We start from the raw sequence: 57,671 nt of genomic DNA, 5'->3' as shown, positions 1-57,671 counted from the left end.
TGCGCACTCAGCACAACCGCCTCCCACTGACCGAAGGTCGGCGAACCGCGACGGACGTCCACGGCAACATCATAAACTTCGCCTTCCAGAACGCTCACCAGCTTGCCCTGCGGGCGCGGCCACTGATAGTGCAGGCCGCGTAGAACCCCCTTGCTGGAGGATGACACATTGCTCTGCACGAACTGCGTGGGCAACCCGAGCTCACCGAAACGCGCAGCGTTCCAGCCTTCGAAGAAGAATCCACGTTCGTCGCCGAACACTTTCGGTTCAATCACAACACAGCCCGGCAAGCGGGTTTCAATCACCTTCACGGAACCACCCCACGCAGTGCCAGTTTCTGCAGATATTGGCCGTAGCCATTCTTGATCAACGGTGCAGCCAGTGCTTCCAGCTGCTCGGCGCTGATCCAGCCCTTGCCGAAGGCGATTTCCTCGGGGCAGCAGACCTGCAGTCCCTGCCGGGTCTGGATGGTCTCGATGAAGTTGGAGGCTTCCAGCAGCGACTGGTGGGTGCCGGTATCGAGCCAGGCATAGCCACGGCCGAGCGCTTCCAGGTGCAGGTTGCTCTCGCCCAGATAGCGCTTGTTGAGATCGGTGATCTCCAGCTCGCCGCGCGGCGACGGCTTCAGCTCGGACGCGTAATCGCTGGCCTTGCCGTCATAGAAGTACAGGCCAGTCACCGCATAGTTCGAACGCGGGTTTTCCGGCTTCTCCACCAGGTCGATGACCTTGCCGCTCTTGTCGAACTCGGCCACGCCATAGCGCTCCGGATCATTCACCCAGTAGCCGAACACGGTGGCACCGTCGGTGCGCTCATCGGCGCGCTTGAGCACGTCGCGCAGGCCGTGACCGTGGAAGATGTTGTCGCCCAGAACCAGGCAGCTCGGCTGTCCGTCCAGGAACTCCCGGCCGATCAGGTAGGCCTGGGCCAGGCCATCGGGGCTGGGCTGCACGGCGTACTGGATATCCATGCCCCACTGCGAGCCGTCACCCAGCAGCTGCTGGAACAAGACCTGTTCGTGCGGGGCGTTGATGATCAGCACCTCGCGGATGCCCGCCAGCATCAGCACGCTGAGCGGGTAGTAGATCATCGGCTTGTCGTACACCGGCAGCAGCTGCTTGCTGACGCCCTTGGTGATCGGATACAGCCGGGTGCCGGAGCCGCCGGCGAGGATGATGCCCTTGCGCTGCGTCATGGTGTCTCCCGGGTTCAGGCTGCGGTGCCGATGCGCTGCAGGCGGTAGCTGCCGTCCAGCACGCCGTTGACCCATTCCTGGTTGTCCAGGTACCAGTCGACGGTGAAGGTGATGCCCTGCTCGAAGGTGTAGGCCGGTTCCCAGCCCAGGTCGTTCTTCAGCTTGGACGCATCGATCGCATAGCGGCGGTCATGGCCGGGGCGGTCGGTGACGTAGGTGATCTGGCTGCTGCGCGGCTGGCCATCCGCACGCGGGCGGCGCTGGTCCAGCAGTGCGCAGATGGCCTGCACCACTTCGATGTTCTGTTTTTCCGAATTGCCACCGACGTTGTAGGTCTCGCCAACCTGGCCCTTGGCCAGCACGGTGCGGATCGCCTCGCAGTGATCGGACACGAACAGCCAGTCGCGCACCTGCTTGCCGTCGCCGTACACCGGCAGCGGCTCGCCGGCCAGCGCCTTGGCGATCACCAGCGGGATAAGCTTCTCGGGGAAGTGGTACGGGCCGTAGTTGTTGGAGCAGTTGGTGGTCAGCACCGGCAGCCCGTAGGTGTGGTGGAACGCACGGACCAGGTGGTCCGAGGCGGCCTTCGACGCCGAGTACGGGGAATTCGGAGCATACGGCGTGGTTTCGCTGAACTTGCCGGTCTCGCCCAGGGTGCCGTACACCTCGTCAGTGGATACGTGCAGGAAGCGGAAGGCCGCGCCCTGCTCGGCCGGCAGCGCCTTCCAGTAATCGCGGACCGCCTCCAGCAGGCCCAGGGTGCCCACCACGTTGGTCTGGATGAAGGCGCCAGGACCGTCGATGGAGCGATCCACGTGGCTCTCGGCAGCAAAGTTGAGCACGGCGTCCGGCCGGTGCTCGGCCAGCAGGCGGGTGACCAGCGCCTGATCGCCGATGTCGCCCTGCACGAACACGTGATTCGGGTCGCCGTCCAGGCTGGACAGGGTCTTCAGATTGCCGGCGTAGGTCAGCGCATCGAGGTTGATGACTTTGACGCCGCGCGCGACGGCCTCGAGAACGAAGTTACCGCCAATGAATCCGGCGCCGCCGGTGACAAGCCATGTGGGCACTACCTGTTCTCCTGTTCGACCGTTCGCACCGGGGCGCGGGGGAGCACCGGATACAGCGCGACAGGATACATGTCGCCCCTTCGCGGCTGACATCCGCACGTGAATGAGCCCCCTTGCCCTCATTATCTTCTGCATCGCAGCAAAACCATACGCGTTCGCATGGTAGCTTCCAGCCAGTTAGAATCGGGGTCCCACCCCCGAACCGGTTGCTGTGCGAGGACCGGACGTTCTCCCCGTTATTGAAGGACCCCGTACCAGATGAAAATCCTCGTCGCGTACAAGCGCGTGGTGGACTACAACGTCCGCATTCAGGTCAAGCCGGACGGTTCCGGCGTGGTCACCGACGGCGTCAAGCTGTCTCCCAATCCCTTCGATGAAATCGCTCTGGAAGAAGCCCTGCGCCTGCGCGACAAGGGCATCGCCAGCGAAGTGGTGGTCGCCACCATTGCTCCGGCCGATGCCCAGGCGCACCTGCGCAACGGCCTGGCCATGGGCGCCAATCGCGCCATTCACGTCGTTACCGACCAGGCCATCCAGCCGCTGACAGCCGCACGCACCCTGCTCAAGCTGATCGAGAAGGAACAGCCGGACCTGGTGATCCTGGGCAAGCAGGCCATCGACGACGACGCCAACCAGACTGGCCAGATGCTGGCCACGCTGTGGGGCCGCCCGCAGGCGACCTTCGCCAGCAAGCTGGAGATTGCTGATGGCAAGGCCACGGTGACCCGCGAAGTCGACGCCGGCCTGGAAACGCTGGAAGTGGACCTGCCGGCAGTGGTCACCACCGATCTGCGCCTGAACGAGCCGCGCTTCATCAAGCTGCCGGACATCATGAAGGCCAAGGCCAAGCCGCTGGAGACCCTGCAGCTGGCCGATCTGGGCGTTGAAGCCGCCGATACCTTCAAGACCACCCAGTATGCCGCGCCGTCCAAGCGCAGCAAGGGTGTGATGGTCAAGGACGCGGCTGAACTGGTGGCCGCACTCAAGCAGAAGGGGTTGCTGTAATGAGCAGGATTCTCGTCATCGCCGAACACCACGACGGCAAGCTCAACGCCGCCACCGCCAAGACCGTAAGCGCTGCTGCCGCCATCAGCGGTGCCAGCATCGACGTGGTGGTGCTGGCCGCCGACCCGGCCGCCGTTGCCGCTGAGGCCGCGAAGATCGCTGGCGTCGCCAAGGTTCTGACCGTGGCCAACGCTGCCAACGCGCAGGCCATCGCCCAGGTGCTGGCGCCGCAGATCGCGCAGCTGGCCAAGGGCTACACCCACGTGTTCGGCCCGTCGACCACCTTCGGCAAGGACCTGATGCCGTGCGTGGCCGCCCTGCTCGGCGTCAACCAGGTCTCCGACCTGATGACCGTCGAAGGCAGCCACACCTTCAAGCGCCCGATCTACGCCGGCAACGCGATCATCACCGTGGAAGTCCCGGCCGACCAGATCGTGGTCGCCACCGTGCGTGCCGCCTCGTGGCCGGAAGCCGCCCAGGGTGGCAGTGCCGCCGTTGAAGCGGCCAGTGTCGATGCTGCCCTGCCGACCCACACCCGTTTCGTCGGCCTCGCCGCAGGTGCCAGCGACCGCCCGGACCTGCAGAGCGCCAAGCGCGTGGTCTCCGGTGGCCGCGGCGTCGGTTCGGAAGAGAACTTCAAGGTCATCTTCCAGCTGGCCGACAAGCTCGGCGCCGCCGTCGGTGCCTCGCGCGCCGCGGTCGATGCCGGCTACGTGCCCAGCGACCTGCAGGTGGGCCAGACCGGCAAGATCATCGCCCCGGAGCTGTATGTGGCGGTGGGCATCAGCGGTGCGATCCAGCATCTGACCGGCATCAAGGACGCCGGCACGATCGTCGCGATCAACAAGGACGGTGATGCGCCGATTTTCGAGATCGCTGACATCGGCCTGGTCGGGGATCTGTTCACGATCCTGCCGGAGCTGGAAACAGCACTGAACTGAAGACACCTGAAAGATGCCACGGAATCAAAAGGTTACGTGGCATCTCCAACCGTCTCGGGGCCCGCAGGGACGCTGGCCTGGATCACTCGTCCTTGCATTACCTATCGCTATAATCCCGGGTCAACCCGTGTAAGGACTGCATTGATGACGCTTCCGTGTTTCAAGGCCTATGACATCCGTGGCCGCGTTCCGGATGAACTGGATGAACGCCTTGCCTGCCGTATCGGCGCCGGCACCGCCGCGTTGCTGGGCCCGGGACCGGTGGTGGTTGGACACGACATCCGCTTGAGCAGCCCCGCGCTGCTGCAGGCCGCCATCAAGGGCCTGACCGCCAGCGGCCGTGACGTCATCGACATCGGCATGTGTGGCACCGAGGAGGTCTATTTCCAGACGTTCCGCCGCCATGCCGCCGGCGGCATCATGGTCACCGCCAGCCACAACCCGATGGACTACAACGGGATGAAGCTGGTGCGCGACGGCGCCAAGCCGATCAGCGGTGACACCGGCCTGTTCGATATCCGCGATTTCGCCGCCTCCGATGCCCCGCTCGGCAACGGCACTGGAACCGTGACCCAGGATGCCGACAAGTCGGCCTATATCCAGCACCTGCTCGGCTATGTCGATCGCGCCAGCCTGACGCCGCTGAAGATCGTCACCAATTCCGGCAACGGCGGCGCGGGACTGGTCATCGACCAGCTGGCTCCGCACCTGCCGTTCGAGTTCATCCGCATCCAGCATGAGGCCGACGGCAGTTTCCCGAACGGCATCCCCAATCCGCTGCTGCCGGAGAACCGCGCGGCCACGCGCGATGCCGTGCGCGCCCATGGCGCCGACTTCGGCATCGCCTGGGATGGCGACTTCGACCGTTGCTTCTTCTTCGATGCCGAAGGCAACTTCATCGAGGGCTACTACCTGGTCGGCCTGCTGGCCACCGCCCTGCTGACCCGCCAGCCGGGCGGCAAGATCATCCACGACCCGCGCCTGACCTGGAACACCGTGGAAATGGTCGAGCAGGCCGGCGGCGTGCCGATCATGAGCAAGACCGGCCATGCGTTCATCAAGGAACGCATGCGCGCCGAAGACGCCATCTACGGTGGTGAAATGAGCGCGCATCACTACTTCCGAGAATTCGCCTACTGCGATTCGGGGATGATCCCGTGGTTGCTGATCGCACAGCTGGTATCCAGCACGGGTAAATCGCTGGGCGAGCTGGTCGCCGACCGTATGAAGGCTTACCCGTGCAGCGGCGAGATCAACTTCCGCGTGGACGATGCCAAGGCCACGGTCGCGCGCGTGCTGGCTCATTTCGAGGCTCAGCAGCCGGTCCTGGATCGCACCGACGGCGTCAGCGCCGACTTTGCCGAATGGCGCTTCAACCTGCGCAGCTCCAATACCGAACCGCTGCTGCGGCTGAACATCGAGACCCGTGGCGATGAAGCATTGCTGCGGGACCGAATCCGCGAGCTGACCGCCCTGATTGGCGGCACGCCAGCCAATCACTGAGAAGGACATACTTCGCATGACCCCAATTGTCCCCGTCATTCTGTCCGGCGGCTCGGGCACGCGGCTGTGGCCGCTGTCGCGCGAGGCCTATCCGAAGCAGTTCCTGCCGCTGGTCGGCGATGACACCATGCTGCAGGCCACCTGGAAGCGGGTTGCTTCCATCGCCGGCGCGGCACCGATCGTGGTCGCCAACCAGGAGCACCGCTTCATGGCTGCCGAGCAGCTGCGCGAGTGCAAGGTGCTGCCGCAGGCACTGATCCTCGAGCCGGTAGGCCGCAATACCGCTCCGGCCATCGCGATCGCCGCGCTGCAGGCCTTGGCAAATGGCGATGACGCGCTGCTGCTGGTGCTGCCGTCCGACCACGTGGTCCGCAACGAAGCGGCCTTCCACGCGGCGGTCAAGCAGGCCGCCCTCGCTGCCGAGTCCGGCAAGCTGGTCACCTTCGGCATCGTGCCGACCGCACCGGAAACCGGCTACGGCTACATCAAGGCCGCTGCAGGCGAAGGCGTGCGCGCCGTCGACCGTTTCGTCGAAAAGCCCGATCTGGCCACCGCCGAACAGTACGTCGCTTCCGGCGAGTACTTCTGGAACAGCGGCATGTTCCTGTTCAAGGCCTCGCGTTACCTGAAGGAGCTGGAAGCCCTGCAGCCTGCGATCCTGGCCGCCTGCCGCCAGGCGCTCGACAAGGCCGCCCGCGACAACGACTTCATCCGCCTGGATGCAGAGGCCTTCGCCGCCAGCCCGAACGACTCCATCGACTACGCCGTGATGGAAAAGACCGCCGACGCCGCCGTCGTACCGCTCGATGCCGAGTGGAACGATGTTGGATCGTGGTCGGCGCTGTGGGAGGTGTCCGACAAGGACGCCGACGGCAATGCCTGCCATGGCGATGTGATCGCCCTGGACTGCAAGGACAGCTACGCTTATGGCAATCGCCTGATTGCGATGGTTGGCCTGCAGGACATCGTGATCGTTGAAACCGATGACGCCGTGTTCGTGGGCCACAAGGACCGCGTACAGGACGTCAAGGAGATCGTCGGCCAGATCAAGCGCAATGGTCGCAGCGAAGCCGCCGCTCACCGCAAGGTCTACCGCCCTTGGGGCGCCTACGACTCCATCGACAACGGCGCGCGGTTCCAGGTCAAGCGCATCACCGTTAAGCCAGGCGCAACGCTGAGCCTGCAGATGCACCACCACCGTGCCGAGCACTGGATCGTGGTCAGCGGCACTGCCGAAGTCACCCGTGGCGATGAGGTGATCCTGCTGTCGGAGAACCAGAGCACGTATATTCCGCTGGGCGTGACCCATCGTCTGAAGAACCCGGGCAAGCTACCGCTGGAGCTGATTGAAGTTCAGTCAGGCAGCTACCTAGGTGAGGACGACATCGTGCGTTTCGAAGACAGCTACGGGCGCGCCTGAGCCCTTCCCGCGTCACGCATGAAAAAAGGCCGGGAACATGACTCCCGGCCTTTTTCTTTCCCGCTTGGCAACGATCAGTTGTCGCCGAACAGATCGCGCGTGTACACCTTGTCAGAAACGTCGAGCAGTGAATCCGCCATACGGTTGCTGATGATCACATCCGCTTCCTGCTTGAACGCCTGCAGGTCATTGACTACCCGCGAATTGAAGAACTCCGCCGCATCCAGAACGGGCTCGTGGACGATCACGTCCACGCCCTTGGCCTTGATGCGCTTCATGATCCCCTGGATGCTGGAGGAACGGAAATTGTCCGAGCCCGCCTTCATGATCAAGCGGTAGACGCCTACGACCTTGGGCTTGCGGCGCAGGATATCGGCTGCGATGAAATCCTTGCGCGTGGTGTTGGAATCGACAATCGCCCGGATCAGGTTCTGTGGAACGCTCTGGTAGTTGGCCAGAAGCTGCTTGGTATCCTTGGGCAGGCAGTAGCCGCCGTAACCGAACGATGGGTTGTTGTAGCCTCTGCCAATGCGTGGATCCAGCGAAATGCCTTCGATGATCTGACGGCTGTCAAGGCCATGAGTCTGCGCGTAGGTATCCAGTTCGTTGAAGTAGGACACCCGCATCGCCAGGTATGTGTTGGCAAACAGCTTGATGGCTTCTGCTTCGGTTGAATCGGTGAACAGCACCGGGACATCCTTCTTTTCCGCCCCGGCTTCGAGCAGCGCCGCGAACGTCTTGGCCGCCTCGGAATGGTCGCCGACGATGATCCGGGACGGATGCAGATTGTCGTACAGGGCGCGGCCTTCACGCAGGAATTCCGGCGAGAAGATGATGTTCTGGACACCGAACTGTTCACGCATCCGACGGGTAAAACCCACGGGGATGGTCGACTTGATGATCATCGTCGCCGACGGATTGATCGACAGCACCTTCTTGATGACGCTTTCAATCGAGCCGGTGTTGAAGTAGTTGGTTTCCGGATCGTAGTCCGTCGGTGTGGCGATGACGACAAAATCAGCACCTTCATACGCTTCGTACGGATCAAGCGTTGCACGGAAGTTCAGCGCGCCGCCCGCCAGCGCGCTCTGAATATCTGCATCGACGATCGGCGATTCACCGCGGTTGAGTTTTTCTACCTTGTCCCCCAGCACATCCAGCGCCACGACTTCATGCTGCCGTGCGAGGAGTACGCCATTGGAAAGTCCGACATAGCCGGTGCCTGCGATTGCGATTTTCATGGTGCTCTCGGTCAAATATCAGGGAAGGGCGGAATTCTTTGCTGCGACAGACAACGGCCGGGGCGCAGGATCCCGCCCGAGCGAGCCAATTAGTTCACGAGCCAGCAGGTAGCCGACAACGAGCAGATTCCAAGCCGCGTAGGGCCAGCGTACGTTGCTCATCATGTGCCAGAAACTGCCGGTGACGAAAGGCCGCCATAGCGCGCTGAACTCAGGCACATACCAGCACAGGTACTCCTTGGAATAATTGTCAGCCCAGCATGCATCCATCTCCTCCTGACCGTACAGGTAGCCATCGACAGCAACCCAGGCAGACAACACCAGGATAGCTGTGACCAGCAATCGCCGTGGCCACGCGACGGCACGATCCTGCATTGCCAGGGCGATAAACAGGCAAGCAGGCGCGCAGAGATAGAGAAAGAATCTCGGACCCCAGAAGGCACCGCCGTACCACGCCCACCACTTGGAGTAAAAGAGGATGGGCAGCGCCAATGCAGCCAACGCAATCCACGTCGCGCGCGCATCGAGCTGCAGCATCTCCCGGACGCGACGGCTCAAGACAAGAACCAGCGCGGGAATATAGAAAACCAGTCCCTTGCCGAAGGACATCAAGAGGGATAGGACGCCAAAGAACATCGGATAGCTGAACCCGGGGCGCCCTGAGTAAGGCAGGACAGTCGCGAAGCCGTGCTCGCCATCCGAGAGGTAACCAGAGTCAAAGCCGCGGTACTTGATCAGCGTCTCGCCCAGAAAGATCGCTCCTGCGATCAAGAGCGCAAGCATTGGCAATGGATTGCGACGCACGAGCAGCCATACGAAAGCAACGGCGGCGAAGGGGACAAGCAATGCCGGCGTAGTGACACAAGCCAGCGCCAGCAGCAACACCGCGATCAAGGAACGATGACTGATCCAAAGGATCCCCAGCAACAGGCACAGGCTGGTCAACACCTCGCCGTAATAGTGCTGCAGATGGTGGGGAAACATCGACGCCGCCATCATCAGGAGCAACCATGCACGGCCCGTTTCCGGCGAATAGCGCCGGGCCAGCTCGGGATAGGCAGCGGCTCCCATCACCAGAAAAACCAGGCCGTTGAAGTAGGCGACCAAGTGTGCCGGATCGATACCCACGGCATTGGCCAACCACGCCAATGGCATGGAAAGCGCGGGCTGGATCATCGAGAACTTCGAATAGCCCCCGCCCTCCCCCAACCAGTACTCGATGGTCTGGTAGCGGACAGCAGCATCACCCAAGATGGCAGGGTGAAGGGTCAATGCGATGACCACGACACCGGCTGCGATCAGGCCCCATTCGATGGCAGGACGGCTGGACTTCATGCGAATGCGTTGCTCAGGGGTTCGGTGGTCTTGCGGCATCAGGCTCGGCGACGGCCGGCTGCATGCCATGATCGTGCAGCCAGGCACGCCCCTCCAGCACGCCGCTTACCGCCAGACGTGCCCTTGGTTCCTGCCTATCCGGAATCTTGAACGTCGTGATGAAATCAGAGCCAGGTGCAACATTCACCCCACCTGTCGGATCCACGCGTTCGGTCCAACGCGCCGAATCGGGGCCTTCGGCATCGGTAAACCACTGCCATGAAAGCCTGAAGGGTGCGTGAGACCTGGAGGTCAAGAAGTGATCGCCACCATTGTGGATACGCACCTGTACGGAATAGCCATCTGACTGACGCCGCAGCGTAACGACCTGGATCGACACACGCGCCATTTCCGTCAACCGCATCTGGCTTAGGGGTGTGTCCGAAGGCTCAGGATGGCGCACGATCTCCAGTGAGTCCGCCATTTCCAACGGCAATGCAAGATGCAGCCTTTCTGCAAAGAATGCCTTGGCTGCCCCTATTCGTTGCTCTGCCTGTTGCTCGGGCGACGCTTCAACGTTGGCGGTGTAGCCCGGCGGACTGTTACCAGAATAGCCATTAAGTGTCGGCCTGCCCAGCGATTGGGCCAGAATCACTCCGTCCAGTTCATCCTCGTAAAACGGCACTTCGGGTCGCAATGGATTGAAAATCACCGCATCAACGGATAGCTGCGAGGGCAGCTGGGTGCGCAGACCTGTATCGTGTAGACGTGCGGTCTGGATATCGAAATGGACCGTGTGCATCGACCCGGACTCAGCCACCATCGCCAACGCGAAGGCACCAGCAACAAGCAGTCCTGCTTTTCCCTTTGTTCGCAAAGCATCCACGCCGACAGCAACAAGCAGCGCGACTGGCAGGGCCAGTACCAAGCCGATGCGTGCCATGGCGCGGATCGAGCCAACACCTGGCAATTTGGCCAGCAGCATATAGAGGGATACGCCCCCCACACTCAGGGTCAGCGCCACCACGATGACGATCGCGCCCAGCGCAACCCATCGTGATGGCAGCCGTGACATGAACAGGCCGACGCCCATCAACCCCAGAATACCCAGACCAAAGAAAATCTGTTGCTCATGGCGCATCGGCATGCGCGTGGCCAACTGCTGACTGAGACCGCCCCACACTCCCGACGAATCGGCCAACAGGTAACTCTGTGGCCGGGGCAGCAGCGAAGCGATCTCCGCCGCAGCGCGCTGGAAACCGTATAGCTTTGAATAATGCAGGTACGGGTACATCAGCACGGCGATCATCACCGCTGCGGCCACGATCGTCAGCGAGGCCAGGATCAGCTCGCGCCGGACAACACCCTGTGGGTAGTGCTGCCATTGCTCGAACCATTGACGAGGCCCCCACCCTTCCAGCAGCCATTGCGCCAGCGCCCATGCCGCCAGAAAAAGCAGCATGAAGTAGCCCAGGTAGATGGAGATATAGAACTGTGCCGCAACCGCGAGCGCGAGCGCCGCCAGCCATCGCCAGCGTCCATCTCCGCGGAAGCACTGCCACAGTAGCAGGCCGATGGGAATCAGGAAGCGATACGTCAGCTGCGCGTGGCCATACCGCGCAACCACCGGCATCGCGAAGGTGAATGCGAACGCCGCCAGCGCGCTGGCCAGCGGCGAGAAGCGCAGCCGGCGGAAGACGTAGTGGCTCGCCACGAAATTCAGCAGGTAGCCGCAGAGGAACCACAGGTCGAATGCCTGGTAACGGTCCCAGCCCAGCGCGCGGAAGATCGCGTAGATCCACGCCGTTCCCCAGTGGTTGTCCGAGAAGGTCAACGCACCGGGCATCGGGTAGAAAAAGCCCGGGCTCACCAAGCTGGCTTCGTGCCCGCCCAACCAACGGTAGAAATGCTCCAGCACCACATTGTTGAAGCGGGCATCGCCCAGGTCGCCGGGCACGCACTGCAACTGGCAGGTCAGCGCCAGCGGCACCAGCCAGAAACCGACAATCAGCAGCAGCAGCGGCCACACCAGCCGAGCAACGCTTGCCGTGTTGCCGGGCGCTTGGCCGGAATCAGGCATGGACAGCATGCTCGGCCTCCGGGGCGTCAACGGCAACGGTAGTCGTTGCTCATGTGGCTGTCGCGGAATGGATCCGTCAGCGCGTCGGTGTACTGACCCATCAGCAGTCGGTGGGTCGGCAGCAGGTTCCGGCGGTAGAAGCGGCTGAACGAGGCAAGGCGCTCACCGCGCGGGGTCAGCTTCACGCAGCCATGCTCGATATCGATCGTACCGGACTGCAGTTGCTCGGTCAGGCGGACTTCCACGAGGTGATGCTCGCGTACGTATTCCTCGGTGAAGACCTGCCTGAACGCATCCTCGCGGATGCCACCGCCACGCTGCTGCAGTTTCTCCAGAATGTAGAACGACAACGAGCGGTCGATCACCGTCGGCACCGAAATGGCGAACAGGTATCCGCCCAGCAACCAAATAGCGGCCAGCTGGATCAGTTCCAGGCGACTGAAATCACGGAAGCACTTGAGCAGGTACAGCGTGCCGAAAACAACCACCAACGCGATGAGTGCATCCAGGATGCTGGCGTACAGAACCACATTGACGCGGAAATAGCGCATGTGCAGGTAGTAGGTCAACAGCAGAACGGCAATGAAGGCAACGGTGGCCAGGATGGCGCGCAGGTACTTGTTCATTTGAACACCACGAATTTGTTCGCAAGGAAACTGAAGGCCATCTGCATGCCGGTGGCAAGCAGGAAGCCGATGCGGTAGTCATAGCCGAGCCGATCGGCCCAGACATACATCACCAGGGCATGCAGGACGGCGATGGCGGCGTAGACCAGCAGAAATAGCGAGCCCTGCTTCACCACGCTGCCCTGCTGGCCGCGGAACACGAAGTAGCGGCTGCCCAGAAAGGACACCGAAATGCCGAACACGGCGGCGATGGCATTGGCGATCCCAGCCAGGGGAATGTGCAGCACTTCGATGTTGAAACGCAGCACGCTGTAATGCACTACCGTAGCGACAACGCCGTTGATCAGGTACCTGATCAACTGGCCACCCAACGCGCGCTCAGGCGCGGCGGGCATGCTGTACCTCATCGACGAATTCACGATAACTGCCTGCGACCAGCACCCCGCCGCTGCGGATCATGCCCGAAAGCATCAGGATGATCAGCGTAAGTGCCGCTGTCTGCAGGAACACCAGCAGTAGGATGCCGAAGGCCAACGAGAACCAGCCAGGCGTAGCGAAGCCCATCGTCTTCAACAGCAATGCCACCACGCCACCGACCACTGACAGGCCCGCTACGAGCGTGCAGGCAATGCCCACGCGCACCAATACATCCTCGGCAAATACCATCAGCGCGCGGAAGCCATGCAGGGCCAGGCCAACGAAGTTCATCTTGCTGCGCCCGGCATAACGCGCGCCACGATCCAGTGCACAGGTCTGCACGCGCAATTTGGAGCCGAGCACAGCAGCCGCCACGTGCGTCCACAGTTCCTGCATCGAAGACAGGCGGCGCACCGCCGGCATCTTGGCAGCCATGAAATTACCGAAGCTGATCTTGCGCCCGCTCAGCAGCGAGAACAGGAGCTTGTAGACGATGTAGAACGACTTGAACTTCAGCGATTCGACCCGGCTCTTGCGGGTAGCCACAACCACGTCGACATCGGGCGATGACAGCCCACCGACCAGTTCAGTGATGCTCTCAGGTGTGTCTTCGCCATCGGAATCCATCGAGATGACGATCACATTATCATCGAAATGCTCTGCAACGTAGCTTAGGCCGATGGCAATGGCGCGTTGATGCCCGACGTTGCGACGCAGCTTGATCACCACGCCTTCCAGTGCGGCTGCCTCAATGGCCGACACCTGCAACGGCTGGCGAACTGAACCATCATCCACCGCCACGACATAGGTATCCGGACCCTGGGTACGCGCCAGTTCCAGGAACAGCTTCGAGGAAGCTTCCAGGTCCTCATACACTGGCATCACCACAACCTTGCGCATCGTTGCGTCCTCAGGCCTGCAGGCGATGGCGGAAGTAGGCAATGGTTTCCTTCAGGCCGTCCTCCAGCGCGACCTTCGGCTCCCAGTCGAACGTGGCCTTGGCCAGGCTGATGTCCGGCTGGCGCTGCTTGGGGTCATCAGACGGCAGCGGGCGATGCTCGATCTTCGAGGTGCCACCAACCAGACGCAGGACGGTTTCAGCCAGCTCAAGCATAGTGAACTCACCAGGGTTGCCGATGTTCACCGGCCCGGTGAAATCGGCCGGCGAATTCATCAGACGCAGCATGCCTTCGATGAGGTCATCGACATAGCAGAAGCTGCGGGTCTGGGTGCCATCGCCGTAGATCGTGATGGGCTCGCCCTTCAGCGCCTGCACGATGAAGTTGCTGACCACGCGACCGTCGTTGGGATGCATGCGCGGGCCGTAGGTATTGAAGATACGCATCACCTTTATTTCGAGCTGGTGCTGGCGCCAGTAGTCGAAGAACAGAGTTTCGGCACAGCGCTTGCCTTCGTCGTAGCAGCTGCGGATGCCGATCGGGTTGACCCGGCCCCAATAACCTTCGACCTGCGGGTGGATTTCCGGATCTCCGTAGACTTCGCTCGTGCTGGCCTGCAGGATACGAGCCCCGACACGCTTGGCCAGGCCCAACATATTGATCGCACCGTGCACACTGGTCTTGGTGGTCTGCACCGGATCGTGCTGGTAGTGCACAGGCGACGCCGGGCAGGCCAGATTGAAAATGCGGTCAACTTCCACGTAGAGCGGGAACGTCACATCATGGCGCATCAGCTCAAAACGCGGATGGTTGAGTAAACCGTCAACGTTCGCCTTGCTGCCAGTGTAGAAGTTGTCCACGCACAGGACGTCATGACCTGCATCGATCAGACGATCACACAGGTGGGATCCAAGGAAACCGGCGCCACCAGTTACCAGAACGCGTTTTTGTTCTTCAGCCATGATCGATGCAATCCTCGGGATCGGTGGTTGCACTCCGGAGCAGGCCGCCATGACCCGCTTCCGGGATAGCCCCAGTCATTCAGTAATTGTATGCCAAGTCCGCGCCAAGTCGGCGGGAAGTCCTACAGGGCAGCGCCCAGCATCCAGGCCAGCGTCTCCTGCATTGGCGGAACCTGCCAGTCGCCTATCAGTCCCCGCAGGCGCTCGTTGCTGCCCAGCAGCACCTTGACTTCGTTGGGTCGGACAAAAGCCGGATTCACCCGGATCTCCAGCTGATGGCCGGTCAGTTCCGCGCACAGCATGACAATCTCGCTCAGGCTGAGGCCACGGCCCGAGCAGACATTGACCACCTGCCCCCCAGCGGGCACCTGCAAGAGCTGCCTGTAGGCGGAAACCACGGCCCTTACATCGCCAAAATCTCGGGAGACCTCCAGGTTGCCCAGTTCCATCACCGGCAGCCGCCGGGCGAAATGAGCGACAATTTTCGGTACCAGGAACTGCTCTGCTTGGCCGACACCGGTGTAGTTGAACGGCCGGACAATAGTGATCGGCAAGCGCTCACGCCACAGGCCCGCCACATGCTCCATGGCCAGCTTGCTCACCGCGTAGTCGTTGGCCGGCTCAGGCATCGTATCCTCGTCCAGGATACCGCTGGAGCGATTGCCGTAGATATTGGCACTGCTGGCCAGCAGGACGTGTTCGGGACGATGCCCGGCTTGGTCCAGGGCGGCGAGCAGGTGGCGTGTCCCCATCAGGTTCACGCTGTAGAAGTCCTCGACCTTACCGTGGCCAACGAAAGCCAGCGCGGCCAGATGCACGACGATATCCGCGCGCGCCTCGGCTACGGCAGCCGTCACCGCCACAGCATCTGTCAGATCGGCAACGACATGGTCATCAGCAGCGCTGGCTGCACCCTGCCCGCTCAACGCAACAATATGACAGCCCTGCGCACGCAGTTCCTCCACCATGTAGCGTCCGGTGAAGCCGGACGCTCCGGTGACAAGAACCCGCTTTCCGTTCAGGTCAGAACGAGAAACCACGCTCATTCCTCTTCAGGTCGGCTTCGACCATCATCTGGCACAGCTGTTCCAACGTGGTCTGGGGCTTCCAGCCCAGGATGCGCTCGGCCTTTTCCGGATTGCCGATCAGCAGATCGACTTCCGCCGGGCGATGGAACTTCGGATTGATGCGCATCACGGTCTTGCCGCTCGCGGCATCGATGGCAACTTCGTCGATATCCCTGCCCTTGAACTCGACGTCGATGCCGGCCCCCTTGAACGCCATGCTGACGAAATCGCGGACGGTTTCGGTACGGTTGGTCGCCAGAACGAAAGTGTCGGGCTGATCGGCCTGCAGCATGCGCCACATGCCTTCCACATATTCCTTGGCAAAGCCCCAGTCGCGCTTGGCATCCAGGTTCCCCAGCTCCAGGCAGTCCAGCTGGCCCAGCTTGATCTTGGCCACCGAGTCGGTGATCTTGCGGGTCACGAACTCGCGGCCGCGCAGCGGGCTCTCATGGTTGAACAGGATGCCGCTGGAACCAAAGATGTCATAGCTCTCGCGGTAGTTCACCGTGATCCAGTGCGCGTAGAGCTTGGCCACGCCGTAGGGACTGCGCGGGTAGAACGGGGTGTCTTCCACCTGCGGCACGGCCTGCACCTTTCCGAACATTTCCGAAGTCGACGCCTGGTAAAAGCGGATCTTCGGGTTGACCAGGCGAATCGCCTCCAGCAGGTTCAGCGCGCCCACACCGGTAATCTGCGCAGTGGTGGTCGGCTGTTCAAAGCTCACGCCGACGAAGCTCTGCGCAGCCAGGTTGTAGATCTCGTCCGGCTGGATTTTCTGCACCATGGCCAGCGAGGTGCCCAGATCGGTCAGGTCATACTCGACCAAGTGCAGGTTCGGGTGATTGGTGACACCCAGTTCGTCCAGGCGCCAGAAATTGACGGAGCTGGTGCGGCGATAGGTGCCATACACCTCGTATCCTTTCTCAAGCAGCAGTTCGGTCAGGTAAGCACCGTCCTGGCCAGTGATGCCGGTGATAATCGCCTTCTTATTGCTCATTCCGATCTCTCTTCAAAAGTCTGGTTTGGCGGGTTCCGCCAGATCGCGGGGGCAATTGTCGCCTGCGCCCCCCGCTCGCCCATGCAACGGTGGATCATAGCTCAGGAGCTGGTGAGGGACCGGTCCACGGTGGCGAGATCCTGCAGCAACACCCGCTGCAGCTGTGCGGCGCTCTGGGTCCAGGTCAGCCAGGGCATGCGGTCTGAACGGGTTTCGGCCCCCTTGGCCCGAAGTGGCAGCCATTCACGGACGGCTTGCGCGATTGGGGCGTCGCCGTACCCCGAGAAGAAGTGTGCATGCCCACCCGCCACTTCCCTAAATACGGGAATATCGCGGGCGATGATCGACAGACCACGCTGCGCGGCCTCGATCAGCGGCAAACCAAACCCCTCACCTTCCGAGGCAGCCATCAGGCAGCTGGAATTGGCGTAGATCGCGTCCAGGTACTCGTCACTGGCACTCTCGAACCAGAACAACCGGCGACCGAGTCGCGCATGGCCCGCCAAGCGGCTGCACAACGCGTCAACCAACCAGCCCTTGCGTCCGACGATGACCAGATTCACGTCATGCCCTTCCGCCCATAGCGTCTCGAAGGCCGACAGCACCATCGCATGACCTTTACGGGGTTCGATCGTCCCTACCATCAGGAAACTGGGTACGGCGGCGATCCGCGCGGTCACGTGCCCGGCATCATCCGGAAGCCCCTTCGATGGCACGCTGCCATCCAGGTCGGCACCCAGGTGGAACCAGTCAATCGAGGCCAAGCTCTGAACCTGCTGCTCGTCCATCCAGGCACGGACATCATCGGCCACAGCCCTGGAAATGCAGATGAGCTGGTCTGCGCAACCGAGGATTTCCCGCAGCCACGCTTCATGGTGCTGACCCCCACCGCCTGGCCACCACTGCGGATGCCGGACCGGCAGGATGTCATAGACAACGAAGCTGATCTTCACACCACTGCGGCGCAGGTAGCGGAACCACTCACTTCCCACCCTCACCGCAGAACCTGTCAAATCCAGCCCCAGGAACACATCGCCCGCGTGGCACACCACCGGCAGATCGGCCTGCTGCGGCAGACCCAGCAACGTCGCTGCATACATGTTGGCGCAGACGTACTGGCCGGTACTACGATCCAGCCGCACCAACTGCAGCCGATAGCCTGTGGGCGGCAATTTTGCCCATTCGGCCACCACCGCACGCGTGACACGCTGGATGCCCGTGCGCAGATCCTTGTCCGCAAGTTCGGTCACATCAACCAGCAGCTGCGGCTCAGCCATGCAGCTGCGATCAAGCGCATCCGCAGCCAACAGTAGATCGGTCCTCTGGGCATCGGGGAGCGCGCCCAGGCGGGTTGTCGCGATGTTGATCGCTGCCTCGGGCGAGATGCGCTCCAGCCCCAGTCCAACCACGTGCTCGCACGCATCGACGAAGACCGAGGCCACCTTGTCCCACGAGAACGCCTGCGCCCGCTCCAGTGAATAGTCACGCAGGCGCTGGTTCTCTTCCGGATTGGAGAGGAAGTGAGCCATGCGCGCACGGAGCGAATCGACATCCATGGGATCAAACAACGCGGTGGGTTCCGTTGCGATCTCACGGATGCTTGAAGCGTCCGATGCAATGACCGCCGCACCGCAGGCCATTGCCTCCAGCACTGGCAGCCCGAAGCCCTCGTGCCAGGATGGGAACGCGAAGAGGCTGCATTCGTTGTACAGCGCCACCAGCTGCTCATCGGACACATAGCCAGTGAAGACCAGATCCCGTTCCGCCAGGCCCAGTGACGCCGCAAGGCGCTTCAGCTCATCCACGTGCGGCGCGGGCATGTGCCCGGCGAACACAAGCTGCATGCCGGCGCGCAGTTTCGCATCCAGGCCTGCGTAGGCTTCCACCAGTCGCGGCAGATTCTTGCGACGATCCGCGCCGCCGGTATACAGAACGAAGCCAGCGGCCACCCCGAATGCAACGCGGGTCAGAATGCGCCGGGAGTCCAGCGTATCCATCGGACGGAACACCGGGTCGCAGGCAGCAGACATATTGAAGATGCGCTCTGCGGGGAAGCCGGCGACCTCATGTGCTTCCCGCGCCGAGCTTTCGGAAATCGCTACCAGCGCATCGGCCCGCGACAGCTGCTCCAGCTTCCCGTGATAGAACTCGCGATAGCGCGGATCCGGATCCAGGTACAGCTTCGGATTCATCAACGGAATCATGTCGTACAGCGTGACCATCGTCGGCACGCGGCAGTGCTGGTTGATGGTTCCCACCGCATTGTCGGCAAAGCCCTCAAAAAGGCTGGAGACATGCACGATATCCGGCTGCAGCGTCGCAATCGCCGCCTCACGCACGATTTCAGCCTGCTCCCGGCGAAGCGTATTCTCGCTTTCACGCTGGGCAACGGGCAACGGAACGTGCAGCACGTGGATGCTCTCCCTCGGCAGCAGACCGGCGAAGGCCTCGCGGATGTGATCGATGCCTTCGGGGAAGGCGCCATTGACCAGAAGGTGGACGTCGTGGCCCCGCGCATTGCGTGCCACCGACAAGGCCAATGACAACGAGTACCGGCCGATGCCACGCAGGCGACTTTCGCCTTGGGCGCCCTGCAGGTCCAGAAGAATCCGCATCATCTGCTCTCCGTGCGATTGCCAGCGGCGATATCCGTGTAGAACGCCCGTCCGCGCACGGACAGCTGCTCCAGGGCCTGCACTTCGGTGAGGCCCTCGAACGAACCAACCCCGCCAACCAGACCTGCATGCTGCAGGGTCCCCGGCACCTGGGCAATGATCCGGTTGTTGACCGCCACCGATATCAGCTTGGCATGCAGTCGCGGCACCCGCTTCAGCAGCGAGTTCAGCGGACGCGCGACTGCCGGGCGCTGGGCAACACGACGCATGGCCGCGAGCACCACCCGGCGCGCAAACATCGTGGGCTGCGTGAACAGATACTTCAGCCCGCGCAATGGTCGCGTGATCCGCCAGGACGTGCTGGTCAGAAGCGCGTGCACGACCTCGTTCAGGCGTGCGACTTCAGCGTCGCGACGTCCGATCTCAACGGCGAACACCTGATTCTGTGCCACTGCCCGCTGGAACTCTTCGCGGTGCTCTCCTGCAGCTTCGACAATCAAGCTCTTCTCGCGATGGAAAGTGGCTTCCGACGCACGTTTCGCCTTCAGCTCTCCTTCCAGCACTTCGATCTTCCGGGCCGCTTCGGCCAACTGCACATGCTGCCGGGCCTCGACTTCTGCAGCGGCCGCCCGCTGTTGCGCTGCTGCTTCGGCAGCGGCCGCCCGCTGCTGCTCTGCTGCTTCGGCAGCGGCCGCCCGCTGCTGCTCTGCTGCTTCGGCGGCAGATGCTCTCTGCTGTGCCATGGCTTCGGCAGCAACTGCATTGGCGGCCGCACAGAACGCCGATTGTGGTGCCAGGACGAAATCGTCGAACACATTCGGGCCACACGTCAGCGCAGTGGCCAGCTCAGGATGCGCGTCGCTCACATAGAAGCGGTTCAGTCCATCGAAGTACGCAAAGGAATAGCCCTTGGCCAGCACCATCGGATCCCACAGGTGGTGGTTCAGTTCCGGACTCTGTGGCCGCGTAGCCTCGACCACCAGGACCCAGGGCCGATGCGGTCCGTTCCAGCCCTCGATGACCTCCCGCTCGGCGCCTTCGACATCAATCTTGAGCCAGTGGATCTCGCCGGGACCGGACATCTCGAACACACTGTCCAGCGTCACCGCGGGCACGCGCACTTCGCTGACCTTGAAGCCGGCATCGCGATGTTCCTGGGCGATGCCCTCATCCAGCGTGCTCAGACCGGTGTCGGCGACGTCAAAGAAACGGAGCTCACCCGGGCTGTTGGTAACAGCCACCTGCAGCACCTGTTCATCGGGACGCCGCGTTCGCAGCAGATCCGAATAATGCTGGGTCGGTTCGACATGGATGCCGCGCCAACCACGCTCGTAGAAAACAAGGCTCACAGAGTCAACGTCCGGGCTCTGTGCGCCGACATCGATGTAGCGGCCGCCTTCGATGTGGCCCAGTACGCGCCACAGGATGACATCTTCAAAATTCTGGGCGTAGGAAATGAGCTTGGACATGATTACCCGGAGAGTTCAGAGGACGGCGCTGCGTTCGACAGAAAACTCGGCGTCCAGCCAGTTGCTGCCAATGAACATGGGGTGATCCGCATTCATCACCTCGAATACCAGTAGATTGTCGACCCATTCGAAGTTGTCGATCATGTGGGTGTCACTGCTGACCAGTGCCGGCGAAACCGAGTACGAACCCGGCCCCATGCGGCAGGTGAAATCCAGCGTGTAGCGCAGCCGTTCGCCTGCCGACACGTTGCTCTGAACCTGCTCGGTGTGCCAGGTATTACTGCCCCAGACCACATGCCCCTGCTTGTCGCGGATCATGAAGCCCAGCACCAGACTGGGCAGTGGCGCCCGCACTTCTGCTTCGAGCACCAGCCTGAGCTGCTGTCCGACCATCGCCAGAGCAACCTCATTGCCAGTGCCTGCGTCGACCAGTTTGAGGCTGCTGACCACGGCCTGGCCGCTGCCACTGCGAGTCGTGACCCAACCCGACTCGTCACGACGCTGCTCAACGCTGAGCTTCTCGTTCTCCTTGCGGGCGATCAGCGCATTGTAGAAATCGATCACCTCGTCCGGTGCACCGTCCTTCAGCACCTGTCCCTTGTCGAGCAGGATCACCCGGTCACACAGAGCCTTCACGTCGCCGGGGCTGTGGGAAACCAGCATGATCGAGGTGCCTTCCTCGCGGAAGCGCCGCATGCGGTCGAAGCTCTTGTGCTGGAAGTAGCTGTCACCCACCGAGAGGGCTTCGTCGACGATCAGAAGGTCTGGGGTGAACGCCGTTGCGACCGCGAATGCGACGCGCACCTGCATGCCACTTGAGTACGTCCGCACCGGCTCGTCGAAGTACTCACCGATCTCCGCGAACGCTTCGATGCCCGGCATGGCTTCGGCGATCTGCTCCTGGCTGTACCCCATCAGACCCGCGGAATGGAAAGCATTCTGCCGGCCCGTAAGGTCCTGGTTGAAGCCCATTCCCAGCTCAAGGATGGCCGCGACCCGGCCGGTACACTTGACTCGCCCCTCGGTCGGCTGTGCGGTACCGGTGATCAGCTTGAGCAACGTGCTCTTGCCGGCACCATTCTGCCCGATCACACCCACCGCTTCGCCGGGCGCGATCGAGAACGACACGTCCCGGAGGACCCAGTGCTCTTCGCGCGGGCGGGTTGGCAGGCCGAACCAGCTCGCTGCGCGCAGCCATTCGCTGCCCCACACCCGGTAGGCCTTGCCTACGCCTTCAACACGCAACTCACCACTCATAGTGCATCCACCATCTCGGGACTGGCACGACGGAAAACGATCAACGATGCCAGCGCCAGCACGCATGCGGCGCCAACCAGCCAGGCCAGGTCAGCCCACACCGGCGGTTGGTCGTAGAGCAGGACGTTCTGGTAGCTGCTCACCAGCGGGTACAACGGATTCAACTTGAACAGGCCCTGCACGTGCTCAGGCAGGATGCGGATGTTGTAGACGATCGGCGTCAGCCAGAACAGCGCCTGCAGCACGACGGGCACCACCTGCCCGATGTCACGCATGAACACGTTCAGCACACCCAGCAGCAGTCCGATCGACATCGCAAAGAAGAGCGTGATCAGGATCAGGATCGGCAGCCAGAGCGCTTGCGCTCCCGGGTAGTGGCCGAGCACGGCGAACACCACGAAGATCGCAACGAGCAGCAGAAGGTTGTTGACCAGCATCGTGCCGCCGGCGATGAAGGGCAGGCAGATGCGCGGGAACGCCATCTTCTTCATCAGGTTGCCGCTGTCCACGAACAGCGACACGCATTTGCCGACCGTCTCGGAGAACATGCTCCAGCACAGCGTCCCCGCCATCAGGTACAACGCATAGGCGTACTTGTTGTCGATGCCGGGCAGCTTCGCCGAGAGTACCTCCGACAGGATCGTGGCAAAGATGACGACCTGCATCAGCGGGTGGATGATCATCCACAATGCGCCGAGTTTGCTGCGGATGAAGCGGACCCGCAGTTCATTTTTGATCGACGAAAGGATGAAATACCGGTAGGCCCAGATGGACCGGATCATGTCACTCATTACCTGCCTCGTGCTTCATTGTCTGCATGGTGTCCTGCGCGGTACGTGCGTTGGCCTGAAGCTGGCGAACGCGTTCAATGAGGCCGCTGGCAGCGGCCTGGGTGGATAGGATTGCTTCGACGCGGGTGCGTCCTGCCTGCCCCAGCTCGGCGGCGAAGCCCGGGTCATCGGCCAGCCGGCGCATCCACGCTGCAGCCATCGGCACCTGCGCGTCGGCCCAGCGCTGCCCCTTGCCCGCCGGGTATTCCCCTTCACGCACGGGAACAAGTGTGAAATCGACCAGTCCGGCCGAATCGGCATCCATGAATTCCATGTTGCCCGACCAACCGGTGGCGATCACCGGCTTGCCCATGGCCATGCATTCGGCCAGGCCCAGGCCGAAACCCTCGGCGCGGTGCAGCGACACATAAGCGTCGCAGCAACGCTGTAGTGCATTGAGATGCTCGCGTGCGATGACCTCGTCACGGATGATGATGCGCTCGTCGCCATCGACGAGGGCCAGCAAATGCTTGAGCAGATGCGGGAAGCGATGGCCATTGCTGCTCTTGACCAGCAGGCGGACATCGCGGCGCTGCGTTGGGAAGGCCTCGCGGAAGGCACGGATCACCGCTTCGGGGTTCTTGCGCTCCATCCGTGAGCTGAAATCGAAGGACGTCAGGAAGACAAAGGCGTCCTCCGGCAGGCCGAAGTCCACACGCTGCAGCCCACTGTCGTTGAGGACACCCAGCGGCATCGGAATTCGCATCACCGGCTTACGAGTAGCATGAACCACGGCCTTCTCGACGAAGCCTGTGGCCACCATCACTTCATCCACCAGCTCCAAGGCCGGCAACCAGCTGTCAGGCAGGCGTTCAAGCTCCCAGAACCAGCAGGCGATGAGGTAGCGCCCCTGCCCGCGGGCCAGCGAGATGCTCGCCAGGGCCTGCGCCAGATAATCCGGGTTGACGAAGATAATGGTGACCGCGTGCGGCATCGTATCGTCGAGGTACGCATCAAGCGCATGGTCGTCGCGGGCGTTCGGCAGGCCAAGATCGATGTCGCGAAGCGCCACCGGCACACCCTGTTCGATCAATGCGCGCGCGTAGCTGCGCGCAGCTTCAGCCAATCCGAACTGACCATGGATATAGCCGAGGATGTTGACCCCGGGCACGTCCGCTCCACGTCCTGCTGCGCCAGCAACAACGTCGCCGACAGGCTGCAGCTGTCTCTCCCAGGCTGCGGTGCGCTCGAAGCGCGTCCGCGCCTGCAGTCGCCGCGAAAACAATCGCAGCGCACCTTCGCGCAGGCCGGTCGGCAACAGATGGTAGGCACGACGCAGCCACGCCTGACTGCGCAGCCACGCAAGCATGCGTACCGATGCAGCAACCGGAGAGGAGTCTGGGGGCGTCATGGAGGACAGGGGTGCGGTCAGCCGCCCAACGCCTTTTCCAGATCCACCTGCAGATCCCCCAACTCCTCAACACCCACGCTCAGCCGCACCAGCGCATCGCTGATGCCCAGCTGCTCCCGGCGTGCGACCGGGATCGAGGCATGCGTCATCACCGCCGGGTGGTTGACCAGGCTTTCCACACCGCCCAGCGACTCGGCCAGGGTGAACAGCTCGGTCTTCTCGCAGAAGCGCTTGGCCGCCTCGAACCCACCCTTGAGTACGATCGAGACGATGCCGCCGTAGCCGGCCATCTGCTTGCCGGCCAGCTCATGCTGCGGGTGCGAGGCCAGGCCGGGGTAGATCACCTTCTCCACCGCCGGGTGCTTTTCCAGCCACTGCGCCAGCGCCAGCGCGTTGGCGCAGTGCGCCTTCATGCGCAGCGGCAGGGTCTTCAGGCCACGCAGGGCCAGGAAGCTGTCGAACGGGCCCTGCACGCCCCCCACCGAGTTCTGCAGGAACGCCATCTGCTCGGCCAGTTCGGCGTTGTCGCCAACCACCACCATGCCGCCGACCATGTCCGAGTGACCGTTGAGGTACTTGGTGGCCGAATGCAGGACCAGGTCCGCGCCCAGTTCCAGCGGGCGCTGCAGCATCGGCGAGGCGAAGGTGTTGTCCACCACCACGATCAGGCCATGGCGCTTGGCGATGGCAGCGACCGCGGCGATGTCCACGATCTTCAGCATCGGGTTGGTCGGGGTCTCGATCCACACCATCTTCGTCTTCGGCGTGATCGAGGCTTCGAACGCCGCCAGATCGGTCAGGTCGACGAAACTGAAATCCAGCCCGGCGGTGCGGCGACGCACGCGCTCGAACAGGCGGAAGCTGCCGCCGTAGATATCGTCCATCGCCACCACGTGGCTGCCGGCGTCCAGCAGCTCGATCACCGTCGAGCTGGCCGCCATGCCCGAAGCGAACGCAAAGCCACGGGTACCGCCTTCCAGCGACGCCACGCAACGCTCATAGGCGAAACGGGTCGGGTTGTGCGTGCGCGAGTACTCGAAGCCCTGGTGCTCGCCCGGGCTGGACTGGGCATAGGTCGAGGTGGCGTAGATCGGCGGCATCACCGCACCGGTACTGGGGTCGGGCGACTGGCCACCGTGGATGGCCAGCGTGGCCAGGGCCAGCGCACGGTCGGGCGAAGAGGAGTTGGACATGTCGTTTCCTGAATGGCGCCGACGTGCGGCGCCGTCAAAGGATCGGGAGTCTATCAGCGCAGCCTTAACGAGCTTTGACGCGAATAAACCGGAATTCAGCGGTGAACTGCCGTGATCGGCGGCTTACTGCACGCGACGGCGCAGATAGTTCAGCAGGTCGATACGGGTGATCAGGCCCAGGAAAGCATCGCCGTCCATCACGATCGCCACCTGGCCGCGGTCGAACACCGGCAGCAGGGCCTCGATCGGCGACTTCACGTCCAGCCGGTCCAGCTTGCTGACCATCGCCGTGGCAACCGTGTCGCGGAAGCGCGCTTCGTCGCCATAGACATGCAGCAAGACGTCGCTTTCATCGACGATGCCGACCAGCTGGTCACCGTCCATCACCGGCAGCTGCGACACGTCATACAGCTTCATGCGCTGGTAGGCGGTGGTCAGCAGGTCGTTCGGGCCAATAACGACAGTGTCGCGCTGGCCGTACGGACGCAGGATCAAGTCGCGCAGGTCGCCGTGCTGCGGGCGCTGCAGGAAGCCGTTGTCCAGCATCCAGTAGTCGTTGTACATCTTCGACAGGTACTTGTTGCCGGTATCGCAGACCAGTACGAGCACCTTCTTCGGCGTGGTCTGCTCCTTGCAGTACTTCAGCGCTGCGGCCAGCAGGGTGCCGGTGGACGAACCGCCCAGGATGCCTTCCTTGCCCAGCAGCTCGCGCGCGGTGTGGAAGCTCTCGGCGTCGCTGATTGCATAGGCTTTCTTGACACGGCTGAAATCGGAGATCGACGGCAGGAAGTCCTCGCCGATGCCCTCCACCAGCCAGCTGCCCGACTTGTCGTTGAGCACGCCGTCGTTGATGTATTCGGCCAGGATCGAGCCGACCGGATCGGCCAGCACCAGCTCGGTCTTGGGCGACAGCTTGGCGAACGCGCGCGACAGGCCGGTCATGGTGCCGGAGCTGCCGCAGCCGAACACGATGGCGTCGAGGTCACCCCCCATCTGCTCCAGGATCTCCGGGCCGGTACCGAATTCGTGCGCTGCCGGATTGTCCGGGTTGCCGAACTGGTTGATGAAGTAGGCGCCCGGGGTCTGCTCGGCGATGGTCTTGGCCAGGTCCTGGTAGTACTCCGGATGGCCCTTGGCCACGTCCGAGCGGGTCAGGCGGACTTCGGCGCCCATCGCCTTCAGGTTGAAGATCTTCTCGCGGCTCATCTTGTCGGGAACGACGAGGATCAGCTTGTAGCCCTTCTGCTGTGCCACCAGCGCCAGGCCCAGGCCGGTGTTGCCGGCGGTACCTTCAACCAGGGTCGCGCCCGGCTTCAGGTCGCCACGCTGCTCCGCCGCCTCGATCATCGACAGGCCGATGCGATCCTTGATCGATCCGCCCGGGTTGGCGCTCTCCAGCTTCAGGTAGAGCTCGCAGACGCCGGTGTCCAGGCGCTGGGCCTTGACGATCGGGGTCTGGCCGATGAGTTCGAGGACGGAAGAATGAATGGGCATTCGGAGGACTTTCGATTCGCGCCGCGCAGGGCCGGACCGATGATTATCCGTCGGATGGCGATGAATGTCAGGTCGTTGCGCCGCGGGGCCGGAAGCCCGCAAAAAAGGGATGCGGACGGCCCCGGATCGACGAGGAGACCGGTGCCGCCCGCATCGGTGAGTTGTGCCTGAAGGCCAAGGCACCACCGCCTGTGGTGCCTTGGCGCGGCCGCCTCATCGGCGCGGCCGCGATGCCAGGGCAGGAGCCCCCGGCAGGGCCATCGATGGCCGGGTCACGCCGTTCCGGGCGCGACGATGTGCGTCAAAGCGTGGGGGACGTCGTTGGGAGCGGTGTTTCGTACATTCGCAGAAGACGTTGCTTGGCCAGCAGCTTCTCGCGCTTCATGCGACCCAGGGTGACATCATCGATCGGGAGTACACCCAACTCCGCGTCCATGCACTTCTTGTTCAACTTGCGGTGCTGGTCATGGAGTGCCCTGAACTCCGGATCACGCGCGCGACGTGCGTCGATCTCGCTCTGGGGCTGATCTTCAAACATGATGGACCTCCTTCGACAGATACACGAACGCCCCGGCCGAAAGGCACGGGGCGTTGTTCATGGAGGAGCGCCGGTCGATGGCCACCTGGACGCCTGCAACGACCTGCGGCACTGGCCTGCGCACGTCGATCTGCTGCGGTTCGCGCCCTGCTTGCATCGGCCCGGCCCTCCCATCGTCCGGTCCGCGGCATTGCGTCCCGGACGATTGACCCTACGCCTGCTCAAGGCGGGGTACAAGACCCCTGCGTCAAAAAGACCGAACCCCGCCGGGGCGGGGTTCAGGCTGAATGCTCATCACAACGAAAAACAAACAATATCAATGCATTACGGGGCAATGATGACCTCGGCCGAGCGCGCCCGTGTGGACGCAGCCTTCTTGCCGCTGACCTGGATGCGGTTGCTGGCGACACCACCCGCGACCAGGGCGTCGCGCAGCGCTTCGGCACGCTTCTGGCCCACGCCGTTGGCACTGTCGTAGGCCTCGATGCGCAGGCGGCCCTTCTTGCCGATGTTCAGGTACTCGGCCAGGGCCTTGGCCTGATTGCGGGCCCCACTGGACAGGCTTGACGCGCCGACGGCGAATGCGTCACCAGCGAAGGTGAAAACTTCGCCACGGCCATCGAACTTCGAGCCCGGCAGTTTCTGCCCGGACACCAGTTCGGCTTCCTCGCGGGCCAGCTTGGCGGCGTTCTGCTGTGCGGCGCTCAGACGCTGCTGCTGCTTGCCGGCCACGCTGGTCAGGGCGTTCTCGGCGTCCTGGCGGGCCAGGGTCTCGGCTTCGGCGGCCTGGCGCAACCGTTCGGCCTCCTCGGCCTGCATCTGCGCCTGCATGCGCAGCTGCTCGGCTTCCTGGCGGGCACGGGCCGCATCGCGGCGGCTGGCCTCGATCAGCAGGTCGCTGCGGGTCCGATCCAGGCGGTCCACCTCGCGCGCGGCCAGTGCGGTGCGCACGGCGGTCTCGGCGATCTCGACCCGGCGCTCGGCCAGGTAGGTGGCCAGCTCCTGATCGCGGCGCTTGGCCTTGTCCAGGGTGGCGATGGCCTGCTGGGCCTGCATGCGCTCGAATGCGCCCAGCTCAGCGGTATCCGGGTTGGCCTGGATGGCCATCAGGCGCTGGCTCAGCTGCGCCACCATCGGGTTGTCGGCGGCCACGGCCAGGGTCGGCAGCGCCAGCAGCGCGGCCAGGGTTGCGGCGGTCATCGGCTTCACCGGCGGTCCTCCCCGGTCGACAGCTGGCGTTGCAGCTGGTTGACCTCGTTGCGGCGCAGCTGCAGCTGCGCGCTGACGGTGGCTTCCTCGCTGCGGACGCGGGCCAGGTCGGCATCGGCGGCGGCGCGCAGGGCCATTGCCGGCGCATTCTTGCGCTCGCGGCGGTCGCCTGCGGCGCGCTGGGCCTGCTCCAGCCCCTGCCGGGCCAGCCCGATCAGGTCCGGGGCGTACTGGTCGGCATCGGCCTGGGTGGCCTTGTCGACCGCCTGCCGGGCCTGCGCCAGTTCCAGGGCGGCGTCCTGCGCCCAGGCGGGGGCAGACAGTGCGAATGCAAACGCCATCACATACAGGCCATGGCGCATTCGTGCGAAGCTAAGTCGTTTCATTGGGGAGGCCGTACCGGTTGTCGGTTCACGGCCATTGTCGTCAAGCCGACACCGTGCTGGCAACGGGCGTCGGCCGTTTCGTTGGGGAAAATTCGCAATGGATATCGGCTACTTCCTGAAGCTGATGACCGAAAAGAACGCTTCGGACATGTTTTTGACCACCGGGGCGCCGGTCTACATCAAGATCGAGGGGAAGCTCTATCCGCTGGGCAACACCGGCCTGCCGCCGGGCATGGTGAAGAAGATTGCCTACTCGCTGATGGACGAGGGCCAGGTGCCGCAGTTCGAGCGCGAACTCGAGCTCAACATGGCCATCGCCCTGCCCGACGCCGGGCGCTTCCGCGTCAACGTGTTCAAGCAGCGGGGTGAGGTCGGCATGGTCATCCGCGCCATCCGCAGCCGCATCCCGAGCATCGAGGAGCTGAACCTTCCGCAGGTGCTGAAGGACGTTATCATGACCCCGCGCGGGCTGGTGCTGGTGGTGGGGTCCACCGGCTCCGGCAAGTCCACCTCGCTGGCGTCGATGATCGACCACCGCAACAGCACCACCACCGGTCACATCCTCACCATCGAGGACCCGATCGAGTACCTGCACAAGCACAAGATGTCGATCGTCAACCAGCGCGAGGTCGGCCTGGACACCCATGCCTTCCACAACGCGCTGAAGAACGCGATGCGTGAAGCGCCGGACGTGATCCTGATCGGCGAGATCCTGGATGCGGAAACGATGGAGGCGGCGATCGCCTTCGCCGAGACCGGCCACCTGTGCCTGGCCACCCTGCACTCCAACAACGCCGACCAGACCATCGAGCGCATCCTCAACTTCTTCCCGGAAAGCGCGCACAAGAACGTGCTGATGAACCTGGCGCTGAACCTGCGCGCGGTGATCAGCCAGCGCCTGGTGAAGAACAAGGAGGGCCGACGCCTGCCGGCCACCGAGGTGCTGATCAACACGCCGATGATCCGCGACCTGCTGCGCCGCGGCCAGGTGCACGAAATCAAGGCGGCGATGGAAGCCTCGCTGGAGGAAGGCATGGAGAGCTTTGACCAGTGCCTGTTCCGGCTGGCCAAGGCCGGCATCATCGAGCAGGAAGAAGCGCTGCGCGCGGCCGACTCGCGCGATGGCCTGGCCCTGAAGTTCCGCCTGTCCGAGGGCAGCAGCGGCGAGCACGACCCGTACGCCGATTTCTCGGCCGGCGCGCCGAGCATCACCCACGGCTTCTGACCGCACGAAAAAAGGACGGAGGGGATCAAGTCGTTTGTACACGTGCGACTTGATGCCCTCCGTCCCTTTTCCTGAAGAATTCAGGGGCGGTCTCATCCAATGAGACCGCTCATCCGTAGGTTTCCTCGATGGAAACCATCCGCAAGCTGGCCATTCTGGCCGATGCCGCCAAATACGATGCCTCCTGCGCCTCCAGCGGCTCGGGCAAGCGCGATTCGCGCGCCAGCGGCGGCATCGGCAGCACCGAGGGCATGGGCATCTGCCACAGCTATACGCCCGACGGCCGCTGCGTTTCATTGCTGAAGATCCTGCTGACCAACTTCTGCATCTACGACTGCGCCTACTGCGTGAACCGGGTCTCCAGCAACGTGGCCCGCGCGCGTTTCAGCGTGGACGAGGTGGTCACGCTCACCCTAGACTTCTACAAGCGCAACTACATCGAGGGCCTGTTCCTGTCCAGCGGCATCATCCGCAATGCGGACTACACCATGGAACAGATGGTGGAAGTAGCCCGGCAACTGCGCGAAGAGCACCGCTACGCCGGCTACATCCACCTCAAGACCATTCCCGAGGCCTCGCCGGAACTGCTGGCCAGTGCCGGGCGCTATGCCGACCGCCTGTCCATCAACGTGGAACTGCCGACCGAAGCCGGCCTGAGCGCCTTGGCGCCGGAGAAGACGGTTCATTCCATCCGTGGCGCGATGGGCGAACTGCGTTGGCGCATCGAGGAAGCCAAGGAGGCGCGCAAGGCCCCCGCAGCGGTGGCGCCGACGGCCAGCCGCAGCGCACGCCCGCGCCCTCCCCGTTTCGCCCCGGCCGGGCAGAGCACGCAGATGATCGTCGGCGCGGACGGGGCCAACGACCAGCAGATCCTGGCCAGCGCCGACAGCCTGTACGGCAGTTACCGGATGCGCCGGGTCTACTACTCCGCGTTCAGCCCGATTCCGGACGCCAGCCGGCAGCTGCCACTGCAGCCGCCACCGCTGCAGCGCGAACATCGCCTTTACCAGGCTGACTGGCTGCTGCGCTTCTACGGCTACGGCGTGGATGAGATTACCGATACCACCCAGGACGGCATGCTCGACCTGGATATCGACCCGAAGATGGCCTGGGCGATCCGCCACCCCGAGCGCTTTCCGGTCGATCTGAACCGGGCACCGAAGGAAATGCTGCTGCGCGTGCCCGGCCTGGGCGTGCGCAACGTCAAGCGCGTGCTGATGGCGCGCCGCCACGGGCGGCTGCGCGTGGCCGACATCGCGCGCCTGAAAGCACCGATGAGCAAGCTGCTGCCGTTCGTGCTGCTGGCCGACCATCACCCGCGCAAAGCACTGGATGATCCGGCGGCGCTGCGCGCGCAGCTGGCCCCGCCGCCGCGCCAGGGTTCGCTGTTCGATGCCCCGTCTGCGGCCTGACGCGCAGCGCTGGTCGCTGCGGGTGGATCCGCCATGGTCGCTGCAGGCCTGGCGCGATGCTGCGCGCGAAGCGTTGCTGCGCGGCGTTGCCCCGCCGCAGCTGGACTGGCTGGAAGGGAGCGAAACGTCGCTGCTGGATGCGCCGGCCGTGCAGCAGGCGCCGATGCTTGCCGAGGCCGGTGCACCCAACGTTCCACGTGACTTCCTGGAGCTGGCGGCCACCTGCCTGTGCCATCGCGATCCCCAGCGCCTGGCCTTGCTGTATCGCCTGCTGTGGCGCATCACCCATGACGAACGCTCGGTGCTGTCAAACCCCGCCGATGCCGATGTGCTGCGCGCAACGGCTCTGGCACAGGCGGTCCGCCGTGACACGCACAAGATGAAGGCATTCGTGCGCTTCCGCGAGGTGCCTGGCCAGCCTGATGCGTTCATCGCCTGGTTCGAGCCACAGCACCACATCGTCGACCGGGTCGCGCCCTTCTTCGCGCGCCGCTTCACCGGCATGCGCTGGGCCATCCTCACGCCTTCGCGCAGCGTCGCCTGGGATGGGCAGGCGCTTGCCTTCGGCCCCGGTGCACGGCGCGAAGATGCCCCGGCCGAGGATGCACGCGAGTCGCTGTGGCAGACCTACTACGCCAGCATCTTCAATCCGGCCCGGCTCAACACGCGGATGATGATGCAGGAAATGCCGGCCAAGTACTGGCGCCATCTGCCTGAAGCACAGTTGCTGCCACGCCTGGTGCGCGATGCGGCCGACCGCGTGCAGGAGATGCATGACCGGCCGGCGCAGGCGCCGCAACGCAGGATTCGCCCACGTGCGAACGCTGCGGCGCCGGCAACCGATGCCAGCAGTCTGGACAATCTGCGCGGACAGGCCAGCGCCTGCCGCCAGTGCCCGTTGTGGGAGCAGGCCACGCAGACCGTGTTCGGCCAGGGGCCGGCAGGGGCCGAGGTGATGCTGGTCGGAGAACAACCCGGCGACACCGAGGATCTGCGCGGGCAGCCGTTCGCAGGACCCGCCGGCCAGGTGCTGGACCGCGCACTGGCGGAGCTGGGAATCGATCGCGCCCAGCTGTACCTCACCAACGCGGTGAAGCACTTCCACCATGAGCGGCGCGGCAAGGTGCGGCTGCACAAGCGACCGGAAAGCCGCCACATCCAGGCCTGCCGCCCCTGGCTGATGGGCGAGATCGCGCGTGTGCGGCCCCAGGTGATTGTATGCCTGGGCGCGACAGCGGCAGCCTCGGTATTCGGTCGTGACTTCGACCTCTCACGCGACCGCGGACGCTGGCACACCCTCGAAGATGGCACGCGCGGCTACGCCACGGTGCACCCGGCGTGGGTGTTGCGGCAGACCGACGATGCACGCCGCGAGGCCGGCTATCGGCTGTTCCGGGAAGACCTTCGGCAGATGTTGCGAGGGGATGGGGCATCCGCCGGGCATGGCCCGGCGCTACCACGGACCGGGGACCGGTAGCGCCGGGCCGCGCCCGGCGAGCGAAGCGGCCCGTCAGGCGGCGTCGAGCTGGTTCTCCGGGCGCGCGCGATCAAAGGCATCCAGCGCCTGGCAGGCCGCTTCAATCCGGCGCAACGTTGGATACGGCGCCAGGTCCAGACCGAAGCGGTGCGCGTTGTAGAGCTGCGGCAGCAGGCAGATATCGGCCAGGCCGGGACGGTCGCCGTGGCAGAAGGTGCCGGTGTCGCGGCTGTTGGCCAACAGCGTTTCCATCGCCGCAAAGCCCTCGGCGATCCAGTGCAGCGTCCACTGCGTGCGTGCGTCGGTGGGCACCTGCAGCGTGCGCTCCAGGTACTGCATCACCCGCAGGTTGTTGATCGGGTGGATATCACAGGCCACCAACTGGGCCAGCGCCCGCACCCGCGCACGGCCGGCGGCGTCGGCCGGCAGCAGCGGTACCTGTGGAAAGCGCTCGTCCAGGTATTCGAGGATCGCCAGCGACTGGGTCAGCACATGCCCCTCATGCAGCAGCGTCGGCACCTGCTGCTGCGGATTGAGCGCGCGATAGGCATCCCGGTGCTGCTCGCCACCGTCGCGCACCAGATGCACCGGCCGCGCCTCCCAGGCCAGGCCCTTCAGCTCCAGGCCGATGCGCACGCGGTAGGCGGCGCTGGATCGCCAGTAGGTGTACAGCACGATGCCGTCGTCGACCGGAATGTCCATGGCCGCCTCCATGCTCAGGGCTTGGCCGCCTGTTCGATGCGCTGCTCGATCGCACCGAAGATGCTGTTGCCGGCAGCATCAAGCATCTCGATGCGGACCACGTCGCCGAAGGACATGAACGGCGTGCTCGGCTTGCCGTCGCGCAGGGTTTCCACCACGCGCTGCTCGGCCAAGCACGAGGCGCCCTTGCTGGTGTCTTCGTTGGCGATGGTGCCCGAACCGACAATGGTGCCGGCACCCAGCGGACGGGTCTTGGCCGCATGCGCGACCAGCTGGGCGAAGTTGAACTGCATGTCCACGCCCGCCTCCGGCGCACCGAACCACTGGCCGTTGATGTGGGTCAGCAGCGGCAGGTGCACCTTGCTGTCCTGCCACGCAGCACCCAGCTCATCGGGGGTGACGAACACCGGCGACAGCGCCGAACGCGGCTTGGACTGCAGGAAGCCGAAGCCCTTGGCCAGCTCGCCCGGGATCAGGTTGCGCAGCGAGACATCGTTGACCAGGCCGACCAGCTGGATGTGGCTGGCGGCCTGTTCCGGGGTGGCTGCCATCGGCACGTCGTCGGTGATCACCACGATCTCCGCTTCCAGGTCGATGCCGTAGTCCTCGCTGACCACCTTGACCGCATCGCGCGGGCCGTAGAAGCCCGCACTGGTGGCCTGGTACATCAGCGGGTCGGTGTAGAAGCTCTCGGGCACCTCGGCACCGCGGGCGCGGCGCACGCGCTCGACGTGCGGCAGGTAGGCGCTGCCATCGACGAACTCATAGGCACGCGGCATCGGTGCGGCCAGCGCCTGCGGATCGAGGTCGAACACGCCATCGGCGTCGCCAGCGTTGAGCGATTCGTACAGGGCGTTCAGGCGCGGCGCGATGTGGCTCCAGTCCTCCAGGGCCTGCTGCAGGGTGGCGGCAATGCCGGTGGCGCGCACGCCGTGGCGCAGGTCACGCGAGACGACGATAAGGGTGCCGTCGCGGCCGCCTTCCTTCAAGGAACCAAGCTTCATGGTGGGTGTCCGGAGTCGTGGGCAAACAAGTTTCAAGTGTAATCAAATCTGCGGCGGCGCCAAGCTGCAGCGCGGCATCGGTCCACCCTACCGTAGTGGGGGCTTCGGCAGGGCTTGCAGCCCTGCACCTGCTCAATGCAACGGCAACGGCAACGGCAACAGCTGGCTTTCCGTGGGTTGCCGGGGAGGTGTCGGATTGCGGGGTCGCCGCAAGTACGTCCCTGTAGGCTTGGCCGCGGCATCCATGCCGCGGACACCCCGCAATCCGACACCGCCCGCCCTCGACACATTCCGGCGACTGCTGGTGGATGTCGACCTTGGTCGACACATTGGTCAGATATCGAATGGAATTCCGGGGGACAGATCCGTTTTCCAAAGGAAAGCGGATCTGACACCAAGAGACGTCCCAGCAGCTCGCGGGAAACTGTCGAAGGCGGGGTGGGCCCGGTGGCGGGAGTGTCCGCGGCATGGATGCCGCGGCCAAGCCCCGGGGGTCACTTCAGGGACGGGTTTACGGCGTCTCCCGCCACCGGACCCACCCCGCCATCCCTCAGGAAACCCGCTTTTGACGTTGACGTCGCTTTGGCCTCTGCGGGTGCAGGGCGCAGCCCTGCAGAGAGAACCCCTTACCTGAACAGGCCTTTTTGCGCGAGGTCTCAGCCATCGGTTAGACTAGACAGGTCTGCAGCGGCCGTCCGTTTCCCTCCGGGACCGCCGGCGACCAGGGTCCGCCCTCTTCGCCCGCCCCCACTCCGACGCCGTTCGTCACGCATTCCAGCCGGCGCTTCGTGCCGGCTGCACCCAACTTCTCGCAGCGCGGTTCACGGGAACGCTCCGAGTCAGCCGATCACTTTGATCTGCCCCCGTCTGTCCGTTCGGACAGGCGTTTCTTGTACCTGGAGCAATCTCAATGTCTTTTGAATCGCTGGGCCTGGCGCCCTTCCTGCTGCGTGCGCTTGCCGAGCAGGGCTACGAAAATCCGACCCCGATCCAGCAGCAGGCGATCCCGCTGGCGCTGGCCGGTCGCGACCTGCTGGCCGGCGCACAGACCGGTACCGGCAAAACTGCCGCGTTCGGCCTGCCGTTGCTGCAGCACCTGGGCACCGCCTCGCAGGAAGTGCGTGCCGGCCCGCGCAAGCCGCGTGCGCTGATCCTGGCCCCGACCCGCGAACTGGCCACCCAGGTGCATGACAGTCTGCGCGGCTACAGCAAGTACCTGCGTATCCCCAGCGCCTGCATCTACGGCGGTGTCGGCATGGGCAACCAGCTGGACATCCTGCGCCGTGGCGTGGACCTGCTGGTGGCCTGCCCGGGCCGCCTGATCGACCACCTGGAGCGTCGCAGCGTCGACCTGTCCGGCATTGAACTGCTGGTGCTGGACGAAGCCGACCGCATGCTCGACATGGGCTTCCTGCCGTCGATCAAGCGCATCCTGGCCAAGCTGCCGAAGCAGAACCGCCAGACCCTGCTGTTCTCGGCCACCTTCGAGGACAACATCCGCCAGCTGGCGCTGGAGTTCATGCGCAACCCGGAACAGATCCAGGTGACGCCGAAGAACACCGTGGCCGAAACCATCACCCACCGCGTGCACCCGGTCGATGCCGGCCGCAAGCGCGACCTGCTGCTGCACCTGCTGGCGCAGGACAGCCGCGAGCAGACCCTGGTGTTCGCCCGTACCAAGCACGGCAGCGACAAACTGGCCACGTTCCTGGAAAAGTCGGGCATCAAGACTGCGGCGATCCATGGCAACAAGAGCCAGGGCCAGCGCCTGCGTGCGCTGGGCGACTTCAAGGCCGGCCGCGTGACCGTGCTGGTGGCCACCGACATCGCCGCGCGCGGCATCGACATCAACGAGCTGCCGAAGGTGATCAACTTCGACCTGCCGATGGTGGCCGAGGACTACGTGCACCGCATCGGTCGTACCGGCCGCAACGGCGCGACCGGCCAGGCGATTTCGCTGGTGGCGCAGGATGAAGTGAAGCTGCTGCGCGCGATCGTGCGCCTGCTGGGCCGCGACATGGACATCCGCGATGTACCGGGCTTCGAACTGCAGGTTCCGATCCGCTGGGGCAACAGTGCGCCGGGCAAGGCCGAGCACGATACCGGTGAGCGCGCACCGCGCAAGAGCCACGCGCGCCGTCCGCACGGTGATGCGCCGCGCCATGCGCATGCCGGCCCGAAGAAGGCCGGCGGTGGCCGCCGCGAAGGCGGTGGAAATGGCCAGCAGCGTGCAGGTGCCGGCCAGGGCCAGCGCCGTGGCGGTGGTGGCAATGGTGGCGGCCGTGGTCGTGGCCAGGGTGGCGGCGGTGGTCGCGCTGGCTGATCCCAGCTGACATGGAGGGTGCTTCCCGCTGCGCGGGGGGCTATCGAAGGACGGCGCTGACGCGCCGTCCTTTTTTGTTGTTGGCTACCGTGAGTAGAAGCCGGCGGTGTGCTGCGCTGAGGGCGGATGGGCGTGGGGCCAGCGCAAAACACGCCGTAAACCCATCCATGGGGGCTCGGTCGGCGCATCCATGCGCCTCACGGTTTTGCGCTGGCCCCACGCCCATCCGCTTCAAGCATTGCCCGCGCCTTCTTCTCCCGCCGGGTAGCCGGGAGAAGAAAGATCAAATTCAAATTCAAATTCAAATTCAAAAGCCGAAGCCGCAATTCCTGGCTTTGCTTTTGCCCTTGCTCCCGCCTTGGGGTCTGATGCGTCCGCGCCCGCAGGAAACTGTCATGGGAGGCAGGGGGCCTCAGCCAGGACCGTTGGCGCCAAGGATGGCGCCATCGAGCCCCCATGGATGGGTTCACGGCGTGTCCTGGCTGAGGCCCCCTGCCTCCCAAGCACAACAACGACTCGGCGCCAAACGCCTCAACCCCGCGCCTTACTCGGATTCACCAGATTCCCGAAGAAGATCGCGTTGATCAGCAGCCGATCCGTGCCGTGCCAGTACTTGCGGTGCGCCGGGTCATCGGCAAACAGCACCACGTTGCCCTGCCCCTGCGCCGACACCAGCACCCACGCGCTGCCCGCCACCCGCGCACGGTTGCGCTCGGAAAGATAGCCATTCACCCGCGGCGGTGTGTCGATGCGTACCACCGTCGAGAACGGATTCGTGCTCGGCTGCAGCGTCACCGTGCTCTCCTTGTTGATCGCCAGTTGCCGGCGCGGCACGCCAAACGCCAGCGGATGACTGGTGTCCACATCGGCGCTCAGGATGTTGCCGCTGACCCGCTCGATCGCGGCGATGTCGCGCTGGTCACCGAATGCACGGCGGCTCTCGTCGGCAGTCTCTTCTTCCTTGCCGAGCTTCTCGCCGTCGGCCAACTTCTGCTTGATAGCCCACTTCGATGCACTGCCGTAGGTAACCAGCGAGCCACCCGCCTGCACCCAGCGCTTCAGCGCAGCCACCGCCGCGGTATCGACGCCGGTGTAGGTCCCCCCGGACAGCACGATCGTGGTGTAGCGGTCCAGGGACACTTTGCCCAGCTGCTGCGGGTCCAGCTTGCTGGCAGGCAAATGCAACTGCTGGTCGAGCAGGAACCAGGCCGAGCCGATCTCGGTGGCGGCCACGCCCTCACCCATCACCAGCGCAACCGCGGGTTTGCGCAGCGCCTTGACGCCGTCACTGCCCAGATCGATGCCTTCGCGGCTGCGGCCACTGGACAGCGCGTGCACCTGCACACCTGCCTCGCGCGCGGCCGATGTCACTGCCTCAAGCAGCGCCGCGCCCTGCAGCGCTTGTCCGGCAACCGGAATCACCAGGCTGCCGGCGGCGAAGCTGACGTCGCCCTGCGCGGTCGCGGTGGTGAACGGCTGGAATGCCGCACGTGCGCTCACGCCTTTGCCCTGCAGCGCGGCCAGCGCGCGCCCGGCGTTGTAGTCGCGCCAGTCGATCGCGTAGGCGAACCCGGCCTGGCCACCCAGCACCGCGCCCTGCCGCGCCGGCAACGCAGTCACCCGTGCGCCGCCTTCGATACGGCTGCGGCTACCGGCGAAGGCCACGCCGTAGGCCGGTGCGATTGCATAGCTGGTGCTGCCGTAGAACACATCCCCCTTGATCGGCGGCGTCTCGGCAAAGATCGAATGCACCAGGCGGAACTGCGCCTGCTGCACCTGCACCACATAGGCGCTGCCGGCATCGAAGCGCTGCCCATCGACGGTGACTGCATGCTCCAGCGCACGTACCTCGATGCGATGCAGCAGCAACAGTTCCAGCAGGCGGCGGGTCAGTGCCGGATCGTGCGCGTCGCCGAACACGAAGCTCTTCACCGGCTGCTGTGCGGCCTGCTTCAACGCGCTCTGGAAGAACTGCTTCTGCAGGTCGAACAGGCCACTACGCTCGGCCACTGCACCACGCACCGTGCCCAGCCCGGTGGCGACCTGGTTGCGGATGGTGAACGGGAAGGTCAGCAGGCCATTCACCGATTCCTGCACGCGGCCACGCGAACTGGCCTGCTCGACGGTGACGCCGACCGCGCCGTGGAAGTCCGGATAGGTCGAGCCGTACACCGGCGAGAAGTTGTCGAAATTCTCGCCGGTGTAGTACAGCGAACCCAAGGCATCCAGCGCCTGCGCGTGGTACTTGGCCAGGGTCTTGTTGAACTCGTACGACGGCGCCGGAATCAACGGGCTGTGCATGCTCTTCGGCGAAGGCTCGAAGTAGTACGTGCTGTCCTTGCCCATTTCGTGGAAGTCGATCTGCACGTTCGGGTACCACTGGTGGAACACCTCCACCTTCGGCCGCGAGTCCTGCTGGGTCAGGGCCAGCCAGTCGCGGTTGAGATCGGTGAAGTAGTGGTTGGTGCGGCCCTGCGGGAACGGCTCGACGTGCTCCTTGTCAGCCGGGTCGGCCGAGGCCGGATCGGAGGCCCACGCGTTGTGCCAGTTGGCGGCGCGATCGCGACCGTCCGGATTCTGCGCCGGGTCGAACAGCACCACCGCCTGCTGCAGCCATTGCTGGGTCTCGGCACTGCGGTTGGCCACCAGGTAGTAGGCGGTCAGCATCGCCGCCTCGGCGCTGGAGGTCTCGTTGCCATGCACGCTGTAACCCAGCCACACCACCACCGGGCTGTCGCCCGCCGCACTGCGCGGCTGCGCCGGATCGACCAGGGTCGCGTGCTGCTGGCGGATCTGTTCCAACCGCGCGTGGTTGCCGGCAGCGGTTACCGTGGCGATCAGCAACGGGCGGCCCTCGTAACTGCGGCCGATCTCGCGCACGCTGATCTTGTCCGAGCGTTTCGCCAGTTCCTGGAAGTACGCCACCAACTGGTCGTGCCGGGTGTAACGGCTGCCGATCGGGTAGCCAAGGAACTGCTCGGGTGTGGGAATGGACGTATCGAACGCGGCCGCGTCGACGGCCTGCGGGAAGAAGTACGCACTCTGTGCCTGCGCTGGCTGCGGGCAGGACAGTGCGGTGGTGGCGGCGATCAGCAACGGAAGAACGGCACGACGATGCAAGGACACGGTGACTCCCCAGGACACAACGGCAGACGGTCGCGCGGCCGGCTCCCTGAAGAAACCGGCCGCAGCGGATGGATCAGAAGCGGTAATCGAAGCCCAGCGTGAAGTAGCGGCCGCGCAGGTCGTACTGGCTGAAGTCGTATGGCGCGCGGATGCCCGGGAACGAAGCGTCGTACGGCGGCGTCTTGTCAGCCAGGTTCTGCACCTTGGCATACAGCGTCAGCTTGTCGATGCCGGTGTAGCCCAGGTACAGGTCGTACTGGCTATAGCTGCCGACGCGCTGCTGCACGGCCTTGGCTGCGGTGCTGGCTTCCTGGCGGTAGCTGCTGGTGTAGTACCAGGTTACTGCGGCGTTGAAATCACCGTACTTCCAGTCCAGCGTGGTGGTGGCCTTGTCCTTGGGCAGGGTCGCGCCCAGGTTGCTGCCGGCGTAGTCCACCAGCGGGCCACCGACCACGGTCGGGCGACGGTAGTCGCGCACGTGGGTATAGGCCGAGGACACGGTGAAGTCACCCAGCGCCGCGGTCGGGATGCGCTGGCGCAGTTCGACGTCGATACCCGAGGTCTTCAGCTCGCTCAGGTTCTGGTAGCGGTTGTAGACCGCCTGCAGCTTGCCGCGCTCATCGCGCTGCACCGCGCCAGCCACGTTGTCGTTGACCAGGGTCTGGGTATTGTTGGTGCCGACCAGGTTGTCCAGCTGGATGCGGTAATAGTCCACGCTCAGGTTGGTGTTGGCCCACGGTGACAGCACCACGCCGAAGTTCACGCTCTTGGTTCGCTCCGGCTTCAGTGCGTTGTTACCGACGGTGAAGAAGGTCGGGTTCTGGCGCGAGCCCGGCACGTCCGGATCACGCGGATCAACCACGCTGCCGTAGGCGATGCTGGTGCTGTTGGAGTTTTCCGACAGCGACGGTGCGCGGAAGCCCTTCGAAGCGGACGCACGCACCAGCAGGACATCCAGGGGCTGCCAGCGCAGGCCGATCTTCGGCGAGAACGCATCGCCGAAATCGTCGTAGTGGTCGGCGCGCGCGGCGGCGGACAGCTCCAGCGTCGAGGCCAGCGGCACGTTCACTTCGGCGTAGGCCGCACTGACCTGGCGCTTGCCGTGTACTTCGGCAATGGCCGGGCGCACCTGCAGGCCGGCATCGATCTGCCACGGATTGTTGGAGTCGAGCTTTTCGCGGCGCCACTCGGCACCGGCCGCGAAGCCGATCTCACCCGCCCAGGTATGGCCCAGGCTGCCGGAAATCTTCGCATCGATACCCTGCAGCTTGGATTCGGCCGGACGCAGCGTGGCGATGTTGATCGAATCACGCACCGACTGCGGCGTGGCCGCCGGGTTGAGCAGGTTGTAGCTGCCGGTGGCCAGCGCATCGGCCAGCGCCCAGCGGTTGGCGAAGCCGCCGGACACGCTCTCGCGTTCGCTGCTGCGCGCACCGAATGCAGCCACTTCCCAGTCCCAGTTGGCGGTGGTGCCGCGCAGGCCGAACACGCCGCGATAGGCCGTGGATCGGTTGGTCTTGATGGTGCCACCAAGGTCGAAGAACGTGTACTCGATCGGGATCGCACGGCCGTACGGGTTGTACGGATTGTTGGCCGGCAGCAGCGACGACACCGGCTCGGCCAGGCCGCTGTTGGCGTTCAGTGCGAAGCGGCCGCTTTCCAGGGTGAAGAACGGGCTGCTGCCGAACCACGCGGCGCTCTTGATCTGGCTGTACAGCACTTCGCCGAAGGCCTCGACGTTGTCGTTCAGGCGGAAGGTGCCGTTGGCATAGGCCTGGTAACGCTTGGTCGAGGGGATCAGCGTGGTGAACGGCGCCTGGTTGAAGCCGCAGGTGTCACCGGACAGGCCATCAATCGGCGCGCTGGCAACGCGGGTGGTGCCGGCCGGGCAGTTGCCGTTGGCGTCGAGCATCGGCACCGACACGCCGTTGATGAGGTAGCGCGCGCCCTTGGCCGACCAGCCGTTCCAGCGGCCACCCGGCTTGTCGGTGTAGATGCCGCTCCTGGTCAGTTTGCGTTCGTCCTGGTCCAGGCGCTCACGGTTGTACCCCTGCAGACTGAAGAGGATGTTGTAGCCATCGGTGTCCAGATCACCCAGGCCGCCGACGAACTTCAGGTTCTGCTCGTGCAGGCCGCCCTGGTCGGCACCGCCGAAGCTGCCGCCGATCTCGGCGCCTTCGAAGTTCTGCCGGGTGATGATGTTGACCACGCCGGCCACGGCATCGGAGCCGTACACCGCCGAGGCGCCGTCCTTGAGCACTTCGATGCGCTCGACGGCCACCAACGGCAGCGCGTTGAGATCGACGAAGGTGTCGGACAGGCCACCGGCCGGGAAGCCGTAGTTGGCCAGGCGGCGGCCGTTGAGCAGCACCAGCGTGTTCTTCTGCGACAGGCCGCGCAGGCCGATGCCGGCCGAGCCGGACGCCCAGCCATTGTTGGTGGTTTCGTTGGCAGCGTTGCCGGTGTTGGCCGAGATCGAGCGCAGCACGTCGGCGACGGTGGCCTTGCCGGTCTGTTCCAACTGCTGGCGGCCGATCACCTGCACCGGGTTGGAGGCCTCGGTATCGGTGCGCTTGATGTTGGAACCGGTGACGCGCACGGCGGCCAGGGTGCTGGCTTCGCCACTGGCGTCGGCGGAGGTTTCGGCGGCGGCGGACAAAGGCGCGGCCAGAGCGACGGCCAGGGCCGCCACGAGCAGGGTGTGCTTGGGCATGACGATGTGGGGGAGGTGGAAAGGGCGACGTAGTTCCGCAGTAGTCCATGCCTGGCCGGGGTCCGGCCAATAACATCTCTTCATACGGATATAAGAGAAACTATCATCTCTTCATCCGGATGGAAAGAATTACCTCACGAAAGTCCAACAATCGCTCAGGATGGCCGGCCACCTGCGGCGTACAATCGCGCCATGGAAATCTTCAAAGTCTTCATGCTCGAGGCGGCGCACCGCCTCCCCAACGTGCCGCCGGGTCACAAGTGCGCGCGCCTGCATGGCCACTCGTTCCGGGTGGAACTGAAGGTCGAGGGCGAGCCCGGCGCGCAGACCGGCTGGATCATGGACTTCGGCGACGTGAAGGCGGCTTTCCAGCCGATCTATGACCGCCTGGACCATCACTACCTCAACGACATCCCCGGCCTGGAGAACCCGACCAGCGAGAACCTGGCGGTGTGGATCTGGAACGAACTCAAGCCCAGCCTGCCGGCGCTGAGCGAGATCACCGTGCACGAAACCTGCACCTCCGGCTGTCGCTACCGCGGCCCGACGGCCTGATCAACCCATTGATCTGAAAGGCTTTTCAAAGGCGCCCTGAGCGCCTTTGTTATTTTTGTTGCATTGCCGCATCAACGGCGTATGCTGCAATGCATCAAGCCACTCCCTGATGCCCCCCATGGCCACCGCCTTCAGCGATCGCTTCAGTGATGCCACCCGCCAGTTCGCCGCCGCCGCAACGCGCGCAAACCGATTGGCGTTGGAGAACGCGGAAAGCATGTTCGGCGTGCAGTTGAAGGTGATGGAGCGCAACCTGACCGCGACCGGCGGCTGGCTGGGCGAACTGGCCCGCAGCGACGACGCGGCCGGGATGCTCAACAAGGGCGCACAGCTGTGGCAGGACAACCTGCAGCGGCTGGGCCAGGCCCAGCAGGACGTGGTCGGTCTCGGCCTGGTGGCCAGCAAGGCGTGGTCCGAACTGGTGCAGGGTTACAACGAATCAACGGCGGACGCGAGCAACCACTGACGCGACGCAACGCTCATTGCGTGGGTCCCTCCCCCCATGCAATCCGGACCCGGCAGATCCCTCCCTCTGCCGGGTCTTTTTTTGCCCGTTGTCTGGATTCAAGAGCGCTTCCTCGTCTGGATTTCCTGCGAGCTGATGGGCCCCGCCGGGGCGGGCAGGGGCCTGGGCAAATGTCCCCCGGCGCCGGCCGTTGGCCGTCACCTCCTCCTTTACTTTGCCCAGGCCCCTGCCCGCCCCGACGAGGCTCGGCTTACGGCAGCTAAAGCTCAGTGCTCATGGCAACTTTTCAATGAGGCACCGACGAACTCCGAACGCAGGGCGGAGGCCCTTGCGTACGAAGTAAAGGGGGAGGTGACGGCCAACGGCCGGCGCCGGAGGACATTCGTACGCAAGGGTCTCCGCCCTGCGCCACGCAGAACGAATCCGCCACACGCCACGCAGAACACACCGCAAAGGAACCTCAGCGCCCGCGACCACCGTGCCAGTGCTGGTGCCACGCCTGGAACATCAGCACGTTCCACAGGTGCGTGTGCCACTTGCGCTCGCCGCGCAGGAACGCTTCCCAGATGCCACGCACGCGTGCCGCATCGAAGCAGCCCTGGTTGCGAAGCAGCTGCGGGTCCAGCAGCGCCTCCGCCCAATCGCGCAACGGACCGGCCAGCCAGCGCGCCATGGGCGGGCCAAAGCCACGCTTGGGACGGTACACCAGCGGCTCGGGCAGGTAGCGTGCCAACAGATTCTTCAGAATGAGTTTGTGTTCGCCATCGTGGTACTTCAGGTGCTGCGGCAGGCGCCAGGCCAGGCGCACCACCTCCATGTCCAGCAATGGCGCACGGGTTTCAACGCCCGCCGCCATGCCCGCGCGATCAACCTTGGCAAGGATGCCCTCGGCCAGGTCCATGCGGAAATCCAGCAGCTGGATGCGCGCCTCGGCCGGCAGCGCCGTGTCCTGCTGCTGGAAGATCGTCAGCGGCTCACGCGCACGCAGCACTACCTGCGCCGGCTGCCGCCAGCGGGTCACGCGCTGCAGATAATGCCCCTCCACATCGTTGGCAGCCACCTCGGCCACCAGCGCACGCCAGCCACCCAGGCGGCCGCGCTCGGGATTCATCCGGTTGCCGCTGCGCCGTGCCAGGTCACGCACCCAGTCCGGCAGGCCGCCGCACAGGCGTGCATTGCGCAGCGCGCGGCCGTAGCTGGGGTGACCGAAGAACAGTTCATCGCCGCCATCACCGGTCAGTGCAACCGGCTTGCGAGCGCCCAGCAGTTCGCTGGCGAGCAGGGTCGGCAGCTGCGAGGCATCGGCGAACGGCTCGCACCAGACCTGCGGCAGGCGCTGCAGCAGGTCCAGGCCCTGGCGCGCGTCCATGCGGTGCAGGTGATGCTGCACGCCCAGGTGACGCGCGACCTGCGAGGCCCAGTCGCTCTCATCATGGCCGGGATCGTCGAAACCGACCGTCCAGGCTTCGATCGGCAGAGTCGACTGCGCCTGCATCATTGCGGTTACCAATGAGGAATCGGTGCCTCCGGACAGGAACGCGCCGCAAGCCAGCGGCGAGTGCATGCGTGCGGCAATGGCCTTCTGCAGTACCGCTTCCAGCTGGTCGGTGGCCTGCTCCAGGCTGGGTGCCGGCTGCAGTGGTTCCTGCAGCGCGCTCTGCATCGCATCGCGTGCACACCAGTAGCGTGAGCCGCCCTGTGTGGCCTGGCTGGAACCGCCAGCCGCATGGTCATTCAGATCGATGCGCAGCATCGCGCCGGCCACCAGCTTGTGGATACCGCGGTAGATGGTGTGTGGTGCCGGCACATAGTCATGGCGCAGCAGCAGGCTCAGCGCATCCTGGTCGATGCCAGGGGCAAATCCGGCGAAGGCCTGAAGCGCCTTCAACTCCGAGGCAAACAGGAACTGGCCCTGGTACCAGCCGTAGTACAGCGGCCGCTCGCCGACCCGGTCGCGGGCCAGCCACAGTTCGCGCGCCTCCCGGTCCCACACACTGAAACCGAACGCGCCCTCGATGCGCGACAGCGCCCGCTCCACGCCCCATTCGACGATCGCCTGCAGCAGCAGCCGCGCATCGCTGCAACTGCGTGGCAGGTCGCGCAGCTGCGCCTGCAGGTCACTGCGGTTGTACAGGCGGCCGTCCAGGCACAGCACGTAGCGACCGCAGTCCGAGCTCAGCGGCTGTAATGGCGTATCGGTGGGCGCCCGGCAGTGGCCCAGTGCCAGGCCGGCCCCGGCGTCGGTCCAGTAGCCAATGCGGCCCCGGCCGCGCTGCTGCAGGGCGCGCAGCATCGGTGCCAGGCGCTGCAGCAGGTGTTCGTCCTCGGCAGGTGGCAGCCAGGCCCCGACCACGCCACTCATCGGGCACCTCTGCAGCGGCAGCGGCGGGACGGGTTCAGCAGGTAGAGGGCGGGCGACATGGGAACGGCACGCGGAGCGGAGGAGACTCCATGCTCTGCGCCCTGACGGCCCCGCGTCAGTCGCGTTGCTGTCAGCGATGGTCACCAGACGTATCACGAAGGTAACGCTTTGTAACAGCCTCAGGCTAAGCTCAACGCCAAGCTGTTGCCAGGCCTGGAGTGCGGCCCCCAGCGCCAGCAACCCCGGCTGAATGGCGCCCACCCGCTGGACCCGGGCGGCCCGCAGGCTGGGATAGCATCGCCGCGCTCGTGCCGTGGCGGTACGTTTGCGTCCACGGAGGCCTTGGAAATGCTGGATATCGTACTGGTCGAAGACGATGCCCGCCTGGGAACGATGGTCAGTGACTACCTGCAGCGGCATGGCTACCAGGTCGCCCATGAACGCAGCGGCGAGCGGGCAGTGGCCCGGATCCTGGCGGAAAAGCCGGCGCTGGTCCTGCTCGATGTCGGCCTGCCCGACCAGGATGGTTTCGAAGTGTGTCGGCAGATCCGGCCCCACTATGACGGCATCATCTGCGTGCTGACCGCCCGCACCGACAACATCGACCAGGTGCTGGGCCTGGAACTGGGGGCCGACGATTACATCGGCAAACCGATCGAACCGAGGGTGCTGCTGGCCCGGCTGCGTGCCCACCTGCGCCGCCACCGCCGGGTCGAGCCACGTGACGGCAGCCTGCGCTTCGGCGAGCTGAACATCGACCCTTCCACCCGCAACGTACACCTGCAGGGCGGCCTGCTGGAGCTCACCACGGCCGAGTTCGACCTGCTGTTCCTGCTGGCCAGCAACGCCGGCCAGATCCTGGACCGCGATGCGCTGCTGCGCGGCCTGCGCGGGATCGCCTTCGACGGCCTGGACCGCTCGATCGATGCCCGCATCTCGCGCCTGCGCCGCAAGCTGGGCGACAACCCGGAGCAGCCAGAACGGATCAAGACCGTTCGCGGCCGCGGCTACCTGTTCAGCCGCTCGGCATGGGGATGACGCGCACGCCGTCGGCGATGCGCGGCCACGCCTTCCACTTCCTGCGCTACGGCATCGGCTTCCTGCTCGCCCATCTGTTGCTGATCGTGCTGGGCCTGTGGGCCTGGGATGCCCTGCTGGAAGACCGCACCGAAGCCGGCCTGCAGGCCGAGATGCGCGGCACGCACGCGCTGCTGCAGCATCGCTTCGCCGAAACCCCGCGTGAACAGTGGCCGGCGCTGGCCCGCGAACTCGACGCTGATTTCGCCTATGCCCTACGCCTGGTTCCTTTGGGCGAGGCGGTGAAGGCGCTGCAGTCCAGCCAGCGACCGCCATTCAACAACGGCCGGGTGCAGATCGACCTGGAGCACATGCGCAGCCTGCAGCGCATCGGTGACAGCGGCTACGCGCTGATGCTGGGGCCGCTGGACGAAGCGCTGCCTGACGAAAGCTGGCAGGACAGCGAAGTCTCCGGCGTGGCGATCCTGCTGCTGATCCTGATGGTGGCGGTGGCACTGCCGATGTACGTGATGGTCTACCGGCTGTGGCGCGACGTCTCGCAGCTGGCCCAGGCGGCGCGGCGGATGCGCGACGGCCAGCTGGACACGCGTGCGCCGCGCGCCGGCACCGCACTGGTGCGGCCGCTGGCCAATGCCTTCAACCACATGGCCGAGCAGCTGCAGCAACTGCTGGAAAGCCAGCGGGTGCTCGCGCAGGCGGTGGCGCACGAAGTCCGCACGCCGTTGGCACGGATGCGTTTCGGCCTGGCCGAGCTGGAAGACAGCGCACTCGACGACGTGCAGCGCGATGCGCTGGGCGGCCTGCGCACCGATGTGGATCGGCTGCAGCACCTGACCGACGCCGGCGTCGAGTACGCCGCACTGGGTCGCTGCCATCAGCTGACCCGCCAGCGCCTGCAGCTGGCGGCGCTGGTGCGCGGCGTGGTCGCCCAGTTCGCGCCGCTGCCGGTGCCGGTGCAGCAGGCGCTGTCGCCGGTGGGCCTGGTCAACGTCAACCGGCACATGCTGGAGCTGGCACTGCGCAACCTGCTCGGCAATGCACTGCGTTACGCGCGCCGGCAGATCCGTATTGCCAGCACCGTCAATGACGGCTGGCTGTGCCTGCAGGTGGAGGACGACGGCCCCGGCATCGCACCCGAACTGCGCGGCCAGGTACTGCAACCCTACGTGCGGCTGGACCCGGGCAGCCCGGGCTTCGGCCTCGGCCTGGCGCTGGTGCAGGTGGTGGCCGACAAGCACGGCGGCCACGTTGAAGTGACCGACTCCGAACTGGGAGGTGCGTGCATCCGCCTGAAACTGCCGCTGGAAAGCGGCGGTGCGGTGACGGGCGAACCGGCCTGCTAGGCCGCCGGTTCGGCGCGTGGCAGGGCAAACACGAACAACGCGCCGCTCGCGCTGTCACGCAGTTCGATCCTGCGCCCATGCAGCTGCACGATGCGCTGCACGATCAGCAGGCCCAGCCCGCCGTTGTCGCCACGCCGAGCGCCGAGCGCGGCCGGTGCCTGGAACAGGTGGGTGCGCAGCGCTGGCGCCACCCCGGGGCCATCATCGGCCACGCTCACCTCCACGCTGTCATCGGTTGCGCGCAGGCGCACCTCGATCTGCCCACCCTCGGGTGCATGCCGCAGCGCGTTGTCGAGCAGGTTGGTCAGCACCCGCTCGACCAGGCCCAGATCAGCACGCACGAGCGGCAGGCCGGGCGGGAACTCGGCGTGCAGGTGCTGGTTGCGCGCCTGCGCCGCCAGCTCGAATTTCTGCAGCACATCCTGCAGCAGTTCCGGCAGCGCGAACACTTCCCACTCCAGGCGCACTTCGCCATGTTCCAGCCGCGCCAGCTCGAACAGCGCGCGTGCCAGCCGGCCGACCTTGGCACTCTGTGCCAGCGCGATGCCGAGATAACGGCGCCGCTCGTCCGGCGACAGCGTGGCGTCCTTCAACGCCAGTGTTTCCAGGTAGCCATGCAGCGACGACAACGGCGTACGTAGGTCATGCGAGATGTTGGCGACCAGCTCGCGGCGCTGCAGATCCTGCTGGCGCAGCTGCTGCCACTGCTCGCCCAACCGTTGCGCCATCTGCGCATGCGCATGTTCGAGGATCACCAGTTCATCGCGCTCACCCGGGCGCAGCGGCTCCGCCGGCGGCAGTGGCGTGGGTGCATCGATGTCGAAGGCCTGGATGCGCCGGGTCAGCCGCCGCAGCGGGCGTGTCACCCAGTAGAAGGCCACCAGCCCGGCCAGCAGGCCGAGGCCACCAACGAGTGCCACCGACCACAGCGTGGTGTTCCACTGGCTGCCGGCGGCGAGGTCGTCGGCCAGCATCTGCCGGTGCTCGCCCACCAGCACCACGTACACATAGCCGGCCTGGCGGCCCTGCACGATCAACGGTGCAGCACTGAACACCTTGCGGCCATCGGCGCTGCGCGGATCATCACCGAGGATCGGCAACGGTGCTCCCGCCAGCAGGCGGCGCAGCGGCGCCACGTCCACCCGGGTGCGCACCAGGTGCCCACTGGGCGCATCGTGGCCAAGGATGCGGCCCTGGTCGTCCAGCAGGTAGACCTCGACGCTGGGGTTGACCGCCATCAGCTGGCCGAACAGCGCGCGCACGGCGGCATCGCGCATGCCGCTGGTATCCATCAGCTCGCTGCGCTGGGCAATGTGCTCGGCCAGGCCCAGCGACAGCCGCTGTACCACCTCCTGCTCGTGGCGGGTGTTGGCCCGCATCTGCAGTGCAAGCAGCGCCATGCAGCACGCCAGCATCAGCGCAGCGGTCACCACCGCCAGCTTCTGCCACAGGTTCGGCTTGATCATGCCGCCGCCCCGGCCGGATCGACCAGCTTGTAGCCGCGGCCCCACACCGTCAGCAACCGCCGTGGGTTGGCCGGGTCCGGCTCGATCTTGCTGCGCAGGCGATTGATATGGGTGTTGACCGTGTGTTCGTAGCCATCGTGCTGGTAGCCCCAGACCTGGTTGAGCAGTTCCATGCGCGCGAACACCTGGTCCGGATGACGGGCGAAGAACAGCAGCAGGTCGAACTCGCGCGGGGTCAGCTCCAGCGCGTTGCCATCCACCGAGGCGGTGCGCGCGACCGGATCCAGCTGCAGGCCGCCCAGTTCGATCGCGCCGGCATCGATGCGTGCGCTCTGCGCCATCGCCTCGGCGCGGCGCAGCAATGCGCGCACCCGCGCCACCAGTTCCGGCATCGAGAAGGGCTTTGCCAGATAATCGTCCGCGCCCAGTTCCAGGCCGACGATGCGCTGGGTTTCGCTGCCGCGCGCGCTGATGATGATGATCGGCACATAGCGCGCCATCGCGCGTGCACGCTGGCAGACCTGCAGGCCATCCACGCCGGGCAGCATCACGTCCAGCACCAATGCATCCCACGGACCTTCCTGCTCCAGCAGGCGCAGGCCGGCATCGCCGCTGGCGGCATGGGCCACGTCGTAGCCCTCATCGCCCAGGTGCATGCGCAGCAGGTCGGCGATATGGGCATCGTCTTCAACGATCAGCACGCGTTTGGTCGACATCGGCAGCTCGGGGCCAGTGGGGAGGCTGGCAGCATTGTGGCGCGGGGCGGCCGCCGATACCTCACGAAAAATTGAATCCTGCGTGAGGATTCGTTGACCCGGGCGGGCGCAGCATGGCCCCGTCACCCCCTTCCCGGAGTCCGCCATGTCCTTGTCCCGCCGCCATCTGCTGGGCCTGGGAGGTGTTGCCACCGCCGCCGGCCTGCTCGGCCTGGGGGCCTGCAGCCGCGCCGCCCCAGCCGCCGCCGAAGCGCGCCCGTCGCGACAGTTCGAGGTCATGCACAGCGATGCCGACTGGCGCCAGCGCCTGACCCCGGCGCAGTACGCGGTGCTGCGCCAGCAGGCCACCGAACGGCCGTGGAGCAGCCCGCTCAACAAGGAACACCGCCAGGGCACCTTCGCGTGTGCCGGCTGTGCGCTGCCGCTGTTTTCCTCCTCCACCAAGTTCGAGAGCGGCACCGGCTGGCCCAGCTTCTGGGCGCCGCTGCACAACGCCATCGGCGAAGACCGCGACGTCACCTTCGGGATGCTGCGGGTGGAGGTGCACTGCCGTCGCTGTGGCGGCCACCTCGGCCATGTGTTCAACGATGGCCCACGCCCGACGGGGCTGCGCTACTGCATGAACGGTGCGGCGATGGTGTTCGTTCCCGGCGCCACGGACGGTACCGCCGACGGCTGGCGGGTGCCGGTCGGTTCTTCCCCTGCTTCCGGAGCCTGACGATGCTGCTGTTGCTGCTTGCCTACCTCGGCGGCGCGCTGACCCTGCTCAGCCCGTGCATCCTGCCGGTGCTGCCGTTCGTGTTCGCGCGTGCCGACCGCCCCTTCCTGCGCAGCACGCTGCCGTTGCTGCTGGGCATGGCGCTCACCTTCACCGTGGTCGCCAGCCTGGCTGCGGTGGGCAGCCAATGGGTGGCGCAGGCCAACCAGGTCGGACGCTGGGTCGCCCTGCTGCTGATGGCGCTGTTCGCGCTGGCACTGTTGTGGCCGCGACTGGCCGACCATCTGCTGGCGCCATTCCAGCGCGTCGGCGCACGGCTGAGCGCGCGTGCCGATGCGGCGGATGCCGCGGGGCACGGCGGCGCGTGGACCTCGCTGCTGATCGGCGTCGCCACCGGCCTGCTGTGGGCGCCCTGCGCGGGGCCGATCCTCGGCCTGGTGCTGACCGGTGCCGCCCTGCATGGCGCCAGCGTCGGCACCAGCACGCTGCTGCTGGCGTATGCGCTGGGCGCGATCACCGCGCTGGCACTGGCGGTGTGGGTGGGCGGCCGCGTGTTCCGCGCACTGCAGGCGCGGCTTGGTCTCGGCGACGCACTGCGCAAGGTGCTGGGCGTGGCCGCGCTGCTGGCGGTGGTGGCGATTGGTCTGGGCTGGGATACCGGCCTGCTCACCCGTCTTTCGACGGTCAGCACCGCACGCATCGAGCAGGGCCTGCTGGATGCGGTACCCGGCGCGCAGCCGGCGGCACCGCCGATGATGATGATGGCCGGTGCCAACGCCGCAGCCGATGCACCGCTGCCGGTGGAAGGCACCCTGCCCGCGCTGGACGGCGCCACCGGCTGGCTCAACAGCCCACCGCTGACGGCCCAGCAGCTGCGCGGCAAGGTGGTACTGGTCGATTTCTGGACGTACTCCTGCATCAACTGCCTGCGCGCGATGCCGTTCGTGCACGAATGGGAACGCCGCTACCGTGACCACGGCCTGGTGGTGATCGGCATACACACGCCGGAGTTCGCCTTCGAGCGTAACCCACGCAACGTGATGAAGGCGGTGCAGCAGCTGAAGGTCGAGTACCCGGTGGCGCTCGACAACCAGTACACGATCTGGCGCGCGTTCAACAACCGCTACTGGCCGGCGCAGTACTTCGTCGATGCGCAGGGCAACATCCGCGGCCACCAGTTCGGCGAAGGCAACTACGCGCGCTCGGAACAGGTGATCCGTCGCCTGCTGGCCGAAGCCGGGCAGACGAACCTGCCGCCACCGGCCGATCCCGCTGCCGCCGACCTGAAGGGCGTGGCCGTGCAGGCCGACATGGGCAACCTGCGCTCGCCGGAAACGTATCTGGGCCACGCCCGCGCCGAACAGTTCGCCTCGCCCGGCGGGCAGCGCAGTGATGCCGCGTTCGACTACTCCTTGCCAACGACCCTGGCGCTGAACCAGTGGGGACTGTCGGGGCGCTGGACCGTCACCGATGAAGCCGCACAGCTGCAGCAGGCCGGTGGCCGCATTGCCTTCCAGTTCCATGCGCGCGACCTGCACCTGGTGCTGGCGCCCAGCCGCGACGGCAGGCCGGTGCGCTTCCGCGTCTGGCTGGATGGCAAGGCGCTGCCCGCCGCCGATGCCGGTAGTGATGTCGGCGCCGATGGCAGTGGCGTGGTCGACGAGCATCGCCTGTACCAGCTGGTGCGCCAGCGCGGCACGGTCGGTCCGCACCGCTTCGAGATCGAATTCCTCGATGCGGGCGTGCAGGCCTATGCCTTCACTTTTGGTTGAAACGGGAGGACATGATGAAACTCTCCTTTGAACAGGGCATCGCCGCCGGTGTCGCCGGACTGGTGGCCACCGCACTGATCGCCGGTGTGCTGCTGGTCGACCACGGCGCGGCTGCGGCGCCGGTCGAAGCCAGCGCGCAGACCCAGGCAGTACCGGCACCCACGGGCGATGCGGCGTTCCGCGATGACGCGACCCACGCCAGCGTGGTGTTCGCCGGCGGTTGCTTCTGGGGCGTGCAGGGCGTGTTCCAGCACGTCAAGGGCGTGAGCAATGCGGTGTCCGGCTACATCGGCGGCAGCGCCGCCGACGCGCGTTACGAGCGGGTCAGCAGCGGCCAGACCGGCCACGCCGAAGCAGTGAAGATCGACTACGACCCGCGCCAGGTCAGCTACGGGCAGTTGATGCAGGTGTTCTTCTCGGTGGCACACGACCCGACCCAGCTCAACCGCCAGGGGCCGGACCACGGCAGCCAGTATCGATCGGCAATCTTCACCGATGACGCCCGCCAGCAGGCAGCCAGCCGCGCCTACATCGCCCAGCTCGGCCAGGCCGGCAGCTACCGCGCACCGATCGTCACCCAGCTGGTCAGCGGCCAGCGCTTCTACCCGGCCGAAAGCTACCACCAGAACTACATGGCGAACTACCCGCAGGCGGCCTACATCCGCTACTACGACGCACCGAAGCTTGCGGCGCTGGGCAAGCAGTTCCCGGCGCTGTACCGGCGCGAGGCGGCGCTGGTGCCGATGCGGTAGCCGGCGTTCCCCCTTGGGCTGACCGACGCTCGGCGGTGCTCTCTGTAGAGCCGAGCCCACGCTCGGCTGCTGTTGGCGGAAGTGCAACCGAGCATGGGCTCGGCTCTACACACAGAAAAAGACGCACGGCCATCCAGCCGTGCGTTTGGGAAGTATCGGCCGTGCCCCGATCAGGCCAGGCCGACAACGACATGCTAGGCTCGCCATCATCATGGGTACAGCACCAGATGGCGGGATATTCGATGGATACAGATGACCAGGCCTCGATGATCCCCCCCCGCTATCAACGGCTGTCGGATGAGTTGGCCGAAGCCATTCATGGTGGCCGCCTTCCGGTCGGCAGCCGCCTGCCTTCGCTGCGGCAGATGGCCCTGCAGCGCCGGCTCAGCCTGAACACGGTGATTGCCGCCTATCGCCAGCTGGAAGATGCCGGACTGGTGATTCCGCGGCCGAAGGCGGGCTTCGAAGTCGCCCCGCGGCTGTCGGTGCCGGAGCGTTCGCTGCGCGACACCCCATCCGCGCCCACCGCGCCGCTGCAGCAGGTCCTGATGGCCCGGGTACTGGAAGCACAGCGCCGCCCGGGTGTGGTCGATCTGGCCTTCGCCGGCCCACGTGGTCGCCAGTTCTATCCCGGCGCGCAGCTGGCCCGGCATACCGCGCAGGTGCTGCGCCACGGCCAGCAGACGGTGGAGACCTATGCGAGACCCAACGGCTCCCCCCGGCTGCTGGCACAGATCGTGCGCCGCAGTCCGCGCATGGGGCTGCACACCCACGCCGAGCGACTCCTGCTGACCCATGGCGCGATGGAAGCCCTGCAGCTGGCGTTGCGCGCGGTCACCCAGCCCGGTGACGCGGTGGGAATCGAGGCGCCGTCCTACTTCAACCTGTATCCGTTGCTGGCCAACCTCGGCCTGCAGGCCATCGAGTTGCCCACCCACCCGCAGCACGGACTGGACGTGGATGCACTGGATGCGCTGCTGGAGCACAGGCCGCTGGCCGCACTGGTGGTGATGCCGACCGTGCACAACCCGCTCGGCTGCACCATGCCGACCGCCGCCAAACAACGCCTGGCCGAGCTGGTCAACGCACGGCAGCTGCCGCTGATCGAGGATGCGGTGTACGCCGAGCTGCAGTTCTGCGAACCGCCGGCACCCTTGCTGAAAGCCTTCGATCGCGATGGCTGGGTGATGGTGGTCGGTGGCTTCTCAAAGACACTGGCGCCGGATTACCGCATCGGCTGGCTGGATGGCGGCCGCTTCGCAGAGCGCATCGCACTGCTGAAGTTCCAGTCCACCGGCGGCGAGCCGCAGCTGCTCGGCGATGCGGTGGCCGCGTATCTGGAAGCAGGCAGCTACGAGCACCATCTGCACCGCATGCGCCGCCTGTACCGCGAACAGGTCGGGCGGCTGCGCCAGCTGGTGGCCGAACACTTCCCGGCCGGCACCCGCGCCACCGAACCGCAGGGCGGCTTCCTGCTGTGGCTGGAACTGCCGGGCGTGGACACGCGCGAGCTGTTCGAGCGAGCGCTGCTGGAGGACATCGTGTTCATGCCGGGCCAGGTGTACTCGCGCGGCGCACGCTACCGCCACTGCCTGCGGCTGTCGTGCTGCCAGAGCCTGGATGCGCGCTTCATCGGTGCGGTGGAGCGGCTGGGTGCGATCGCACGGGAGCTGGCGGCTGCAGCACGGTAGTGCCGGCCGCTGGCCGGCAACTGCATGGACGTGATTCATCGCGGTTGCCGGCCAGCGGCCGGCACTACCCCAGGTCGTCGAACAGATGCGCGCTCAACGCTTCACCATCCGCCCCCGGCAGATGCGGCAGCCGTCCCCAGCACGGCATCGGCAGGCGCTGCTGCAGCGTGGCGATGTTCTCGTCCTGGCGCTGCATCGCAGGATCAATGTGGTTGCCGATCCAGCCCAGGCGGTCCACGCCGCTGGCCTGCAGTGATTGCGCAGTCAACCGCGCATGGTTGACGCAGCCAAGCCGCATGCCCACCACCAGCAGCACCGGCAGCTGCAGCGCACGCACCAGGTCGAGCTGGTCCAGCGTGGCCGAAACCGGCGCCAGCCAACCGCCAACCCCCTCCACCACCACGATATCGGCCTGCGCGCGCAGTCGCGCGAACGCGGCCACGATCGGCGCCAGTTCCACCTGCACGCCGTCCTCGGCCGCCGCCAGCTCCGGTGCCAGCGGCTGCCGCAGCGCATACGGGTTCAGGTCGGCATAGTCCGGCACCGGCCAGCTGGCCGCCTGCAGTGCCAGCGCGTCCTCGTTGCGCAGGCCCTGCCCCAGGTCTTCGCTGCCACTGGCCACCGGCTTCATGCCGACTGCACGCAGGCCGCGCCGGCGCAGCGCATGCAGCAGCGCAGTGCTGGCCGCGGTCTTGCCGATTTCGGTGTCGGTGCCGGTAACGAACAGGGCGGGCGGCAGCGTGGCAGGCAACGGCATCGATTGGCTCCAACAGGGCAACAGAGCGTGCATTATCGCCGGCCCGTCGCGCTTGCTAGACTGCGTGCATGTTCGCCAATGCCTCGCTCACCGGCAGCAAGCCGGAACAATACGCCCAGCTGCTGGAACAGGCCCGTGGCCTGGTCTACGCCGAGTCCGACCGCATCGCCAACGCGGCCAACCTCTCCGCACTGGTCTACCACGCCCTGCCCGACCTGAACTGGGTGGGCTTCTACCTGTACGACGGCAAGGAACTGGTGGTCGGCCCGTTCCAGGGCCTGCCGGCCTGCGTGCGCATCCCGCTGGACAAGGGCGTGTGCGGTGCCGCCGCCAGCCAGCGGGTCACCCAGCGCGTGGAGGATGTCGACGCCTTCCCCGGCCACATCGCCTGTGATTCGGCCTCGCGTTCGGAGCTGGTGGTGCCGCTGCTGCGCGGCGATGAACTGATCGGCGTGTTCGACATCGACAGCCCGAAGGTGGGCCGCTTCGATGCCGACGACCAGGCCGGCCTGGAAGCCATCGCCCGCGTGTTCGTCGAGGCGCTGGGATGAACGCACCCAAGCTGCGCAACATCGGCCCCAAGAGCGCGGCCTGGCTGCGCCAGGTCGGCCTGCGCAGCCGCGACGACCTGGTCGCGATCGGAGCGGTCGGTGCCTTCGTCAAGGTCAAGCGTGCCGGCTTCAAGCCCAGCCTGAACCTGCTGTACTCGCTGGAGGGTGCGTTGCTGGACTGCCACTGGCAGGAACTGAGCGAGCCGCAGCGCGATGCGCTGGTGCAGGACTATGAAGCGCGCATCGCCGCGCATCCGCTGAAGGCGGCCGGCCCGGCGTCGGGCCCGGTGCATGAGCAGCGCTTCGATGCCGACGATGACGCGGAAGACAGCGTTGCCGAGGATGCGGACGAGGATTGACGGCCTGGTAGTGCCGGCCGCTGGCCGGCAACTGCATGATCTTCGCAGCGTTCCCGCGGCTGCC

General features: G+C 65.3%; 48 protein-coding genes (1 of these 48 running past the window's edge). 18 read left to right on the top strand and 30 right to left on the bottom strand.

Annotated elements, in window-relative coordinates:
- The 3 genes in view from rfbC to rfbB are tightly spaced (at most 14 nt apart) and all read right to left on the bottom strand, a layout consistent with a single transcriptional unit that may run on beyond the window.
- On the bottom strand, positions 1-311 hold the 5' portion of the coding sequence (gene rfbC, locus VG543_RS17255; protein WP_197575755.1) for a dTDP-4-dehydrorhamnose 3,5-epimerase. The gene continues 247 nt to the left of window position 1, outside the view; only the first 311 of its 558 coding nucleotides appear in the window; its start codon is at positions 309-311; the stop codon falls past the left edge of the window.
- Positions 308-1,195, bottom strand: coding sequence for a glucose-1-phosphate thymidylyltransferase RfbA (gene rfbA, locus VG543_RS17250; protein ID WP_197575756.1), 888 nt, complete (start codon positions 1,193-1,195; stop codon positions 308-310). Before rfbA ends, rfbC begins: the two co-directional genes overlap by 4 nt.
- Before the next feature lie 14 nt (positions 1,196-1,209).
- Positions 1,210-2,265, bottom strand: coding sequence for a dTDP-glucose 4,6-dehydratase (rfbB, locus tag VG543_RS17245; protein WP_227844417.1), 1,056 nt, complete (start codon positions 2,263-2,265; stop codon positions 1,210-1,212).
- Positions 2,266-2,523: 258 nt separating this feature from the next.
- Between rfbB and VG543_RS17240 the strand changes: the two genes are divergently transcribed.
- The 4 genes from VG543_RS17240 (at position 2,524) to VG543_RS17225 (ending at position 7,134) form a co-directional block, all read left to right on the top strand.
- On the top strand, positions 2,524-3,270 hold the full coding sequence (locus VG543_RS17240) for an electron transfer flavoprotein subunit beta/FixA family protein (protein ID WP_019660968.1): 747 nt from the start codon (positions 2,524-2,526) through the stop codon (positions 3,268-3,270).
- The gene (locus tag VG543_RS17235) at positions 3,270-4,211 is read left to right on the top strand and encodes an electron transfer flavoprotein subunit alpha/FixB family protein (protein ID WP_423179021.1); all 942 of its coding nucleotides are present in this window, start codon (positions 3,270-3,272) and stop codon (positions 4,209-4,211) included. Before VG543_RS17240 ends, VG543_RS17235 begins: the two co-directional genes overlap by 1 nt.
- A 144-nt stretch (positions 4,212-4,355) precedes the next feature.
- Positions 4,356-5,714, top strand: coding sequence for a phosphomannomutase (locus VG543_RS17230; RefSeq protein WP_423179020.1), 1,359 nt, complete (start codon positions 4,356-4,358; stop codon positions 5,712-5,714).
- Between the two features lie 16 nt (positions 5,715-5,730).
- Positions 5,731-7,134 (top strand): mannose-1-phosphate guanylyltransferase/mannose-6-phosphate isomerase, encoded by a 1,404-nt coding sequence (locus VG543_RS17225; protein WP_197575759.1) that lies wholly within the window; start codon positions 5,731-5,733, stop codon positions 7,132-7,134.
- Between the two features lie 74 nt (positions 7,135-7,208).
- Here VG543_RS17225 and VG543_RS17220 read toward each other — a convergent pair whose 3' ends face one another.
- The 19 genes from VG543_RS17220 to VG543_RS17130 all read right to left on the bottom strand — a co-directional run bounded on the left by VG543_RS17220 (position 7,209) and on the right by VG543_RS17130 (position 29,055).
- Positions 7,209-8,375 (bottom strand): nucleotide sugar dehydrogenase, encoded by a 1,167-nt coding sequence (locus VG543_RS17220; RefSeq protein ID WP_197575760.1) that lies wholly within the window; start codon positions 8,373-8,375, stop codon positions 7,209-7,211.
- An 18-nt stretch (positions 8,376-8,393) separates the two neighbouring features.
- Positions 8,394-9,710, bottom strand: a complete 1,317-nt coding sequence (locus VG543_RS17215; protein WP_197575761.1) for a hypothetical protein — start codon at positions 9,708-9,710, stop codon at positions 8,394-8,396.
- A gap of 13 nt (positions 9,711-9,723) precedes the next feature.
- Positions 9,724-11,778, bottom strand: coding sequence for a hypothetical protein (locus VG543_RS17210; RefSeq protein ID WP_329846620.1), 2,055 nt, complete (start codon positions 11,776-11,778; stop codon positions 9,724-9,726).
- Between the two features lie 17 nt (positions 11,779-11,795).
- Entirely contained in the window at positions 11,796-12,395 is a 600-nt protein-coding gene (locus VG543_RS17205; protein WP_099588611.1) for a hypothetical protein, read from the bottom strand.
- Positions 12,392-12,790 (bottom strand): GtrA family protein, encoded by a 399-nt coding sequence (locus VG543_RS17200; protein WP_099588612.1) that lies wholly within the window; start codon positions 12,788-12,790, stop codon positions 12,392-12,394. Before VG543_RS17200 ends, VG543_RS17205 begins: the two co-directional genes overlap by 4 nt.
- The gene (locus VG543_RS17195) at positions 12,774-13,712 is read right to left on the bottom strand and encodes a glycosyltransferase (protein WP_197575763.1); all 939 of its coding nucleotides are present in this window, start codon (positions 13,710-13,712) and stop codon (positions 12,774-12,776) included. Before VG543_RS17195 ends, VG543_RS17200 begins: the two co-directional genes overlap by 17 nt.
- A gap of 10 nt (positions 13,713-13,722) precedes the next feature.
- Positions 13,723-14,673 (bottom strand): UDP-glucuronic acid decarboxylase family protein, encoded by a 951-nt coding sequence (locus tag VG543_RS17190; RefSeq protein ID WP_099588614.1) that lies wholly within the window; start codon positions 14,671-14,673, stop codon positions 13,723-13,725.
- A gap of 122 nt (positions 14,674-14,795) precedes the next feature.
- The gene (locus VG543_RS17185) at positions 14,796-15,719 is read right to left on the bottom strand and encodes an NAD-dependent epimerase/dehydratase family protein (protein WP_197575764.1); all 924 of its coding nucleotides are present in this window, start codon (positions 15,717-15,719) and stop codon (positions 14,796-14,798) included.
- Positions 15,697-16,737 carry a GDP-mannose 4,6-dehydratase gene (gene gmd / locus VG543_RS17180; RefSeq protein ID WP_099588615.1) on the bottom strand — a complete coding sequence of 347 codons (1,041 nt, stop codon included), beginning with the start codon at positions 16,735-16,737 and terminating at the stop codon, positions 15,697-15,699. Before gmd ends, VG543_RS17185 begins: the two co-directional genes overlap by 23 nt.
- 101 nt (positions 16,738-16,838) lie before the next feature.
- The gene (locus VG543_RS17175; RefSeq protein WP_423179019.1) at positions 16,839-19,355 is read right to left on the bottom strand and encodes a glycosyltransferase family 4 protein; all 2,517 of its coding nucleotides are present in this window, start codon (positions 19,353-19,355) and stop codon (positions 16,839-16,841) included.
- Complete coding sequence (locus tag VG543_RS17170; RefSeq protein WP_423179018.1) at positions 19,352-20,821, bottom strand: FkbM family methyltransferase; 1,470 nt, start codon at positions 20,819-20,821, stop codon at positions 19,352-19,354. The genes VG543_RS17175 and VG543_RS17170 overlap by 4 nt, the downstream gene beginning before the upstream one ends.
- Positions 20,822-20,836: 15 nt before the next feature.
- Positions 20,837-22,078, bottom strand: coding sequence for an ABC transporter ATP-binding protein (locus VG543_RS17165; protein ID WP_423179017.1), 1,242 nt, complete (start codon positions 22,076-22,078; stop codon positions 20,837-20,839).
- Positions 22,075-22,869 carry an ABC transporter permease gene (locus VG543_RS17160; protein ID WP_197575767.1) on the bottom strand — a complete coding sequence of 265 codons (795 nt, stop codon included), beginning with the start codon at positions 22,867-22,869 and terminating at the stop codon, positions 22,075-22,077. Before VG543_RS17160 ends, VG543_RS17165 begins: the two co-directional genes overlap by 4 nt.
- On the bottom strand, positions 22,862-24,217 hold the full coding sequence (locus VG543_RS17155; protein WP_423179016.1) for a glycosyltransferase family 4 protein: 1,356 nt from the start codon (positions 24,215-24,217) through the stop codon (positions 22,862-22,864). The genes VG543_RS17160 and VG543_RS17155 overlap by 8 nt, the downstream gene beginning before the upstream one ends.
- 59 nt (positions 24,218-24,276) lie before the next feature.
- The gene (locus VG543_RS17150; protein WP_197575769.1) at positions 24,277-25,452 is read right to left on the bottom strand and encodes a cystathionine gamma-synthase; all 1,176 of its coding nucleotides are present in this window, start codon (positions 25,450-25,452) and stop codon (positions 24,277-24,279) included.
- Positions 25,453-25,575: 123 nt separating this feature from the next.
- Complete coding sequence (locus VG543_RS17145; protein WP_021202680.1) at positions 25,576-26,946, bottom strand: pyridoxal-phosphate dependent enzyme; 1,371 nt, start codon at positions 26,944-26,946, stop codon at positions 25,576-25,578.
- Between the two features lie 301 nt (positions 26,947-27,247).
- The gene (locus tag VG543_RS17140; RefSeq protein ID WP_005407964.1) at positions 27,248-27,484 is read right to left on the bottom strand and encodes a YdcH family protein; all 237 of its coding nucleotides are present in this window, start codon (positions 27,482-27,484) and stop codon (positions 27,248-27,250) included.
- A 324-nt stretch (positions 27,485-27,808) separates the two neighbouring features.
- Positions 27,809-28,693 (bottom strand): hypothetical protein, encoded by an 885-nt coding sequence (locus VG543_RS17135; RefSeq protein WP_423179015.1) that lies wholly within the window; start codon positions 28,691-28,693, stop codon positions 27,809-27,811.
- A complete protein-coding gene (locus VG543_RS17130; protein ID WP_019660954.1) occupies positions 28,690-29,055 on the bottom strand; it encodes a DUF4398 domain-containing protein in 366 nt (121 codons plus the stop codon). Before VG543_RS17130 ends, VG543_RS17135 begins: the two co-directional genes overlap by 4 nt.
- 121 nt (positions 29,056-29,176) lie before the next feature.
- Between VG543_RS17130 and VG543_RS17125 the strand changes: the two genes are divergently transcribed.
- The 3 genes from VG543_RS17125 to VG543_RS17115 all read left to right on the top strand — a co-directional run bounded on the left by VG543_RS17125 (position 29,177) and on the right by VG543_RS17115 (position 33,193).
- Complete coding sequence (locus tag VG543_RS17125; protein ID WP_014035879.1) at positions 29,177-30,304, top strand: PilT/PilU family type 4a pilus ATPase; 1,128 nt, start codon at positions 29,177-29,179, stop codon at positions 30,302-30,304.
- A 128-nt stretch (positions 30,305-30,432) separates the two neighbouring features.
- The gene (locus tag VG543_RS17120) at positions 30,433-31,716 is read left to right on the top strand and encodes a putative DNA modification/repair radical SAM protein (protein ID WP_423179014.1); all 1,284 of its coding nucleotides are present in this window, start codon (positions 30,433-30,435) and stop codon (positions 31,714-31,716) included.
- Positions 31,697-33,193, top strand: coding sequence for a UdgX family uracil-DNA binding protein (locus VG543_RS17115; RefSeq protein ID WP_423179013.1), 1,497 nt, complete (start codon positions 31,697-31,699; stop codon positions 33,191-33,193). The genes VG543_RS17120 and VG543_RS17115 overlap by 20 nt, the downstream gene beginning before the upstream one ends.
- A gap of 33 nt (positions 33,194-33,226) precedes the next feature.
- Here VG543_RS17115 and maiA read toward each other — a convergent pair whose 3' ends face one another.
- Together maiA and VG543_RS17105 are read right to left on the bottom strand one after the other, a co-directional pair.
- The gene (gene maiA / locus VG543_RS17110) at positions 33,227-33,895 is read right to left on the bottom strand and encodes a maleylacetoacetate isomerase (RefSeq protein WP_312543432.1); all 669 of its coding nucleotides are present in this window, start codon (positions 33,893-33,895) and stop codon (positions 33,227-33,229) included.
- 14 nt (positions 33,896-33,909) lie between these two features.
- Entirely contained in the window at positions 33,910-34,899 is a 990-nt protein-coding gene (locus VG543_RS17105) for a fumarylacetoacetate hydrolase family protein (RefSeq protein ID WP_423179012.1), read from the bottom strand.
- 910 nt (positions 34,900-35,809) lie between these two features.
- Here VG543_RS17105 and VG543_RS17100 point away from each other — a divergent pair.
- Positions 35,810-37,222, top strand: a complete 1,413-nt coding sequence (locus tag VG543_RS17100; protein ID WP_019660948.1) for a DEAD/DEAH box helicase — start codon at positions 35,810-35,812, stop codon at positions 37,220-37,222.
- A 531-nt stretch (positions 37,223-37,753) separates the two neighbouring features.
- On the opposite strand, the gene VG543_RS17095 is transcribed toward VG543_RS17100, so the two are convergent.
- Complete coding sequence (locus tag VG543_RS17095) at positions 37,754-40,348, bottom strand: M14 family zinc carboxypeptidase (RefSeq protein WP_423178648.1); 2,595 nt, start codon at positions 40,346-40,348, stop codon at positions 37,754-37,756.
- Positions 40,349-40,421: 73 nt separating this feature from the next.
- Positions 40,422-43,061: a TonB-dependent receptor plug domain-containing protein gene (locus tag VG543_RS17090; RefSeq protein ID WP_423178649.1), complete on the bottom strand. Its 2,640-nt coding sequence runs from the start codon at positions 43,059-43,061 to the stop codon at positions 40,422-40,424.
- Between the two features lie 192 nt (positions 43,062-43,253).
- Here VG543_RS17090 and queD point away from each other — a divergent pair, with 192 nt between their 5' ends.
- Both queD and VG543_RS17080 read left to right on the top strand, forming a co-directional pair.
- Entirely contained in the window at positions 43,254-43,616 is a 363-nt protein-coding gene (gene queD / locus VG543_RS17085) for a 6-carboxytetrahydropterin synthase QueD (protein WP_005407953.1), read from the top strand.
- A 118-nt stretch (positions 43,617-43,734) separates the two neighbouring features.
- On the top strand, positions 43,735-44,082 hold the full coding sequence (locus VG543_RS17080) for a phasin family protein (RefSeq protein ID WP_329846639.1): 348 nt from the start codon (positions 43,735-43,737) through the stop codon (positions 44,080-44,082).
- Between the two features lie 460 nt (positions 44,083-44,542).
- On the opposite strand, the gene asnB is transcribed toward VG543_RS17080, so the two are convergent.
- Complete coding sequence (asnB, locus tag VG543_RS17075) at positions 44,543-46,444, bottom strand: asparagine synthase (glutamine-hydrolyzing) (protein WP_423178650.1); 1,902 nt, start codon at positions 46,442-46,444, stop codon at positions 44,543-44,545.
- Positions 46,445-46,792: 348 nt separating this feature from the next.
- Here asnB and VG543_RS17070 point away from each other — a divergent pair, with 348 nt between their 5' ends.
- A complete protein-coding gene (locus VG543_RS17070) occupies positions 46,793-47,482 on the top strand; it encodes a winged helix-turn-helix domain-containing protein (protein ID WP_010484092.1) in 690 nt (229 codons plus the stop codon).
- Positions 47,479-48,825: an ATP-binding protein gene (locus VG543_RS17065; RefSeq protein WP_329846641.1), complete on the top strand. Its 1,347-nt coding sequence runs from the start codon at positions 47,479-47,481 to the stop codon at positions 48,823-48,825. The genes VG543_RS17070 and VG543_RS17065 overlap by 4 nt, the downstream gene beginning before the upstream one ends.
- Here the strand turns inward: VG543_RS17065 and VG543_RS17060 are convergent.
- Positions 48,822-50,291 (bottom strand): sensor histidine kinase, encoded by a 1,470-nt coding sequence (locus tag VG543_RS17060; RefSeq protein WP_180877027.1) that lies wholly within the window; start codon positions 50,289-50,291, stop codon positions 48,822-48,824. The two genes, VG543_RS17065 and VG543_RS17060, sit on opposite strands and share 4 nt — an antisense overlap.
- The gene (locus tag VG543_RS17055; protein ID WP_005407947.1) at positions 50,288-51,007 is read right to left on the bottom strand and encodes a response regulator transcription factor; all 720 of its coding nucleotides are present in this window, start codon (positions 51,005-51,007) and stop codon (positions 50,288-50,290) included. Before VG543_RS17055 ends, VG543_RS17060 begins: the two co-directional genes overlap by 4 nt.
- Positions 51,008-51,152: 145 nt before the next feature.
- On the opposite strand from VG543_RS17055, the gene msrB reads away from it, so the two are divergent.
- From msrB to VG543_RS17035, 4 genes are all read left to right on the top strand, one after another.
- Entirely contained in the window at positions 51,153-51,725 is a 573-nt protein-coding gene (gene msrB, locus VG543_RS17050; RefSeq protein WP_180847375.1) for a peptide-methionine (R)-S-oxide reductase MsrB, read from the top strand.
- Between the two features lie 2 nt (positions 51,726-51,727).
- Positions 51,728-53,497, top strand: coding sequence for a cytochrome c biogenesis protein DipZ (locus VG543_RS17045; RefSeq protein WP_423178651.1), 1,770 nt, complete (start codon positions 51,728-51,730; stop codon positions 53,495-53,497).
- A 14-nt stretch (positions 53,498-53,511) separates the two neighbouring features.
- Positions 53,512-54,249: a peptide-methionine (S)-S-oxide reductase MsrA gene (gene msrA / locus VG543_RS17040; RefSeq protein ID WP_329859090.1), complete on the top strand. Its 738-nt coding sequence runs from the start codon at positions 53,512-53,514 to the stop codon at positions 54,247-54,249.
- A gap of 242 nt (positions 54,250-54,491) precedes the next feature.
- Entirely contained in the window at positions 54,492-55,940 is a 1,449-nt protein-coding gene (locus tag VG543_RS17035) for a PLP-dependent aminotransferase family protein (protein WP_423178652.1), read from the top strand.
- A gap of 64 nt (positions 55,941-56,004) precedes the next feature.
- Here the strand turns inward: VG543_RS17035 and bioD are convergent, their stop codons facing one another.
- Entirely contained in the window at positions 56,005-56,697 is a 693-nt protein-coding gene (gene bioD, locus VG543_RS17030; RefSeq protein ID WP_111097716.1) for a dethiobiotin synthase, read from the bottom strand.
- A 68-nt stretch (positions 56,698-56,765) separates the two neighbouring features.
- Between bioD and VG543_RS17025 the strand changes: the two genes are divergently transcribed.
- Positions 56,766-57,248 carry a GAF domain-containing protein gene (locus VG543_RS17025; RefSeq protein ID WP_005407940.1) on the top strand — a complete coding sequence of 161 codons (483 nt, stop codon included), beginning with the start codon at positions 56,766-56,768 and terminating at the stop codon, positions 57,246-57,248.
- The gene (locus VG543_RS17020) at positions 57,245-57,607 is read left to right on the top strand and encodes a TfoX/Sxy family protein (protein WP_021203374.1); all 363 of its coding nucleotides are present in this window, start codon (positions 57,245-57,247) and stop codon (positions 57,605-57,607) included. Before VG543_RS17025 ends, VG543_RS17020 begins: the two co-directional genes overlap by 4 nt.
- Positions 57,608-57,671 lie beyond the last annotated feature (64 nt).

This window comes from Stenotrophomonas sp. CASM101, from assembly GCF_049384845.1.
GTDB lineage: Bacteria > Pseudomonadota > Gammaproteobacteria > Xanthomonadales > Xanthomonadaceae > Stenotrophomonas > Stenotrophomonas hibiscicola.
Note: the sequence above shows the minus strand (reverse complement) of the source record. Positions and strands in the feature narration are given on the sequence as shown.

What these genes read in the sequence shown, in the direction of transcription:
- VG543_RS17210 (WP_329846620.1), bottom strand. Translation starts at nt 11,778, where the DNA reads ATGCTGTCCATGCCTGATTCCGGCCAAGCGCCCGGCAACACGGCAAGC.
- VG543_RS17070 (WP_010484092.1), top strand. Translation starts at nt 46,793, where the DNA reads ATGCTGGATATCGTACTGGTCGAAGACGATGCCCGCCTGGGAACGATG.
- VG543_RS17235 (WP_423179021.1), top strand. Translation starts at nt 3,270, where the DNA reads ATGAGCAGGATTCTCGTCATCGCCGAACACCACGACGGCAAGCTCAAC.
- VG543_RS17150 (WP_197575769.1), bottom strand. Translation starts at nt 25,452, where the DNA reads ATGTCCAACTCCTCTTCGCCCGACCGTGCGCTGGCCCTGGCCACGCTG.
- VG543_RS17185 (WP_197575764.1), bottom strand. Translation starts at nt 15,719, where the DNA reads ATGAGCGTGGTTTCTCGTTCTGACCTGAACGGAAAGCGGGTTCTTGTC.
- asnB (WP_423178650.1), bottom strand. Translation starts at nt 46,444, where the DNA reads ATGAGTGGCGTGGTCGGGGCCTGGCTGCCACCTGCCGAGGACGAACAC.
- VG543_RS17220 (WP_197575760.1), bottom strand. Translation starts at nt 8,375, where the DNA reads ATGAAAATCGCAATCGCAGGCACCGGCTATGTCGGACTTTCCAATGGC.
- VG543_RS17115 (WP_423179013.1), top strand. Translation starts at nt 31,697, where the DNA reads ATGCCCCGTCTGCGGCCTGACGCGCAGCGCTGGTCGCTGCGGGTGGAT.
- bioD (WP_111097716.1), bottom strand. Translation starts at nt 56,697, where the DNA reads ATGCCGTTGCCTGCCACGCTGCCGCCCGCCCTGTTCGTTACCGGCACC.
- VG543_RS17055 (WP_005407947.1), bottom strand. Translation starts at nt 51,007, where the DNA reads ATGTCGACCAAACGCGTGCTGATCGTTGAAGACGATGCCCATATCGCC.
- VG543_RS17020 (WP_021203374.1), top strand. Translation starts at nt 57,245, where the DNA reads ATGAACGCACCCAAGCTGCGCAACATCGGCCCCAAGAGCGCGGCCTGG.
- VG543_RS17170 (WP_423179018.1), bottom strand. Translation starts at nt 20,821, where the DNA reads ATGTCCAAGCTCATTTCCTACGCCCAGAATTTTGAAGATGTCATCCTG.
- VG543_RS17045 (WP_423178651.1), top strand. Translation starts at nt 51,728, where the DNA reads ATGCTGCTGTTGCTGCTTGCCTACCTCGGCGGCGCGCTGACCCTGCTC.
- VG543_RS17205 (WP_099588611.1), bottom strand. Translation starts at nt 12,395, where the DNA reads ATGAACAAGTACCTGCGCGCCATCCTGGCCACCGTTGCCTTCATTGCC.
- VG543_RS17140 (WP_005407964.1), bottom strand. Translation starts at nt 27,484, where the DNA reads ATGTTTGAAGATCAGCCCCAGAGCGAGATCGACGCACGTCGCGCGCGT.
- msrA (WP_329859090.1), top strand. Translation starts at nt 53,512, where the DNA reads ATGAAACTCTCCTTTGAACAGGGCATCGCCGCCGGTGTCGCCGGACTG.
- VG543_RS17155 (WP_423179016.1), bottom strand. Translation starts at nt 24,217, where the DNA reads ATGCTTGCGTGGCTGCGCAGTCAGGCGTGGCTGCGTCGTGCCTACCAT.
- VG543_RS17200 (WP_099588612.1), bottom strand. Translation starts at nt 12,790, where the DNA reads ATGCCCGCCGCGCCTGAGCGCGCGTTGGGTGGCCAGTTGATCAGGTAC.
- VG543_RS17090 (WP_423178649.1), bottom strand. Translation starts at nt 43,061, where the DNA reads ATGCCCAAGCACACCCTGCTCGTGGCGGCCCTGGCCGTCGCTCTGGCC.
- maiA (WP_312543432.1), bottom strand. Translation starts at nt 33,895, where the DNA reads ATGGACATTCCGGTCGACGACGGCATCGTGCTGTACACCTACTGGCGA.
- msrB (WP_180847375.1), top strand. Translation starts at nt 51,153, where the DNA reads ATGTCCTTGTCCCGCCGCCATCTGCTGGGCCTGGGAGGTGTTGCCACC.
- VG543_RS17230 (WP_423179020.1), top strand. Translation starts at nt 4,356, where the DNA reads ATGACGCTTCCGTGTTTCAAGGCCTATGACATCCGTGGCCGCGTTCCG.
- VG543_RS17060 (WP_180877027.1), bottom strand. Translation starts at nt 50,291, where the DNA reads ATGATCAAGCCGAACCTGTGGCAGAAGCTGGCGGTGGTGACCGCTGCG.
- VG543_RS17165 (WP_423179017.1), bottom strand. Translation starts at nt 22,078, where the DNA reads ATGAGTGGTGAGTTGCGTGTTGAAGGCGTAGGCAAGGCCTACCGGGTG.
- VG543_RS17160 (WP_197575767.1), bottom strand. Translation starts at nt 22,869, where the DNA reads ATGAGTGACATGATCCGGTCCATCTGGGCCTACCGGTATTTCATCCTT.
- VG543_RS17130 (WP_019660954.1), bottom strand. Translation starts at nt 29,055, where the DNA reads ATGCGCCATGGCCTGTATGTGATGGCGTTTGCATTCGCACTGTCTGCC.
- VG543_RS17120 (WP_423179014.1), top strand. Translation starts at nt 30,433, where the DNA reads ATGGAAACCATCCGCAAGCTGGCCATTCTGGCCGATGCCGCCAAATAC.
- VG543_RS17035 (WP_423178652.1), top strand. Translation starts at nt 54,492, where the DNA reads ATGGATACAGATGACCAGGCCTCGATGATCCCCCCCCGCTATCAACGG.
- VG543_RS17105 (WP_423179012.1), bottom strand. Translation starts at nt 34,899, where the DNA reads ATGAAGCTTGGTTCCTTGAAGGAAGGCGGCCGCGACGGCACCCTTATC.
- VG543_RS17175 (WP_423179019.1), bottom strand. Translation starts at nt 19,355, where the DNA reads ATGATGCGGATTCTTCTGGACCTGCAGGGCGCCCAAGGCGAAAGTCGC.
- VG543_RS17025 (WP_005407940.1), top strand. Translation starts at nt 56,766, where the DNA reads ATGTTCGCCAATGCCTCGCTCACCGGCAGCAAGCCGGAACAATACGCC.
- rfbA (WP_197575756.1), bottom strand. Translation starts at nt 1,195, where the DNA reads ATGACGCAGCGCAAGGGCATCATCCTCGCCGGCGGCTCCGGCACCCGG.
- VG543_RS17065 (WP_329846641.1), top strand. Translation starts at nt 47,479, where the DNA reads ATGACGCGCACGCCGTCGGCGATGCGCGGCCACGCCTTCCACTTCCTG.
- gmd (WP_099588615.1), bottom strand. Translation starts at nt 16,737, where the DNA reads ATGAGCAATAAGAAGGCGATTATCACCGGCATCACTGGCCAGGACGGT.
- VG543_RS17190 (WP_099588614.1), bottom strand. Translation starts at nt 14,673, where the DNA reads ATGGCTGAAGAACAAAAACGCGTTCTGGTAACTGGTGGCGCCGGTTTC.
- VG543_RS17080 (WP_329846639.1), top strand. Translation starts at nt 43,735, where the DNA reads ATGGCCACCGCCTTCAGCGATCGCTTCAGTGATGCCACCCGCCAGTTC.
- VG543_RS17225 (WP_197575759.1), top strand. Translation starts at nt 5,731, where the DNA reads ATGACCCCAATTGTCCCCGTCATTCTGTCCGGCGGCTCGGGCACGCGG.
- VG543_RS17145 (WP_021202680.1), bottom strand. Translation starts at nt 26,946, where the DNA reads ATGCCCATTCATTCTTCCGTCCTCGAACTCATCGGCCAGACCCCGATC.
- VG543_RS17125 (WP_014035879.1), top strand. Translation starts at nt 29,177, where the DNA reads ATGGATATCGGCTACTTCCTGAAGCTGATGACCGAAAAGAACGCTTCG.
- VG543_RS17240 (WP_019660968.1), top strand. Translation starts at nt 2,524, where the DNA reads ATGAAAATCCTCGTCGCGTACAAGCGCGTGGTGGACTACAACGTCCGC.
- VG543_RS17195 (WP_197575763.1), bottom strand. Translation starts at nt 13,712, where the DNA reads ATGCGCAAGGTTGTGGTGATGCCAGTGTATGAGGACCTGGAAGCTTCC.
- VG543_RS17100 (WP_019660948.1), top strand. Translation starts at nt 35,810, where the DNA reads ATGTCTTTTGAATCGCTGGGCCTGGCGCCCTTCCTGCTGCGTGCGCTT.
- queD (WP_005407953.1), top strand. Translation starts at nt 43,254, where the DNA reads ATGGAAATCTTCAAAGTCTTCATGCTCGAGGCGGCGCACCGCCTCCCC.
- VG543_RS17215 (WP_197575761.1), bottom strand. Translation starts at nt 9,710, where the DNA reads ATGAAGTCCAGCCGTCCTGCCATCGAATGGGGCCTGATCGCAGCCGGT.